Annotated in this window: 59 protein-coding genes and 1 tRNA gene (1 of these 60 cut by a window edge); 26 read left to right on the top strand and 34 right to left on the bottom strand. The window is 66.7% G+C overall.

Annotated features, from left to right (window positions below):
* A protein-coding gene (gene glmM, locus PMES_RS01510; RefSeq protein ID WP_159963767.1) for a phosphoglucosamine mutase crosses the window boundary here: on the top strand, positions 1 to 1,227 show its 3' portion. Its footprint begins 132 nt before the window's first position; the window shows 1,227 of its 1,359 coding nt (coding positions 133-1,359); the start codon falls outside the window, past its left edge; it ends in the stop codon at positions 1,225 to 1,227.
* Between the two features lie 30 nt (positions 1,228 to 1,257).
* On the opposite strand, the gene PMES_RS01505 is transcribed toward glmM, so the two are convergent.
* Positions 1,258 to 2,169 (bottom strand): DMT family transporter, encoded by a 912-nt coding sequence (locus PMES_RS01505; protein ID WP_159963766.1) that lies wholly within the window; start codon positions 2,167 to 2,169, stop codon positions 1,258 to 1,260.
* 189 nt (positions 2,170 to 2,358) lie between these two features.
* Positions 2,359 to 3,381 (bottom strand): ketol-acid reductoisomerase, encoded by a 1,023-nt coding sequence (gene ilvC / locus PMES_RS01500; RefSeq protein ID WP_159963765.1) that lies wholly within the window; start codon positions 3,379 to 3,381, stop codon positions 2,359 to 2,361.
* Between the two features lie 134 nt (positions 3,382 to 3,515).
* Between ilvC and PMES_RS01495 the strand changes: the two genes are divergently transcribed.
* From PMES_RS01495 to PMES_RS01485, 3 genes are all read left to right on the top strand, one after another.
* Positions 3,516 to 3,971 (top strand): Lrp/AsnC family transcriptional regulator, encoded by a 456-nt coding sequence (locus tag PMES_RS01495; RefSeq protein ID WP_159963764.1) that lies wholly within the window; start codon positions 3,516 to 3,518, stop codon positions 3,969 to 3,971.
* Entirely contained in the window at positions 3,968 to 4,432 is a 465-nt protein-coding gene (locus PMES_RS01490) for an Lrp/AsnC family transcriptional regulator (RefSeq protein ID WP_159963763.1), read from the top strand. Before PMES_RS01495 ends, PMES_RS01490 begins: the two co-directional genes overlap by 4 nt.
* A 79-nt stretch (positions 4,433 to 4,511) precedes the next feature.
* Entirely contained in the window at positions 4,512 to 5,639 is a 1,128-nt protein-coding gene (locus PMES_RS01485; RefSeq protein ID WP_159963762.1) for an aminotransferase class V-fold PLP-dependent enzyme, read from the top strand.
* 71 nt (positions 5,640 to 5,710) lie between these two features.
* On the opposite strand, the gene PMES_RS01480 is transcribed toward PMES_RS01485, so the two are convergent.
* Both PMES_RS01480 and PMES_RS01475 read right to left on the bottom strand, forming a co-directional pair.
* The gene (locus PMES_RS01480; protein WP_159963761.1) at positions 5,711 to 6,925 is read right to left on the bottom strand and encodes an FAD-dependent oxidoreductase; all 1,215 of its coding nucleotides are present in this window, start codon (positions 6,923 to 6,925) and stop codon (positions 5,711 to 5,713) included.
* Complete coding sequence (locus PMES_RS01475; RefSeq protein WP_159963760.1) at positions 6,922 to 7,611, bottom strand: pyrimidine 5'-nucleotidase; 690 nt, start codon at positions 7,609 to 7,611, stop codon at positions 6,922 to 6,924. Before PMES_RS01475 ends, PMES_RS01480 begins: the two co-directional genes overlap by 4 nt.
* A gap of 131 nt (positions 7,612 to 7,742) precedes the next feature.
* On the opposite strand from PMES_RS01475, the gene PMES_RS01470 reads away from it, so the two are divergent.
* On the top strand, positions 7,743 to 8,393 hold the full coding sequence (locus tag PMES_RS01470; RefSeq protein WP_159963759.1) for a GntR family transcriptional regulator: 651 nt from the start codon (positions 7,743 to 7,745) through the stop codon (positions 8,391 to 8,393).
* A gap of 18 nt (positions 8,394 to 8,411) precedes the next feature.
* Here the strand turns inward: PMES_RS01470 and PMES_RS01465 are convergent, their stop codons facing one another.
* Together PMES_RS01465 and carA are read right to left on the bottom strand one after the other, a co-directional pair.
* A complete protein-coding gene (locus tag PMES_RS01465; protein WP_159963758.1) occupies positions 8,412 to 10,211 on the bottom strand; it encodes a glycosyltransferase family 2 protein in 1,800 nt (599 codons plus the stop codon).
* 214 nt (positions 10,212 to 10,425) lie between these two features.
* Positions 10,426 to 11,583 (bottom strand): glutamine-hydrolyzing carbamoyl-phosphate synthase small subunit, encoded by a 1,158-nt coding sequence (carA, locus tag PMES_RS01460; RefSeq protein ID WP_159963757.1) that lies wholly within the window; start codon positions 11,581 to 11,583, stop codon positions 10,426 to 10,428.
* A 181-nt stretch (positions 11,584 to 11,764) separates the two neighbouring features.
* On the opposite strand from carA, the gene PMES_RS01455 reads away from it, so the two are divergent.
* Positions 11,765 to 12,229, top strand: a complete 465-nt coding sequence (locus tag PMES_RS01455; RefSeq protein WP_159963756.1) for a GatB/YqeY domain-containing protein — start codon at positions 11,765 to 11,767, stop codon at positions 12,227 to 12,229.
* 59 nt (positions 12,230 to 12,288) lie between these two features.
* Here PMES_RS01455 and trpA read toward each other — a convergent pair whose 3' ends face one another.
* Positions 12,289 to 13,080 (bottom strand): tryptophan synthase subunit alpha, encoded by a 792-nt coding sequence (gene trpA, locus PMES_RS01450; RefSeq protein WP_159963755.1) that lies wholly within the window; start codon positions 13,078 to 13,080, stop codon positions 12,289 to 12,291.
* 83 nt (positions 13,081 to 13,163) lie between these two features.
* On the opposite strand from trpA, the gene PMES_RS01445 reads away from it, so the two are divergent.
* Both PMES_RS01445 and ychF read left to right on the top strand, forming a co-directional pair.
* Positions 13,164 to 13,355, top strand: coding sequence for a hypothetical protein (locus PMES_RS01445; protein WP_159963779.1), 192 nt, complete (start codon positions 13,164 to 13,166; stop codon positions 13,353 to 13,355).
* Between the two features lie 65 nt (positions 13,356 to 13,420).
* Positions 13,421 to 14,518 carry a redox-regulated ATPase YchF gene (gene ychF, locus PMES_RS01440; RefSeq protein WP_159963754.1) on the top strand — a complete coding sequence of 366 codons (1,098 nt, stop codon included), beginning with the start codon at positions 13,421 to 13,423 and terminating at the stop codon, positions 14,516 to 14,518.
* A gap of 132 nt (positions 14,519 to 14,650) precedes the next feature.
* On the opposite strand, the gene PMES_RS01435 is transcribed toward ychF, so the two are convergent.
* Both PMES_RS01435 and PMES_RS01430 read right to left on the bottom strand, forming a co-directional pair.
* Complete coding sequence (locus PMES_RS01435; protein ID WP_159963753.1) at positions 14,651 to 16,111, bottom strand: UdgX family uracil-DNA binding protein; 1,461 nt, start codon at positions 16,109 to 16,111, stop codon at positions 14,651 to 14,653.
* A gap of 8 nt (positions 16,112 to 16,119) precedes the next feature.
* Positions 16,120 to 17,355, bottom strand: a complete 1,236-nt coding sequence (locus PMES_RS01430) for a putative DNA modification/repair radical SAM protein (RefSeq protein WP_159963752.1) — start codon at positions 17,353 to 17,355, stop codon at positions 16,120 to 16,122.
* 157 nt (positions 17,356 to 17,512) lie between these two features.
* Between PMES_RS01430 and PMES_RS01425 the strand changes: the two genes are divergently transcribed.
* From PMES_RS01425 to PMES_RS01415, 3 genes are read left to right on the top strand one after another with little or no spacing between them, the layout of a single operon-like run.
* Positions 17,513 to 18,259 (top strand): ABC transporter permease, encoded by a 747-nt coding sequence (locus PMES_RS01425; protein WP_159963751.1) that lies wholly within the window; start codon positions 17,513 to 17,515, stop codon positions 18,257 to 18,259.
* Entirely contained in the window at positions 18,256 to 18,999 is a 744-nt protein-coding gene (locus PMES_RS01420) for an ATP-binding cassette domain-containing protein (protein ID WP_159963750.1), read from the top strand. Before PMES_RS01425 ends, PMES_RS01420 begins: the two co-directional genes overlap by 4 nt.
* A 13-nt stretch (positions 19,000 to 19,012) precedes the next feature.
* A complete protein-coding gene (locus tag PMES_RS01415; protein ID WP_159963749.1) occupies positions 19,013 to 19,837 on the top strand; it encodes an ABC transporter substrate-binding protein in 825 nt (274 codons plus the stop codon).
* 12 nt (positions 19,838 to 19,849) lie between these two features.
* Here PMES_RS01415 and PMES_RS01410 read toward each other — a convergent pair whose 3' ends face one another.
* The 11 genes from PMES_RS01410 to PMES_RS01365 all read right to left on the bottom strand — a co-directional run bounded on the left by PMES_RS01410 (position 19,850) and on the right by PMES_RS01365 (position 29,290).
* On the bottom strand, positions 19,850 to 20,758 hold the full coding sequence (locus PMES_RS01410; protein ID WP_159963748.1) for a substrate-binding domain-containing protein: 909 nt from the start codon (positions 20,756 to 20,758) through the stop codon (positions 19,850 to 19,852).
* A complete protein-coding gene (locus PMES_RS16805; protein ID WP_268892398.1) occupies positions 20,751 to 20,876 on the bottom strand; it encodes a hypothetical protein in 126 nt (41 codons plus the stop codon). The genes PMES_RS01410 and PMES_RS16805 overlap by 8 nt, the downstream gene beginning before the upstream one ends.
* A gap of 3 nt (positions 20,877 to 20,879) precedes the next feature.
* Positions 20,880 to 22,175 carry a c-type cytochrome gene (locus PMES_RS01405; protein ID WP_159963747.1) on the bottom strand — a complete coding sequence of 432 codons (1,296 nt, stop codon included), beginning with the start codon at positions 22,173 to 22,175 and terminating at the stop codon, positions 20,880 to 20,882.
* A gap of 8 nt (positions 22,176 to 22,183) precedes the next feature.
* The gene (locus tag PMES_RS01400) at positions 22,184 to 23,422 is read right to left on the bottom strand and encodes a formate dehydrogenase subunit gamma (RefSeq protein ID WP_159963746.1); all 1,239 of its coding nucleotides are present in this window, start codon (positions 23,420 to 23,422) and stop codon (positions 22,184 to 22,186) included.
* Positions 23,423 to 23,646: 224 nt separating this feature from the next.
* The gene (locus tag PMES_RS01395; protein WP_159963745.1) at positions 23,647 to 23,814 is read right to left on the bottom strand and encodes a hypothetical protein; all 168 of its coding nucleotides are present in this window, start codon (positions 23,812 to 23,814) and stop codon (positions 23,647 to 23,649) included.
* Positions 23,811 to 25,178, bottom strand: a complete 1,368-nt coding sequence (locus tag PMES_RS01390; protein ID WP_159963744.1) for an amidase — start codon at positions 25,176 to 25,178, stop codon at positions 23,811 to 23,813. The genes PMES_RS01395 and PMES_RS01390 overlap by 4 nt, the downstream gene beginning before the upstream one ends.
* Positions 25,168 to 26,586: a TRAP transporter large permease gene (locus tag PMES_RS01385; RefSeq protein WP_159963743.1), complete on the bottom strand. Its 1,419-nt coding sequence runs from the start codon at positions 26,584 to 26,586 to the stop codon at positions 25,168 to 25,170. Before PMES_RS01385 ends, PMES_RS01390 begins: the two co-directional genes overlap by 11 nt.
* 51 nt (positions 26,587 to 26,637) lie before the next feature.
* On the bottom strand, positions 26,638 to 27,222 hold the full coding sequence (locus PMES_RS01380) for a TRAP transporter small permease subunit (RefSeq protein WP_159963742.1): 585 nt from the start codon (positions 27,220 to 27,222) through the stop codon (positions 26,638 to 26,640).
* Between the two features lie 70 nt (positions 27,223 to 27,292).
* A complete protein-coding gene (locus PMES_RS01375) occupies positions 27,293 to 28,423 on the bottom strand; it encodes a TRAP transporter substrate-binding protein (protein WP_201288935.1) in 1,131 nt (376 codons plus the stop codon).
* Positions 28,424 to 28,773: 350 nt separating this feature from the next.
* Positions 28,774 to 28,849 (bottom strand) — tRNA-Ala (locus PMES_RS01370).
* A gap of 105 nt (positions 28,850 to 28,954) precedes the next feature.
* Complete coding sequence (locus PMES_RS01365) at positions 28,955 to 29,290, bottom strand: TIGR02300 family protein (RefSeq protein ID WP_159963740.1); 336 nt, start codon at positions 29,288 to 29,290, stop codon at positions 28,955 to 28,957.
* A gap of 137 nt (positions 29,291 to 29,427) precedes the next feature.
* Between PMES_RS01365 and PMES_RS01360 the strand changes: the two genes are divergently transcribed.
* Positions 29,428 to 30,117: a M48 family metallopeptidase gene (locus PMES_RS01360; protein WP_159963739.1), complete on the top strand. Its 690-nt coding sequence runs from the start codon at positions 29,428 to 29,430 to the stop codon at positions 30,115 to 30,117.
* A gap of 33 nt (positions 30,118 to 30,150) precedes the next feature.
* The gene (locus PMES_RS01355; protein ID WP_159963738.1) at positions 30,151 to 30,798 is read left to right on the top strand and encodes a GntR family transcriptional regulator; all 648 of its coding nucleotides are present in this window, start codon (positions 30,151 to 30,153) and stop codon (positions 30,796 to 30,798) included.
* 36 nt (positions 30,799 to 30,834) lie between these two features.
* Here the strand turns inward: PMES_RS01355 and lpdA are convergent, their stop codons facing one another.
* From lpdA to PMES_RS01290, 13 genes are all read right to left on the bottom strand, one after another.
* Positions 30,835 to 32,223: a dihydrolipoyl dehydrogenase gene (gene lpdA / locus PMES_RS01350; RefSeq protein ID WP_159963737.1), complete on the bottom strand. Its 1,389-nt coding sequence runs from the start codon at positions 32,221 to 32,223 to the stop codon at positions 30,835 to 30,837.
* Between the two features lie 36 nt (positions 32,224 to 32,259).
* On the bottom strand, positions 32,260 to 32,655 hold the full coding sequence (locus tag PMES_RS01345; protein WP_159963736.1) for an MAPEG family protein: 396 nt from the start codon (positions 32,653 to 32,655) through the stop codon (positions 32,260 to 32,262).
* Complete coding sequence (locus PMES_RS01340; protein ID WP_159963735.1) at positions 32,652 to 33,047, bottom strand: MAPEG family protein; 396 nt, start codon at positions 33,045 to 33,047, stop codon at positions 32,652 to 32,654. Before PMES_RS01340 ends, PMES_RS01345 begins: the two co-directional genes overlap by 4 nt.
* Before the next feature lie 5 nt (positions 33,048 to 33,052).
* A complete protein-coding gene (locus PMES_RS01335) occupies positions 33,053 to 33,316 on the bottom strand; it encodes a DUF3303 family protein (protein ID WP_159963734.1) in 264 nt (87 codons plus the stop codon).
* Positions 33,317 to 33,340: 24 nt separating this feature from the next.
* Positions 33,341 to 33,691 (bottom strand): hypothetical protein, encoded by a 351-nt coding sequence (locus PMES_RS01330; protein ID WP_159963733.1) that lies wholly within the window; start codon positions 33,689 to 33,691, stop codon positions 33,341 to 33,343.
* A 181-nt stretch (positions 33,692 to 33,872) separates the two neighbouring features.
* Positions 33,873 to 35,534 carry a 2-oxoglutarate dehydrogenase complex dihydrolipoyllysine-residue succinyltransferase gene (odhB, locus tag PMES_RS01325; protein ID WP_159963732.1) on the bottom strand — a complete coding sequence of 554 codons (1,662 nt, stop codon included), beginning with the start codon at positions 35,532 to 35,534 and terminating at the stop codon, positions 33,873 to 33,875.
* 4 nt (positions 35,535 to 35,538) lie between these two features.
* Positions 35,539 to 38,529 carry a 2-oxoglutarate dehydrogenase E1 component gene (locus PMES_RS01320; RefSeq protein WP_159963731.1) on the bottom strand — a complete coding sequence of 997 codons (2,991 nt, stop codon included), beginning with the start codon at positions 38,527 to 38,529 and terminating at the stop codon, positions 35,539 to 35,541.
* Complete coding sequence (locus tag PMES_RS01315; protein WP_159963730.1) at positions 38,526 to 39,056, bottom strand: DUF805 domain-containing protein; 531 nt, start codon at positions 39,054 to 39,056, stop codon at positions 38,526 to 38,528. The genes PMES_RS01320 and PMES_RS01315 overlap by 4 nt, the downstream gene beginning before the upstream one ends.
* 68 nt (positions 39,057 to 39,124) lie before the next feature.
* Positions 39,125 to 40,006, bottom strand: coding sequence for a succinate--CoA ligase subunit alpha (gene sucD, locus PMES_RS01310; protein WP_159963729.1), 882 nt, complete (start codon positions 40,004 to 40,006; stop codon positions 39,125 to 39,127).
* Between the two features lie 57 nt (positions 40,007 to 40,063).
* Positions 40,064 to 40,357 carry a hypothetical protein gene (locus PMES_RS01305; RefSeq protein ID WP_159963728.1) on the bottom strand — a complete coding sequence of 98 codons (294 nt, stop codon included), beginning with the start codon at positions 40,355 to 40,357 and terminating at the stop codon, positions 40,064 to 40,066.
* Complete coding sequence (sucC, locus tag PMES_RS01300) at positions 40,354 to 41,547, bottom strand: ADP-forming succinate--CoA ligase subunit beta (RefSeq protein ID WP_159963727.1); 1,194 nt, start codon at positions 41,545 to 41,547, stop codon at positions 40,354 to 40,356. Before sucC ends, PMES_RS01305 begins: the two co-directional genes overlap by 4 nt.
* A gap of 385 nt (positions 41,548 to 41,932) precedes the next feature.
* A complete protein-coding gene (mdh, locus tag PMES_RS01295) occupies positions 41,933 to 42,895 on the bottom strand; it encodes a malate dehydrogenase (RefSeq protein ID WP_159963726.1) in 963 nt (320 codons plus the stop codon).
* 215 nt (positions 42,896 to 43,110) lie between these two features.
* A complete protein-coding gene (locus PMES_RS01290) occupies positions 43,111 to 44,316 on the bottom strand; it encodes a PRC-barrel domain-containing protein (RefSeq protein ID WP_159963725.1) in 1,206 nt (401 codons plus the stop codon).
* Positions 44,317 to 44,526: 210 nt separating this feature from the next.
* Between PMES_RS01290 and PMES_RS01285 the strand changes: the two genes are divergently transcribed.
* The gene (locus PMES_RS01285; RefSeq protein ID WP_159963724.1) at positions 44,527 to 45,279 is read left to right on the top strand and encodes a sulfite exporter TauE/SafE family protein; all 753 of its coding nucleotides are present in this window, start codon (positions 44,527 to 44,529) and stop codon (positions 45,277 to 45,279) included.
* Here the strand turns inward: PMES_RS01285 and PMES_RS01280 are convergent, their stop codons facing one another.
* On the bottom strand, positions 45,280 to 45,594 hold the full coding sequence (locus tag PMES_RS01280) for a hypothetical protein (RefSeq protein WP_159963723.1): 315 nt from the start codon (positions 45,592 to 45,594) through the stop codon (positions 45,280 to 45,282). It lies immediately after the preceding gene.
* 249 nt (positions 45,595 to 45,843) lie between these two features.
* On the opposite strand from PMES_RS01280, the gene PMES_RS01275 reads away from it, so the two are divergent.
* The 12 genes from PMES_RS01275 to PMES_RS01220 all read left to right on the top strand — a co-directional run bounded on the left by PMES_RS01275 (position 45,844) and on the right by PMES_RS01220 (position 54,251).
* On the top strand, positions 45,844 to 46,719 hold the full coding sequence (locus PMES_RS01275; protein ID WP_159963722.1) for an HpcH/HpaI aldolase/citrate lyase family protein: 876 nt from the start codon (positions 45,844 to 45,846) through the stop codon (positions 46,717 to 46,719).
* Positions 46,716 to 47,282 (top strand): NnrU family protein, encoded by a 567-nt coding sequence (locus PMES_RS01270; protein ID WP_159963721.1) that lies wholly within the window; start codon positions 46,716 to 46,718, stop codon positions 47,280 to 47,282. Before PMES_RS01275 ends, PMES_RS01270 begins: the two co-directional genes overlap by 4 nt.
* Entirely contained in the window at positions 47,279 to 47,485 is a 207-nt protein-coding gene (locus tag PMES_RS01265) for a DUF1737 domain-containing protein (protein WP_159963720.1), read from the top strand. The genes PMES_RS01270 and PMES_RS01265 overlap by 4 nt, the downstream gene beginning before the upstream one ends.
* Entirely contained in the window at positions 47,486 to 48,526 is a 1,041-nt protein-coding gene (locus tag PMES_RS01260; protein WP_159963719.1) for a MaoC family dehydratase, read from the top strand. It abuts the gene before it with no gap.
* 74 nt (positions 48,527 to 48,600) lie between these two features.
* Positions 48,601 to 49,362 carry a DUF4344 domain-containing metallopeptidase gene (locus PMES_RS01255; protein WP_159963718.1) on the top strand — a complete coding sequence of 254 codons (762 nt, stop codon included), beginning with the start codon at positions 48,601 to 48,603 and terminating at the stop codon, positions 49,360 to 49,362.
* A gap of 164 nt (positions 49,363 to 49,526) precedes the next feature.
* Positions 49,527 to 49,910 (top strand): succinate dehydrogenase, cytochrome b556 subunit, encoded by a 384-nt coding sequence (gene sdhC / locus PMES_RS01250; protein ID WP_159963717.1) that lies wholly within the window; start codon positions 49,527 to 49,529, stop codon positions 49,908 to 49,910.
* Positions 49,911 to 49,920: 10 nt separating this feature from the next.
* Positions 49,921 to 50,292, top strand: a complete 372-nt coding sequence (gene sdhD, locus PMES_RS01245) for a succinate dehydrogenase, hydrophobic membrane anchor protein (protein ID WP_159963716.1) — start codon at positions 49,921 to 49,923, stop codon at positions 50,290 to 50,292.
* Between the two features lie 18 nt (positions 50,293 to 50,310).
* Positions 50,311 to 52,116 carry a succinate dehydrogenase flavoprotein subunit gene (gene sdhA / locus PMES_RS01240; RefSeq protein WP_159963715.1) on the top strand — a complete coding sequence of 602 codons (1,806 nt, stop codon included), beginning with the start codon at positions 50,311 to 50,313 and terminating at the stop codon, positions 52,114 to 52,116.
* Positions 52,117 to 52,189: 73 nt separating this feature from the next.
* Entirely contained in the window at positions 52,190 to 52,426 is a 237-nt protein-coding gene (locus PMES_RS01235) for a hypothetical protein (protein WP_236549655.1), read from the top strand.
* Complete coding sequence (locus PMES_RS01230) at positions 52,423 to 53,118, top strand: class I SAM-dependent methyltransferase (RefSeq protein ID WP_159963714.1); 696 nt, start codon at positions 52,423 to 52,425, stop codon at positions 53,116 to 53,118. Before PMES_RS01235 ends, PMES_RS01230 begins: the two co-directional genes overlap by 4 nt.
* Positions 53,115 to 53,462 (top strand): hypothetical protein, encoded by a 348-nt coding sequence (locus tag PMES_RS01225; RefSeq protein WP_236549654.1) that lies wholly within the window; start codon positions 53,115 to 53,117, stop codon positions 53,460 to 53,462. The genes PMES_RS01230 and PMES_RS01225 overlap by 4 nt, the downstream gene beginning before the upstream one ends.
* 9 nt (positions 53,463 to 53,471) lie before the next feature.
* Entirely contained in the window at positions 53,472 to 54,251 is a 780-nt protein-coding gene (locus PMES_RS01220) for a succinate dehydrogenase iron-sulfur subunit (RefSeq protein ID WP_159963713.1), read from the top strand.
* The last annotated feature ends 308 nt before the right edge of the window (positions 54,252 to 54,559 follow it).

The following is a 54,559-nucleotide window of genomic DNA, read 5'->3' as shown; positions in this document are numbered from 1 at the left end:
CACCGCGTGGTGATCGGCAAGGATACGCGGCTGTCGGGCTACATGTTCGAGAACGCGCTGACGGCCGGCTTCACCTCGTCGGGGATGAACGTGCTGCTGCTCGGCCCGGTGCCAACCCCGGCGGTCGGGATGTTGACCACCTCGATGCGCGCCGATGTGGGCGTGATGATCTCGGCCAGTCACAATCCGCATTACGACAACGGCATCAAGTTCTTCGGGCCCGACGGCTTCAAGCTCAGCGACGAGGCGGAGGCGCGGATCGAAGAGCTTGTCGAAAGCGGCGTGGCCCCGGCGCAGGCGGCCAATATCGGGCGGGCCAAGCGGATCGACGACGGGCGCGCGCGCTACAATGAGCGTGTGAAGTTCACCTTCCCGACCGGTCAACGGCTCGACGGGATGAAGGTGGTCGTCGACTGCGCCAACGGCGCGGCCTACCGCGCGGCGCCCGAAGTCCTGTGGGAGCTGGGCGCCGAGGTGATCGCCATCGGCGTGACGCCCGACGGACGCAACATCAACGACGGCTGCGGCTCCACCGCGCCGCAGGCCGCATCGCGGGCGGTGCTCGAGAACGGCGCCGATATCGGCATCTGCCTCGATGGAGACGCGGACCGTGTGATGCTGATCGACGAGACCGGGCGGGTCGCCGACGGTGATCAGATCATGGCGCTTTTCGCGGCGCGCTGGGCGGCCGAGGACCGCCTTGCCGGGCGCACGCTGGTGGCCACGGTCATGAGCAATCTCGGGCTCGAGCGCTACCTGCGCGAGCAGGGGATCGACCTGCATCGCACCGGTGTCGGGGACCGCTACGTGGTCGAGGCGATGCGCGCCGGCGGCTTCAACCTCGGCGGCGAGCAATCGGGCCATATCGTGATGACCGACCATGCCACCACCGGCGACGGGCTGATCGCCGGGTTGCAGTTCCTTGGAGAAATGGTGCGGACCGGGCGCCGTGCCTCCGAGCTGACGCGGAGCTTTTCGACCGTGCCGCAGCTGCTCAGGAACGTGCGCTACAGAGGTGATGTCGATCCGCTTGACGACCCGTCCGTGCGCGAGGAGATCGCCGCGGCGGAAAAGCGGCTTTCGGGGAACGGACGCCTGCTGATCCGCAAGTCGGGAACCGAGCCGCTGATCCGCGTCATGGCCGAATCGGAGGATGACGGCCTTCTGAACGAGGTCGTCGGCAGCATCGTGGACAAGGTGGAGCGGGCATCCGACGCGGCCGGGTAGGCCGGCCGTCATTCCCCCGCGCGCGCTTTGTCAGGCCCCGCCGCGAAAAAGGCGGCGCAGCGCGCCCCATTGGCTCGTGGCCAGCCCCGCGAGGATCAGCGCGAGCGCCGCGAAGAAGCGCAGCGGCAGCGCCTCCGACAGAAGCAGGGCGCCGAAGCCCATCGACCAGAGCGGCACCTGGTAGTTGACCAGCGTCATGAAGACGGATCCGGCGCTTCGGATCACCTGCACCCGGATCAGCGCGGCAAGCGCCGTGGGCACGAGGCCGAGGAAGACGAGCGCGTAATCCGAGAGCGTGCCGGTGATCCTCGGTGCCCCTTCCACCACGAACATCAGCGGCACGAGGACGACCGTACCGATGCCCAGCGTCAGGGCCGACAGGGTGATCGCGTCAACCACCGGGCAGCGCCGCGTGAGGATCGAGGCCACCACGTAGGACAGCGCCGCGGCGAGACAGGCGAGCCGGCCCAATGCCTCGGCGCCGTCCGGCCCGGCGCCGCCCTGCGACAGCCCGCCACCCAGGAGGATCGCCGCTCCCGAAAAGCCGAGGATGACCCCGGCAAGGCGGCGCAACGACAGGGGTTCGTCGGAGAAGAAATGCGCCAGCGGCAGCACGAAGAGCGGCAGCGCGGCCATCGAAAGCCCGGCGAAGGCCGAAGGGACATGCTGCTGGCCCCAGCTGAGCAGGAAGAAGGGCAGCGCGGTCGAGAGCAGCCCGATCGGCACCGCGAAGGCCCAGACCCTGCGATCGCGCGGCAGCGGACGGCGCAGCACGGCCATCAGCGCGGCGAGGGCTGCGGCGCCGAGCCCGGTGCGTGCGGCGGCCACGGTAAGCGGGCCGTGATCGCGCAGGGCGACGGAGACCACCATGAACGTGCCGCCCCAGATGACGCCGAGCAGCAGGATCGAGGCCCAGTTCTGCGCGGTGGGGGCCGAGGTCATGGACGTGGCGATCGGATGGTCATGGGGTGGGGGTCTTTCGCAGGCAGCGATCGCCGCGGCATGCGGCAGGCCATCGGGCCTATGCCCGAAAGATGCAGGTTAAGGAAGGTCCGGAGCGATCCGGGGGGCAGAGCGGCCGTCCCCGGATCGCGGCCCGCCCGCCATGCGGAACATGGCGTGCGGAAATGCTCAGTTCTTGGACTTGTCGACCATGCGGCCTGCGGAGATCCACGGCATCATGCCGCGCAGCTTCTCGCCGACCTGCTCGATCTGGTGTTCGTCGTTGAGGCGGCGCGTGGCCTTGAACGAGGGCTGGCCCACGGCGTTTTCCTGCATGAAGTCGCGCACGAACTTGCCGTTCTGGATATCCGTCAGCACGTCCTTCATGCGCTTCTTGGTCTCGTCATAGGGCAGGATGCGCGGGCCCGAGACATACTCGCCATACTCGGCCGTGTTCGAGATCGAGTAGTTCATGTTGGCGATGCCGCCCTCGTAGATCAGGTCCACGATCAGCTTCACCTCGTGCAGGCACTCGAAATAGGCCATCTCGGGCTCGTAGCCGGCCTCGACCAGGGTCTCGAAGCCCATGCGGATCAGCTCCACGAGGCCGCCGCAGAGAACGGCCTGCTCACCGAAGAGGTCGGTTTCGCATTCTTGGCGGAAGTTGGTCTCGATGATGCCGGAGCGGCCGCCACCGATGGCCGAGCAATAGCTCAGGCCGATTTCCATGGCCTTGCCGGACGCGTCCTGGTGGACCGCCACGAGGCAGGGAACGCCGCCGCCCTTGACATACTCGCCGCGCACCGTGTGGCCGGGGCCCTTGGGCGCCATCATGATGACATCGACGCCGGCCTTGGGCTCGATCAGGCCGAAATGTACGTTCAGGCCGTGGGCGAAGGCGATGGCCGCGCCTTCCTTGAGATTGTCATGGACATGCTTGCGATACACCTCGGCCTGCAGCTCGTCGGGCATGGTGAACATGATCAGGTCGCACCAGGCGGCGGCTTCCTCGATCCCCATCACCTGCAGGCCCTCGCCCTCGGCCTTCGCGCGGCTCGGCGAGCCTTCGCGCAGCGCCACGACAAGGTTCTTGGCGCCCGAATCGCGCAGGTTCAGCGCATGGGCATGGCCCTGGCTGCCATAGCCCAGGATCGCGACCTTCTTGTCCTTGATCAGGTTGATGTCGCAATCGCGGTCATAATAAACGCGCATGGCGCTGTCCTTTCAGTAACTGTGCGGAGCGGAAGATACGCAGCCTTCCACCCCGCGTCACCACTAGTTCCGCATGTTTTGTACCGCTCGGACGCTTTTTCTATTTGCTGGAGTTCAGCTTCGTATAAATACCTATGCTCGATGATACGGACAGGCGCCTGCTTCGCCAGCTTCAATCCGACCCTGCCGCGACGGTGCAGGCGCTTGCCGCGCGGGCCGGCGTCGGAGTCGCGATGGCCACCCGGCGCTTCGAGCGGCTGCGCCAGGCGGGAATATTGAAGGGGCAGCGCGGCGTCATCGACTGGACCGCCCTTGGCTATGCTGTCCGGGTCTCCTTGCGCTTCACGCTCGACAAGGCGCACCGGGATGCCTTCGACATGTTCCTCGCCGCCGCGAGGCAGGTGCCCGAGGTGGTGGAGATCCAGACCTTCCTGGGGCGGGTCGACGTGCGGCTGGCGGTGATCGCGCGCGACATGCCCCATTACCAGGACATCTACCGCAAGCGCATCCTCGCCCTGCCACATATCGCGGACATCGAATCCCTCATGCATGTCGCCACGATCAAGACCGACGAGCGCCTGCCGATATGAGCGCGCCACTGCTGCCCGACGAGACCGACCTCGCGATCCTGCGGGCGCTGCAGGCCGACGCCACCCGCTCGACCCCCGCACTCGGCCGTGAGCTGGGGCTCAGCCAGCCGGCCGTCTGGCGCCGCATCCGCCGTCTCGACGAGGCCGGCATCCTGGCGGGGCGGAAGCTCGATCTCGACCTCGAAGCCCTCGGATTCGGTGTAACGGTCTTTCTCGGGGTGAAGCTCGGCGCGCGCGGCCGTGTCAGCCTCGACGATTTCGAGCGGGCGATCACGGCTATCCCCGAGGTGCAGACGGTCGAGCATGTGCTCGGTCTCTACGATTACAGGCTCAGGGTCGTGGCCCGCGACCTTGCCGATTTCGAGCGCGTCCTGCGCCGCCGTGTGCTGACCCTTCCGGGGGTGGGCAATGTCGAGGCCAATGTCCTTCTGAGCGAGGAGCGTCTTGCCGGCCCCCTCTGAGGCGAACTTGCGACGATCGGCGCTCTTGTCCGGGCTGCCCGTTCGGGTAAGCAGGGCGGCAGTCTGAAAGGAGTTTTCCATGACCGCGCTGCGCAATGATATCGATCCAGACGGGCTGCTCGAATATTCCGTCGTCTTCACCGATCGCTCCCTCAACCACATGAGCGCCGCCTTCCAGGGGGTGATGTGCGATCTGTCGCGGATGCTGCGCGATGTCTATGGCGCCGACGGGGTGGCCCTGGTTCCGGGCGGCGGCACCTTCGCCATGGAAGCGGTCGCCCGGCAGCTTGCCACCGATCGCGAGGTGATGGTGATCCGCAATGGCTGGTTCTCCTATCGCTGGTCGCAGATCTTCGAGATGGGCGGCATTCCCTCCAAGGAGACCGTGCTGATGGCGCGGCGCACCGGCAACGATCCCAAGGCCCCCTTCGCGCCCGTCCCTATCGAAGAGGTCACCGCGCGCATCCGCGAGGAGCGCCCGCAGATGGTCTTCGCCCCGCATGTCGAGACCAGTTCGGGCATGATCCTGCCGGACGACTATCTGGGCGCGGTGTCGCAGGCCGTGCACGAGGTGGGCGGGCTCTTCGTGCTCGACTGCATTGCGTCGGGCTGCGTCTGGGTGGACATGAAGGCGACCGGCGTGGATGTGCTGATCTCGGCGCCGCAAAAGGGCTGGTCCGCCTCTCCCGCCGCTGGATGCGTGATGCTGAGCCAAGCGGCGCTCGAACAGGTGAAGGCCACGAAATCCTCGAGTTTCGCCGCCGATCTCGGCAAATGGCTGTCGATCATGGAAACCTACGAGAATGGCGGGCATGCCTATCACGCGACGATGCCGACCGATGCGCTGCGCGTCTTTCGCGACACGATGCGCGAGACCCGCGAGGAGGGGTTCGAGCAGCTTGCGCAGGCGCAGTGGCGGCAGGGGCGTGAGGTGCGCAAGATGCTCGCCGCCCGCGGTATCGCCTCCGTGGCCGCGCCGGGTTTCGAAGCGCCCGGCGTCGTGGTCAGCTATACCGACCGGGCGGATGTGAAGACCGGCAAGGCCTTCGCGGAACAGGGCATGCAGATCGCCGCCGGCGTGCCGCTGATGGTGGGCGAGGGTGAGGGGTTCGAGACCTTCCGTCTCGGCCTTTTCGGCCTCGACAAGCTGCGCGATGTGGATGCGAGCCTCGCCCGGCTGGACAAGGCGCTCGACGCGGTCTTCTAGGGCGGCATCTCAAGGGGCGGCCGTCATCGGGCGGCTGCCCGCGTCAGGCCGCGCCCCGTTCTGTTTCCCGTTCAGTCCCGGGTCCCGTCCGATCCCGCGCCCAGGCCCGCGCGCATCAGGCCGCGCCGCAGCGGCGCCGCGTCATGGGCGCAGCGCAGACCGGCCAGGCGCAGCTCCTGGACCGCGTCGATGCGCGACTGGCAGACCCTGTTGAAAAGATCGATCGCCGCCGCGCGCAGCGCCGTGTCGCGCTGACGCCGCGCCGCATAGGCGTCGAGCAGGGATCGCGCGCCCGGATCGGCGCCCGGCTCCAGCAGATCGAGCAGGCAATCCACGTCGCGCAGCGACGTGTTGAGCCCCTGCGCCCCGATCGGCGGCAGCACATGGGCCGCCTCGGCCATCAGCAGGCCCCGCTGGAAGGTCAGACGCCGCGCGGTCTGCGTGATTACCGGCCAGGACGCGATCGCCGTGATGGCGCGCATCGGGCCCAGCAGGTTCATCGAACGCAGGGCGAGCGCCTCCGACAATGCCTCCGGGGACATGTCCCGAAGCTCGATCGCGCGCCGCCCGTCATTCATCCACACGATCGCCGAGGCGGGCCTGCCCTCGTGATCGGGCAGGGGAACGGTGGTGAAGGCGCCGCCGCTGTTGTAGATCTCGCGCGAGACATTCTCATGCGCCCGCTCGTGCGTGACCGCGAAGGCAAGGGCCTTCTGGCCGTAACGGCGCTGCGTGACATCGATCCCCGCCGCTTCCCGAACCGCCGAGGCCCGACCGTCGGCGCCGATCAGCAAGCGCGTCTCGATCCGCGTTCCATCGTCGAGCCGCAGGATCGCCATGCCCTCACGCGTCGTCATCGCCGCGAAACTGCGCCCGAAGCGCAGATCGACGCCGTCCTGCTCCGAAAGATGGGCGGCCAGAAGAGCGCGCGCGCGCCAGTTCGGAACGTTCCAGCCGAAACAATCGAGCCCGAGCTCCCGGGCCGCGAAGCGGCGGGTATCGCGCAGCATCGGCGGCCAGCCGGCAGTGTCGCACAGCTCCAGCGCATCGAGCGGCGTCGCATGCGGGGCGAGCGCCTGCCACAGCCCAGTCGCATCGAGCAGCGCGCGCGCGGGCGCGAGATAGGCGGTCGAGCGCAGATCGGAGCCTGGCGCATCGTTCGTGGTGGGCGGCGGTGCGGGATCGAGCACGCAGACCTCGAAGCCCCGCGCCGCCAGCCCGGCGGCTGCCGTCAGCCCGGCAATGCCGGCCCCGGAGATCACGATGTCGAATTTTTGCCGGCTCATGACCGTGATCTAGGGCGGCGCGTGCCGGGTGCAAAGCCTTCACCGGCCAAGTGCGCAAGAAACTCGGCCAATGCGGATGTATGGTGGTGGATATGGGCCGCAGGGGCGGCCTGCGGGGCCACGTGTACGGTGCGCATCCCCATTTCGTGCGGCGCCAGAAGATTGCGCGGGTCGTCCTCGAACATCGCGGCGTTGCGCACGTCGAGCCCGTCGAGCAGCCAGATCGCATCGAAGGCGGCGCGGTCGGGCTTGGGCTTGTAGCCGGCATTCTCCACCCCGTAGACCGCGTCGAAGAGCCCGTCGAGCCCGCGCGCCTCGAGCACCCGGCGCGCATAGGGCGCCGAGCCGTTGGTATAGACGATCTTGCGCCCGGGCAGCGCGGCGATCGCCCCCGCGAGTGCCGGCTCGGCCGCGAGCCGCTCGAGGGAGATGTCGTGGACATCGACGAGGTAGGGATCGGGATCGACCCCGTGCTCGTGCATCAAGCCCGCCAGCGTCGTGCCGTAGGTCCGCCAGTAATGGTGGCGCAGGCGGTCGGCCTCGATGCGGTCCACGCGAAGGCTGCGCATCACGTAATCGACGATCTTGCGCTCGATCTGATCGAAGAGCCGCAATTCGGGCGCATAGAGCGTGTTGTCGAGATCGAAGACCCAGTGGGTCACATGCGAGAATAACGTGGTATCCATGGGCGCGCAGGCTAGGGCGCGGCGCTGCGCGGTGCAAGCGGCCGGCGCCGCGCCGGTCCGTGAGGGAGGCAACGCTTGCACAGGCGCCGCGGGCCGGATTACTCTGCGCCATTGCCTTTTTCGGAGGACCGATGGCCGAGCCCAGACAGCCGCAGAACGACGCCTATTCGCTGATCCTCGCGGCCATCGATCATGGAACCTACCGCCCCGGCGACCGCCTGGTCGAGAGCGAGCTTGCCGAGCGGTTCGGCGTCTCGCGCACCCCGATCCGCGAGGCGTTGCAGCGGCTCGAGACGCAGTCGCTCCTGGCGCGCGACGGGCGCAGCCTGATCGTCGCGTCGCTCGACCACAACCAGCTGGCCGAACTCTATGTCGTACGCACCGAGCTCGAGGGGCTCGCCGCCCGTCTCGCGGCCCGCCATGCCACCGCCGAGGAAGTGCGCGTGCTCAGCGCGATGGCCCGGGAGGACAGGGCGCTGATTGACGATCCCAACGCGCTCAGCCGCGCCAATCGCCGCTTCCACAAGCAGATCCATCTCGCGTCGCACAATCGCTACCTCGTGCAACAGCTCGACCTCGTGCACCGCTCGATGGCCCTTCTGGCCACGACATCCCTGGCCGTCGACGGGCGCGGTGCGGATGCGCTCGACGAACATGACCAGATCGTTGCGGCCATTGCCTCCGGAGATGGCGATGGTGCCTTCGAGGCGCTCAAGATGCATATTTCGAAGGCGTTCGAGACCAGGCTTCGCCACGACGCGGCCAGCGCACCGGGAGAGTGAGTGGCCGCCGCGCGGCGCTCAGCCCTCCTGGCGAACTGGGTCAGGCTGCGAGACGCCATGCGTGGTCTTGTCCCAGAAGAAGGGCAGGAAGATCGCTTCGACCAGGGTCTTGGTCAGGGCGAGCGTCGCCATCGCGAAATAGACCGGCAACAGAAGCACGAAGGGCAGCAGCCGCAGATGCCCGCCCATGGCCATCGCGATGATCTGCGCGGCGGCGCCGACGAAAGCCGCGCCCAAAAGCACCGCGAGGATCGCCTCGCGGCCGGCCTCGCCAAGCGCCGCCTCCCAAGGGTGCCAGCCGCCGGGCAGCAGAAGCCAGAAGCTCCACAGGAATGGCGTGAGCAGGAACCCCAGCAGGGTGCCGGCGAAGAGAAGCTGCACGCCGGCGAAGCGCCAGGCGCCCATGTCATGCCAGAGCCGGGCGGGATTGCGCATGTGCACGGCATAGGTCATCGCGTATCCCTTCAACCAGCGCGAGCGTTGCCTGATCCACGGAAGGGCCCTGACCGGGGCCTCCTCGAGGGTGACGCTGTCGAGGATGTCGACATCGAAGCCGTAACGGGACAGCCTGATGCCCAGATCGGCGTCCTCGGTGACGTTATGGGCATCCCAGCGGCCGAGAGCCTCGAGCGCGCGGCGCCTGAAATAGACCGTGGTGCCGCCGAGCGGGATCGCAAGGCGCAAGGCGCGCAGGCCCGGCAGGACGATCCTGAACCACAGGGCATATTCGATCACGAAGCAGCGCGAAATCCAGCTTGCACGGGCATTGTAGAAGTTCAGCCCGCCTTGCAGGCAGGCCGTCTCCGGGGGAGCCGCGGCGAATTGCGCGGCCACGCGCAGAAGCTGGTCTGGCGGGGGCGCGTCCTCCGCGTCGAGAATCCCGACGATCTCGCCGTCGCAGAAATCGAGCGCGTAATTCATCGCGCGCGGCTTGGTGCGGATGGTGCCCGGGGGCACCGTGACCACGCGTGCCCAGCGCGGAAAAGGAGCGCGGTCAAGCGCCGCGCGCGTCGCGAAATCGCCCGCCTCGACGATCAGGCACAGATCGATCAACTCGGCGGGATAGTCGAGCGCCATGATCCTGCGGCCCAGCGCATCCACGATTCCGATCTCGTCGAAAAGCGGAACGAGCAGGGAGATGCGGGGAAGGGGCGCGGGCACCGGTGCGCCGTGCGCGGTGCGGCACATCGCGCGCGCCGCGCCGATGCCGGCCACCGTGGCGAGAAAGACGGTATTGATCAGCAGGACGGCGAGGGCGGCCACGGTCATGACGGTGAAGACCTCCACCGGCCGGAAAAGCGCGATGACGGCCGCTGCGGGCACCGCGCAGGCGGCCGCGGCGATTATCACGCGGGCCCGCGTGCCGCGGCAGCTCTCGCGCGGGGCCGTGGCACGCTCGGCTTCGGCGACCAGGGCGTGGGACTTGATGGCCGTCAGGGCGGTCCGCTGCTGGCTCTGGGTGGTGACCGCCATCAGGATCGGTCCTGCCCGCATCTCGATCCCGCGGCGCAACTGCTCGAAAAGTTCGGGCCGCGCGCTGGCGATCAGCATCGCGCCGCCCATCCTGCCGATCGGGATCAGACCGTTCTGCAGGCAAAAGGTCGGACCCAGCCTCTCGAGCGCGGTCGGTTGGGCATGGAACGCGGTCGCATCGACGTAGAGCGCCCCGTATTGGCGCGCCAGGACCTTGTAGAACGCGATTTCCTCCACCAGCCCGTGCGCCATGAGGATATGTCCGATCGGGGCCTTGTGCTGACGTTGCCGCGCCAGGGCCCAATCGCAGTCGCGCGGCTTGAGCAGCCCCGCCGCAACGAGCATTTCCCCGATCGATCGCCGCGGCCCGCTCTCCCTCACGGCGGGGGCGCCGCCTTGCGGACGCATGGCCAGATTCTGCCCGATGACTGCCATCGCCAACCCCGCTGCAATGCCGTGACCGAGGCTAAGCCGGCTTGGTTAATGCAAGGTTAACGAGCGAGGGCAGATCCCCCGGATCGCGCAGACGGAACAGGGAAAGCGCCGCGGCGCCGATGGATCAGGCCGCGTCGGTCATCGCCTTCGAGAAACGCTCGAAGAGGTAATAGCTGTCCTGCGGCCCGGGGCTTGCCTCGGGGTGGTATTGCACCGACCAGACCGGCCGGTCGGCGAGCCTGATCCCGCAATTCGATCCGTCGAAGAGCGAGACGTGGGTCTCCCGCACACCGCTCGGGAGCGATTGGCTGTCGACGGTGAAGCCATGGTTCATCGAGGTGATCTCGACCTTGCCCGTATCCACATCCTTGACCGGGTGGTTGGCCCCGTGGTGGCCGTGGTTCATCTTGACCGTCCTGGCGCCGAGCGACAGGGCCAGAAGCTGGTGCCCAAGGCACACGCCGAAAACCGGAAGCCGCGTGTCGCGCAGGATCTGCTGGATCATCGGCACGGCATATTCGCCGGTCGCGGCCGGATCGCCGGGACCGTTCGACAGGAACAGGCCTTGCGGATCATGCGCCAGCACATCCTCGGCCGTCGCGCTCGCCGGCAGGACGGTCACGTCGCACCCCGCGGAGGCGAGGCTGCGCAGGATGTTGCGCTTGGCGCCGTAATCGACGGCGACGACGCGGTGGCCCGGCGTGCTGCGCCGCACATGGCCCTCGGGCCATGACCACAGCATCTCGTCCCAGCGGTAGGATTGCGAACAGGTCACGTTCTTGGCCAGGTCGAGCCCTTCGAGGCCGGGAAAGCCGCGGGCCGCTGCGACCAGCGCCTCGATGTCGAAATTGCCGTCCGGATCGTGGGCCATGGCGACATGCGGCGCGCCCTGCTGGCGAATCGCGCGGGTCAGGCGCCGCGTGTCGATCCCGCCGATCCCGATGCGGCCGCGGCGGGCCAGCCACGCGCCGAGCGCATCCGTGGCGCGCCAGTTGCTCGGCTCGGTCGGGTCCCATTTCACGATCATCCCGTCCGCGACCGGATCGGAGGTCTCGTCATCCTCGGGCGTCACCCCGGTATTGCCGATATGGGGGAAGGTGAAGGTCACGATCTGCCCCGCATAGGAGGGATCGGTCATGATCTCCTGGTAGCCGGTCATCGCGGTGTTGAAGCACAGCTCGGCCACCGTCTGGCCCGTAGCGCCGAACCCGCGTCCGTAGAACACGCTCCCGTCGGCGAGGGCGAGGCAGGCGGTCGGAGCGGTGCGGTGTGCGGCTGGCATGACAGGCTTTCCGGTTGGGCGGCGAGGGCCGCCAAGGCAAATCTGGCGCAATCTAGGGAAGTCGACAAATACGGTCAAGGCCCACCGGCGGTGCCCGTGGGCGGTGCCGCGGCAGTTGTCACGGCAGGGGCGCTGGGCTACCGTGCCCCGCTTGCGCAATACAGGATGGACAGGCAGGATCATGGATCTCAGAACGCGCCTTTCGGCGGCCCTCAAGGAAGCGATGAAGGAAAAGCGCAAGGATCGCCTGTCGACCCTGCGCCTTGTCAACGCGGCGATCAAGGACCGCGACATCGCGCTGCGCGGGAGCGAGGAAAGCAGCGAGACCGGCGTCAGCGATGCCGAGATCCGCGGCATCCTCGGCAAGATGGTCAAGCAGCGGCAGGAAAGCGCCCGTGCCTACGAGGAGGGCGGGCGGCTCGAACTGGCGGCGCGCGAGATCGAGGAGATCACGGTGATCGAGGAGTTCCTTCCCCGCAGGCTTTCCGAGGAGGAGGTCGACAAGGCGATCGCGGCGTCGATCGAGCGGACCGGCGCCAGCTCGATCCGCGACATGGGCCGCGTCATGGGCGAGCTGAAGGAGCGCTATACCGGACAGATCGATTTCGGCCTCGTCGGGCCGAAGGTGAAGCAGCGCCTCACCTGACCGCGATCGCCGCCGGCACCCCGAATTTCAGGGGGCCGGTGGGCCCTGCATCCCTTATCTCAGGCGCCATGCGCCCCTTCGGCAAGGCGGGAGACGAAGGCCAGGATCTCCTCCACCGGCTTGCCCTCGGCCATTTCCGACACGATTGCCGAACCCACGACGCAGCCATCGGCGGCGGCGGCCATCTCGCGGGCCGCCTCGGGGGTCCTGATCCCGAAGCCGATGACCACCGGAAGGTCGGTGCGGGCCTTGATCCGCGCCACTTCCGGCGCGACCTCGGGCGCCTTGGGCGCGGCGCTGCCGGTGATGCCGGTGATCGAGACGTAATAGACGAAGCCGCTTGTATTGGTCAGCACCGTCGGCAGGCGCGCGTCATCGGTCGTGGGCGTGGCGAGACGGATGAAGTTCAGCCCCGCCTCCTGCGCGGGCAGGCACAGCTCGTGATCCTCCTCGGGCGGCAGATCGACGATGATCAGCCCGTCGATCCCGGCCTGCTTGGCATCGTGGAGGAACTTGTCGACGCCGCGCGAATAGATCGGGTTGTAATAACCCATCAGAACGAGCGGCGTGGTGCTGTCCTCGGCACGGAACTCGCGGGCGAGCTGAAGCGTCTTCTGAAGCGTCATCCCGGCTTCGAGGGCACGTTGCCCGGCAAGCTGTATCGTGCCGCCATCGGCCATCGGGTCGGTGAAGGGCAGGCCAAGCTCGATGATGTCCACGCCCGCTCCCGGAAGACCCTTCACCAGCTGCAGGCTCCGCGCGTAATCCGGATCGCCCGCCATCACGTAGGCGACGAAGGCGCGGCGTCCCTCGCTGCGAAGGGCGGCGAATGTATCGTCGATCCGGGTCATGGCATTCTCCCTAGAGGCATCCTTTCGTGTTGCAACAGGCGGGGGGGATGTTCAATGGCAGAAGGGATCCTATCTATGGGTGCATGAATTATGTACTCGCCCTGTTGCTCCCGCCCTTGTCGATCCTGCTCACGGGTCGGCCGATCCTGTCCATCATCGTTTTCCTGATCTGGCTGCCGGCCATCCTGATCAGCGGCGGCCTGGGCCATCCGATCTTCATATTGCTGGCCTGGATCCTGATCTACCAGACGCATGCGGACCGCCGCGCCCGCTAGCCCTCCTTGACGATCCGCCCTGCCAGACCCCATATGCCGCGATCGGATACGGGAAAGGACGCGGCATGGGTTTCAAGATGGGTATCGTCGGGATGCCGAACGTGGGCAAGTCGACGCTGTTCAACGCGCTCACGCGCACTGCGGCGGCTCAGGCGGCGAATTTCCCGTTCTGCACCATCGAGCCGAATGTGGGCGAGGTGGCGGTGCCGGATGCGCGGCTCGACCGTCTGGCGGGTATCGCCAAGTCCAAGCAGGTCATTCCTACCAGGATGACCTTCGTGGACATCGCGGGATTGGTGAAGGGCGCGAGCCAGGGAGAAGGCCTCGGCAACCAGTTCTTGGCCAATATCCGCGAATGCGATGCGATCGCCCATGTTCTGCGCTGCTTCGAGGATGGTGACGTGACCCATGTCGAGGGGCGCGTTGACCCGATCGCCGATGCCGAGACGATCGAGACGGAGCTGATGCTTGCCGATCTCGACAGTATCGAGCGGCGCCTCCAGGGCCTGACGCGCAAGGTGCGCGGGGGTGACAAGGAGGCGATTCAGCACGAACGCTTGCTCAAGGCGGCGCAGGCGGCGCTCGAGGAAGGGCGACCGGCCCGCGTGGTCGAGATCGATCCCGACGACATGAAGGGCTGGAAGATGCTTCAGCTGCTAACGTCGAAGCCGATCCTGTATGTCTGCAACGTGTCGGAGGGCGACGCGGCCACGGGCAACGCGCAATCGGAGCGGGTCGCGCAGATGGCCGCCGAGCAGGGCGCGGGCACTGTCGTGATCTCGGCGCAGATCGAGGAAGAGATCGCCCAGCTCGACAAGGACGAAGCGGAGATGTTCCTTGGCGAGATGGGGCTCGAGGAGCCCGGCCTCGACCGCCTGATCCGCGCGGGATACGAGCTTTTGGGATTGCAGACCTATTTCACGGTCGGGCCCAAGGAGGCGCGCGCCTGGACCATCCGCGAGGGCACGCTGGCACCGCAGGCCGCAGGGGTCATCCATGGGGATTTCGAACGGGGTTTTATCCGTGCCGAGACGATCGCCTATGACGATTTTACCGCGCTGGGCGGAGAGCAGGGTGCCAAGGATGCGGGAAAGATGCGTGTCGAGGGAAAAAGCTACCTCGTAAAGGACGGCGACGTGCTGCACTTCCTCTTCAACGCCTGAGCCTTGGGGCGCGCCCTTCGAATGCGCTCCGCGCGGGAGGTATTTGAGCGAAGCTGAAAAGGGCGCGCACCGTTTCCTTCAGCTTCGTGAAAATACCTTTGCCGGGCGGTAGAAGTCGCGCGCCCTGCGGGATCAATCGGACAGGGTGGCCAGCGTGCGGACAGCCTGTTCCAGATCACCCCTGAACCGCGCCGTGGCCTCGGCGCGCGCCGCCGGCTCGGGAATGCGCAGAAGGTAGCTCGGGTGCACCGTCAACAGGACCGGTATGCCCTGCGGGCCGGGCTCGATCGCTCCTTGCCGCTTGGTGATGCCCTTTCCCGTCCCCGTCAGGCTCGCGGCCGCGGTCGCGCCCATGGCGACGATCAGTTTGGGCCGGACGATTCGCAATTCGGCATCGAGCCACCACTTGCAGGCGCGGACCTCGCCGGCGTCGGGGCGCGCGTGGATGCGCCTCTTTCCGCGCGGGGTGAACTTGAAGTGCTTCACCGCATTCGTGACGAAGGCACGGTCGCGATCGAGGCCGGCCTCGGCCGCCACGGTGTCGAACAGCTGTCCGGCGGGCCCGACGAAGGGGCGCCCTTCGAGGTCCTCCCGGTCGCCGGGCTGCTCGCCGACGATCATCATGGTGGCATCCTGCGGTCCGCTTCCCGGAACGACCTGCGTGGCATTCGCATGGAGGGGGCAGCGCCGGCAGGCGGCCTCGGCGCGCGACAGTGCGTCCAGCGTATCGGGCTGATCGGAGCTTTCCTCCGCCGGGGGGCGGGCATCCGCGGCGGCATCCAGGATGCGATGGCTGCGCAGGGGCGGGAGCGTCGGAGCCGCGTCCTGCATGGCGCGTGCGCGCTGCTCGGCATTGGCGATCAGGTCGGGAATGGAGGCGGTTTCGGGCATGTTCTTCCAGTACTTCTTCGGCATCTCGGCCTGCATCGCCTTGATCTTCAATCTGGCCGGATTGAAAATGTTCCTGAAATACGTGGTCCAGAGCGCCTCTGTGGCATCATCGGGATGATCGGGCCGGGCGCTGCCTGGCGCGATATCGACCCGCCCGCTCTCGAAGCTGATACAGGCCTGCGGCGTGGCGATGATCCAGTCCATGTCACCGAACCTGCGCGCGAAGAACGGGGCAAGGGGTTCGGCGATATGGTGATCGGGTTCGAACCAGGCACCGAACCTGCGCCGGCCGGGGGTCTTCCGCTCGATCTCGCGAAACCGCACGAACGCCTTCATCTTGTGCTTGTCGCGCGTGACCTGCTTCTCGGCCGCGCGCAGGCGGGCAAGCGCGGGGTCGCCGCGATCCTCCATCAGGCCAGCCGTTCGGCGCAGCCTGTGAAGAAGCGCGTAGAGCTGCGCGAAACGTTCGGGATCGCTGTGCCAGACCACGTTCGAGGCCAGCTCGACGAAGCTGCGCGGCACCGTCATCGCCGCCTGCGGGATCTCCTGCGGGAGGGGGGTGCCGGTGAAGAGGCCGGACGGCTCCGCGCCGAAGGTCCAGAGCATGTCCTGCGGTTCGATCCCGAGGGTGAGCCCGCGGCGCGCGGCGTCGCGCCAAGCCGCGAGCGTGCCGATCGGGGGCATATGGGCGACATGGAGCATCGCGTGCTCTAGAACAGGCTCAGCTGCTCGGGCGGGGGCGCGAAACGCGCGCGCAGGCTCTCGCTGTCGATCAGCGCGTCCGGTGACCAGCCGGCGGCGGTTATGAAGCTCTTCGCCTTCTTTAGGGAGGCCCCGAGCCGTGTCAGGTCCTCGTAGCGCAGCGCGCGGTGGCGCCGGGTGCCGAGGATGCGGTTCACCGTCTTCACGCCGAAGCCGGGCACCCTGAGCAGCATCTCGCGGGGCGCGGTGTTCACGTCGACCGGGAAGTGATGCCGGTTGTTCAGCGCCCAGGCAAGTTTCGGATCGATATGCAGATCGAGATTGCCGTCCTTCGTCCCCGAGGTGATGTCGTGGAGATCGAAGCCGTAGAACCGCAAGAGCCAGTCCGCCTGGTAGAGGCGATGCTCGCGCTCGAGCGGAGGGCGCACGAGGGGCAGTTTCGCGGTCGCGTCGGGGATCGGGGAGAAGGCCGAGTAATAGACCCGCTTCAATCCATAGCTGGCATAGAGCCGGGTCGAATTGCCAAGGATCGTGGTGTCATTCGCCCCGTCGGCGCCGACGATCATCTGCGTCGACTGGCCGGCCGGCGCGAAACGCGGCGCGCGGCGCCCGGTATGGCTCTTCTCGGTCGCGGCCTCGCGGCGCATGCGCACATCCGCCATCGCCTTGCGGATCGTGGCAGGATCCTTCTCGGGGGCGAAGCTCTTCACCGCCTCGTCGGTCGGAAGCTCGACATTGATCGAAACCCTGTCCGCCAGGAGGCCCGCCTCGGCGATCAGGTCCGCGGAGGCGTCGGGGATCGTCTTGAGATGGATGTAGCCCCTGAAATTATGCTCCTTGCGCAGCGAGCGCGCGATCTGGACCATGTCGCTCATCGTGGCATCGGGAGAGCGGATGATGCCCGAGCTCAGGAACAGCCCCTCGATATAGTTCCGGCGATAGAATTCCAGTGTCAGCTCGACCACTTCCTCGGGCGTGAAGCGTGCGCGCCGCACGTTGGACGACACCCTGTTCACGCAATAGGCGCAGTCATAGATGCAGAAATTCGTCATCAGGATCTTCAGCAGGCTGATGCATCGGCCATCCGGCGCATAGGCGTGACAGATCCCCGAGCCCTCGTTGCTCCCGAGGCCCTTGCCGTCGCGACTGTCGCGCCTCGTGCTGCCGCTCGAGGCACAGGAAGCGTCGTATTTCGCCGCGTCCGACAGGATCGCGAGCTTCTCGTTCAGGGTCATTTTGCTCATGGGTTCATAATATGTTCCAAACGCCGCGAAACAAGGATCTGCGGCAAAACGCGCGGCGCAAGCGACCCCCGTCACACCCCGTCATCCACTGGACATTCGGCGCAATTTCCTGCATCAAATACCGCGTGCACGCAATGGCAGGAAAGAACGCAGTAGTTTGCAGGATTTTTCACAGTCATTCCTCTCGGCTCTGTGGTTGATCCTTTCGGGGGATGGGGACCTGTGGGCGATCGTCATCCTCTCCTTGCAGGTCTCTCTGGGGGCCGTGGTGATCGCGGCGGCGATCGGGATGCCGCTCGGGGCCTGGCTTGCCGTGTCGCGCCCGCCGGGACGCCGCGCGATCATCACCGTGCTCAACGCGTTGATGGGATTGCCGCCGGTGGTGGTCGGCCTCGCGCTCTACCTTCTGCTTTCCCGCGCAGGTCCGCTGGGTCCGCTCGAGCTTCTCTACACGCCGACCGCGATGATCGCCGCGCAGGCCGTCCTCGTCACGCCGATCATCGCCGCGCTGAGCCGCAGCGCGCTGGAAGGCCTGTGGGACGAATACGCAGAGCAGCTCACCTCCCTTGGCCAGAGCCGCCTCGGTGCGATCCCGACCCTCATCAGGGACGGGCGCGCCGCGCTCATCACCGCCGCCCTCGCGGGGTTCGGGCGGGCCATCGCCGAGGTCGGCGCGGTCCTCATCGTCGGCGGGAACATCAATCATGCGACACGCGTGATGACCACGACGATCGCGCTCGAGACATCCAAGGGCAATCTCGATCTCGCCCTCGCGCTGGGCAGCGTCCTCATCCTCATCGCCCTGCTGGTGAATGTCGCCGTGAGTATCGTGGGGCGCGACGGCGCGTCCCCGTCGGGCCCGTCCGCGTCTGGCACGGGGCCGCAGATGGCGGGGGCGCGATGAACGCGGCGGTGCGCCACGAAGCCCTGACGCCGGGCGGCGAGGCGTTCCGTGCCCGGTTGCGCGTGCGCGGGTTGCGCAAGTCGGCCGGCGGCGTCCTGCGCATTTCCATCGACGAGCTCGGCCTTGCCCCCGGCGGCGTCACCATGGTGCTGGGTGCAAATGGCGCGGGCAAGAGCCTGCTGCTGCGGCTGCTGCACGGACTCGTTCTTCCCGACGAGGGCACCATCGCCGCGCCGCCGGGCGTGCAGTCGATGGTGTTCCAGCGTCCGGTCCTGCTGCGCAGGTCGGTCTTCGCCAATCTCGACTTCGCGCTGAAGATCGCGGGGATCGGCCGTGCCGAACGGCATCGCTCGGTGCGCGAGCTTCTTTCGCGGCACGGCTTCGGGGATCGCGCGGGCCAGCCGGCGCGAAGCCTCTCGGGCGGCGAGCAGCAGCGGCTCGCGATGATCCGGGCGCTCAGCGTGTCGCCGGCCATCCTCTTTCTCGACGAGCCGAGCGCCAGCCTCGATCCCGCGGCCACCTCCTCCATCGAGGCGCTGATCCGGTCCGCCGCGCGGCAGGGGACGAAGGTGGTCATGGTCACCCATGATCCCGGCCAGGCCCGCCGGCTCGGAGACGAGGTTCTGCTCCTGCATCGCGGCCGTATCGCCGAACAGGGCCCGGCGGCGGAGTTCTTCGCCGGCCCGGTCTCGGGCGCCGGGCGGGCCTATCTCGATGGTTCTCTTTACCTCGATCCGTGAAAGGATATTCACCATGATCAAACTTATCGCCCTTTGCGCTGGCGTGAGCGGGGCGCTTGCCGCGGGCCTGCCAGCACCGCTTGCCGCAGAGCCGCGCGCAATCACCGTGCAATCGACCACCTCGACACAGAATTCGGGACTGTTCGACGGGATCCTGCCGCAGTTCACGCAAGAGACCGGCATCCCGGTGCGGGTGGTCGCCGTGGGCACGGGCCAAGCCATCCGCAACGCCGCGAACGGTGACGGCGACGTGCTCCTTGTCCATGCCAAGCCGGACGAGGAGGCTTTCGTCGAGGCGGGCTTCGGTCTCGAGCGGCGCGACGTGATGTATAACGACTTCGTCCTCGTGGGACCGGGCGACGATTCCGCGGGGGTCCGCGCCGCCGTCGATGCGCCCGCCGCCCTGCAGGCGATCGCGCAAGCCGGGGCGCCCTTCGCCTCGCGCGGGGATGACAGCGGCACGCACAAGGCCGAGCGCGCCCTGTGGGCGGCCGCCGGAGAGGAGCCGGGCCGCGCGGCGCAGGCGTGGTACCGCGAGACGGGGCAGGGCATGGGCGCGACGCTCAACATCGCGGCGGGGATGGAGGCCTATGCCTTGACCGACAGGGCGACCTGGATCGCCTTCGGCAACAAGGGTCCGCTCGAGATCGTCTTCGAGGGCGATCCGGCGCTCTTCAACCAATACGGCGTTATCCTGGTCAATCCCGAGCGGCATCCCTTCGTTCACGCCGAAGAGGGACAGGCCTTCATCGATTGGCTGACCGGCCCCCGCGGACAAGCCGCGATCGCGGCATTCCGCGCGAATGGAGAGCAGGTCTTCTTCCCCAATGCCGGCTGAGCCGGGCGACCATCAGGGGGCGGGGCTGTTCCAGACGATCTGCCCCGCACCGCTGACATCGTAGCCGCCCATGCGCGCCGCACGCTGGGCGAAGCGTTCGGTGCGCAGGAAATCGAGAAGGCGGCGCAGCGGGGGATCGAAGGCGGCGCTGCGCCACAAGCACAGATCGAAGCGCTCGCGCAGCAGCGGCACGAAATCGAGGCCGGCCTGCGCGGCGACGCTGGCGAGGCCAAGGCCCGCATCCGCGGCGCCCTCGCCGATCATCGTGGCGATGTCGGCCTCGGTGCGCGCCGGGCTTGCCGGGCCTGCAAGGTCATGCGGCGCGATGCCGGCGCCCTTCAGCAACCTCTCGAGCAGCGATGCGCTGGCCGCGCTCGGCTGCCGGCGCGCCACGCGTCGTCCCGCCAGGGCGGCGATACCGTCGATGCCATGCGGATTGCCGGGCGCCACCAGAAGGCCCCGCATTCGCCAGGCGAATTCGACCAGGGCGACGGGGCGGGTCGACAGGCGCGCCGCGCAGGCTTCCACGTTCCAGCCGGCGGGCGCGGCGTCATCCACCGCCTTGCCCTCGATATGCAGGCCGGCGGCCAGGGCGGCGCGCCCGGCGAGCCGGTCGAGCCCGTCATGGCTTCCGTCGAAATAGGCCGCGAGGGTGCTGCCGCTTTCGCGCAGGGCCCAGTCGAGCAGCGGATCATGACTGCCGGCCACGATGGCGGGAAGGGGCGGCGGCAGGTCGGGACCCGAGCGCGCCGCGGCGATCCACGTCTCGATCCTGTCGCGCGGAAAGAGAAGCTTGCCGACGAGACGCACGCAGGGCACTTCGCCCTGCGCCGCGAGATCGTAGATCTTCCGCTCGCTCAGGCGCAGCAGCGCCGCGAGCTCCTTGGTGGTCAGGTGGTCGGGGGCCGACCCCTCAGTCAAGCCTGACGTCCGGCCCGCTGTATTTCTCGGATGCGGCGAAGCCGGTCTCGTCGAGGATCATGGGGGCGAGGACGACGGTCGCGGCGAGGACGACCATGGCGGCCAGAAAGGATTTCATCTTCTACTCCTGGGGTTCGGTGGCACGGCGCAGATAGGCGACGAGATCGGCGCGGTCCTGCGCGCCGGTGATGCGCTGCATCGGCATCTTGGTGCCGGGGACGTAATGGTCGGGGCCCTCGTCGAAGAGCGCGTCGATCGTGGTTTCGTCCCAGATGATCTGCGCGCCGTCGAGGGCGGAGGAATACGTGTAATCTTCGAGACTGCCGGCGCGGCGGCCGAAAAGTCCGTAGAGGGAGGGCCCGGCGCGCCGCGCGGTTCCGGGCGTCAGCGTGTGGCAGATGGAGCATTTGCGCGCGAATTGCCGCTCGCCGTTCTCCATCGTCTCCGGCGCCGCGAGGAAGCTTTGCCCGCCATCCTCGATCGGGGCGAAATCGCCCATCGTGTCGAGTGGCCATGCATAGACCGCGGGCTCGAGGCCAGCGGCGAGGATGTCGCTGCCATCGGCGGAGAAGTCGAGCGCCCAGATCGGGCCGCGCTCGGTCGCGCGGAAATCCTTCTCGATGCGCCAGTCGGCGGTCGAGATGACCATGATGTAGCCCTCGCCATCGCCGGCCGCGATCCGGCTCCCATTCGTGTCGCGGGCAAGGGCGAGGATGGGGCGCCGCTCCAGCGTGAAATCGGCGATCTGCGCGCCGGTGGCCGGGTCGATCACCCGCGTCGCGCCATCCACCGTGCCATAGGCCAGCCAGCTTTCGTCCGGGGCCAGGATCAGCTTGTTGATGCCGAACCCGTTCTCGAGCAGCGTGCGGCTCGCGCCCGTCTCGATGTCCCAATGGCGCAGGGTGCCGTCGGCCCCGGCGGAAAGGAGCGTCCTGCCGTCATCGGCGAAGACCACGGCATTGACGCCGCTCGCATGGCCGGTGAAGCTCCGCGGCTCTTGCGTCTCGTCCGCGCCGAGCGGCCAGAGGCCGATGCTGCCGTCCCAGCTGGCCGAGGCGAGATGGGTGCCATCGGGCGAGACCGCCAGATCGGTGACCTTTCCCGCATGCGCCCCCAGGCGGCGCGGCACGGTCCCCTCCCAGAGCAGGATGTCGAAATCATCGCTTCCCGAGGCCATCCGTTCATCGGGGAGGAAGGTGACGACGTTCACCGCCGCGCGGTGCCCGTCCCGCCAATCTGGGGTCATGCCGGACCAGAGGCCGACCGCGTTGTCGAAGCTCGCCGTTGCGAGCCGTCCGTCCTTGGCCACGGTGATATCCATCACCGGACCGCCATGACCTTGATAGGTGCGGAATTCCCCGGCGGCGGCAAGCGCGGGAACGCTTGCCGCCAGGAGCAGGCAAAGAGCGCGGCGCATGGGCCGTCTCACTCGGCGGGGGCGGTGCCGGCGGAAGAGCCCGACGGCGCCTTGTTCTTGGCCTCGAGCTCCTCGACCCAGAGGTCATGGTGCTCGCGTGCCCATTGCAGTTCCACGTCGCCGCGGCCCATCGCGTCGAAGGCGCCCTCCATGCCGACCGTGCCGAGATAGATATGGGCGAGGATGACGGCCATGAAGACGAAGCCGACGATGCCGTGCCACAGCTGGCTGAGCTGCATCTCTTCCTGCGGGGCAAGCTCGGCGGGAAGCGGTCCGGCCCCCACGAGACCCGGCAGGCCCGTTTCGTTGATCAGACCGAAGGTCTTGGCGAACATCGGCAGCTCGAAGGGGAAGAGCAGCGACAGGCCCGATGCCGAGATCGAGACGCCGAGGATGATGACCGCCCAGAAGATCATCTTCTGCCCGGCATTGAACTTGCGCGCATGGGCGTGGCCACCGAAGATGCCGCCCCCCTTGGCCAGCCATTTCACGTCCGTCCAGGTCGGGATGTTGTGCACGACCCAGAGCACGAAGACGAGGACGAGGGCCACCATGAAGGCCCAGGAGATGTTGTTGTGGACCCACTTGGAGGCGGCCGCGGCCCCCGCGAAGGCCTCGCGGCCGAAGACCGGGATCAGGAACTGACGTCCGAAGAGGGTGATCAGGCCGGTGATGCCGAGCACCAGGAAGGAGCCGGCGAGCATCCAGTGGGCGAACCGCTCGTAGAAGGCGAAGCGGGGCAGGCGGATGCCGGTCGTGGGGCCGTCGATCCGGATGCGGCCACGCAGCAGCAGGAAGAGCGCGAGCGCCACGACGGTGCCGACCAGCAGCCAGCCGCCCCAGACCAGAAGCGGGCCACGGCGGAAATCGAGCCAGCTCATGCCGCCATCCTGCACGAGGACGCGGGCCGCGGGGCCGTGATTGGAGGCACGCACATCGGCCTCGTTGTAACGCAGGTCGCGCCACATTTCGGCATCCGACGTGCCGCCACGGGTGCCGAGCGGGCCGTCGATGCTGCCGACCGGCCCCCGATTGTCCTCGTTGCCACCCATGTCGATCCGGCGGTCCTCGACCGGCTCGCCGCGCTGACGCCGCAGGATGTCCTCGAGCGTCTGCGCGCCGCCCGTGGAGCTGCGGTCGACTGGAGCGGCAACCGCGTCATCGGTTGTCTGGGTGGTCTGCGCGATGGCGACCGGGCCGGCGAGAAGGCCGGCGAGCAATGTTACGAGCAGTAGGAGGCGTGTCATGTCAGGTCCCATCGTGTTCCGACGGCTGCAGGGCGCAGCGCTCGGAAGAAATTATATGCGCAAACCGGCAGCGGGGCAAAGGCCACGCGTGCCTTGTGAAGCGGTTGTGACGACGCGGCACCGCCATTTCCGCGGTGGGGCCTGCCTGCGCAGGCCCCGTGCCCGGCGCCCGAGGTGTCGCGCAGGCGCGCACGCCGGCGTGGCCGGCCCCCGGGCCGTGCGGATCAGTCGCGGGTCTCGCCAAGCAGGCGGAAGAGGTCCCAGATCGCGAGCGCGAGCGTGACGCCGATCACGAGCGCGAGGTCGAGCCGCGGCACTTCGAACACGAGGATACCGAGATAGCCGGCCACGCACAGGAAGCCGAAAATGGTAACGAGGCGTTGGATCATCATGAGCCCTCCTGCTGCCGGGTGACGAAATCCTCCATCAGCCACCGCGCCGTGCGAAGCAGGCGCGCATCGTCGCCGCGACGGCCGACGAGCTGGATCCCGAGCGGCAGTCCGGTCTCGGTCTCGAAGAGGGGAAGGGTGACGGCCGGGGTCCCGCACAGGGTCCAGAGCCCGTTGTAGATGGCATCGCCTGTGGAGCCGAAACCTTCGGGCGCGGGGCCCGGCGTCGCGGGCATCACGATGGCGTCGCAGCGCTCGAAGATCTCGTCCAGCCCGCCATTGAGCACGGCGCGCCAGTCGAGTGCCGAGAGATAGTCGCGCGCGAGCATCTCGCGCCCCTGCCGCATGGCAGCGGCAAGCTCGTCGGAGAAATGCTCGGCGCCGCGCTTCTCGTAGGCATAGAAGCTCTTGGCCATCTCGGCATGATTGATCCGCGCGCGGATCCGCGCCGCCTCGGCGAACATCCCGGGCAGGGCGATCTCGAAGGCCAGGTCACCCAGCATTTCGGTCAGGGACGCGAAGGCCTCGGACATCTGAGGATCGGGCTCGCGGCCCGGAAGGGTGGACAGCATCGCCAGGGTCGGGGTGACAGGAGGCTTCGAGGATGCGACCTGGACAAGCCGCGGGGCGGGGCCATGCGCGGTCGTCCGGTCATCGGGATCGTGGCCGTAGAGCACTTCCGCCAGCATCGCGGCATCGCCGACGGAGCGTGCGAAGACGCCCGGCGTGTCGAGGAAAGGGGACTGCGCGAGGATGCCGCTGCGCCCGATGGCGCCATAGCTGGGCTTGAAGCCGACGCAGCCGCAGAATGCCGCCGGACGGATCACCGAGCCGCCCGTTTGCGTGCCAACGGCGAAGGGCACCATGCCGCAGGCCACCGCCGCCGCGGAGCCGGCCGAAGAGCCGCCGGGCGTGTGGCCGGGCGCGGCGGGATTGGTCGTCCTGGCGGGATGCAGGAAGGCAAGCTCGGTGGTGACGGTCTTGCCCATGATGATCGCGCCGGCGCTGCGCAGGCGGGCGACGAGGCCCGCATCCTTCGACGGTACGCGGCCCTTGTCGAGCTCGGTCCCGTTCTCGCAAGGCATCCCGGCGACATCGATGATGTCCTTGATGCCGACGGGCAGCCCGTGCAGGGGGCCGGTCGGCCGCCCGGTGCGCCGCTGCGCATCGGCGCGCCCGGCCTGCGCCATCACGTCGTCGCTGTCGAGATGGGCCCATGCTTGGACCTCGGGCTCGCGCCCCGCGATCTGCGAGAGGAAGGCGCCGCTGACCTCCTCGGCCCGCAAGGCGCCGCCCTCGAGGCGGGTGGCGAGCTCGGCGGCGCCGAGCTCGATCAGCGGCAGGCGGTTGCGCGTCTCAGTTGCCATAGAACACGCCGGGCAGGTGATAGACGATCTGCGGGAAGATGTAGACGATCGCCATCGACAGGAACACCATCGCGAGGAACGGCATGATCCCCTTGAAGATCTGCGTCAGCTTCACCTCCGGTGGCGCGATTCCCTTCAGATAGTATGCCGACATGGCCATTGGCGGTGTCAGGAACGAGGTCTGCAGGTTCAGCGCGACGAGGATGCCGAAGAAGAGCGGATCGACATCGAACATGGGAAGCAATGGCAGGAAGATCGGCACGAAGATGATGATGATCTCAGACCATTCGAGCGGCCAGCCGAGCAGGAAGATGATCAGCTGCGCCAGCAGCAGGAATTGCAGCGGCGTCAGGTCGAGGCCGGAGACGAATTCCGAGATCAGGTGCTCGCCGCCCAGGTAGGAGAAGACCGAACTGAAGGTGTAGGAGCCGACGAAGAGCCAGCAGACCATCGCCGTGGTGCGCACCGTGAGATAGACGCTTTCGCGCAGGCGCTGGAAGCTCATGGCGCGGTAGGCGACGGCGAGGACCATGCCGCCGAGCGCGCCGATCGCCGCCGCTTCGGTCGGGGTCGCGAGACCGAAGAGGATCGAGCCGAGCACCGACAGGATCAGCACCGCGAGCGGGAAGAACGAGGTGAAGAGCATCCACAGCAGCGTGCCCAGCTTGACGGACGGGACCTCCTCCTCGGTGGGGCGGGGGGCGACCGAAGGCTGCAGGATCGCGCGCCCGATGACATAGGTCAGGTAGAGCCCGACCAGGAGCAGGCCCGGCAGTAGCGCCGCGGCGTAAAGCCGGACGATCGACACGCCCGAGGCCGCGGCATAGACGATCAGCATGATCGAGGGCGGGATCAGGATGCCCAGCGTGCCGCCGGCGCAGATGATGCCCGAGGCGAAGGAGGGCTCGTAGCGGGCCTTGAGCATGGCGGGCAGCGCGAGAAGGCCCATGAGGGTCACCACGGCGCCGACGATGCCGGTGGCGGTGGCGAAGAGCGCGCAGGTCACGAGCGCGGCCACGCCCATCGAGCCGGGGACGTTCTTGGCGGCGATGTTGAGGGTGGAGAAGAGGCGGTCGACGATATTCGCCCGCTCCACGATGTAGCCCATGAAGAGGAAGAGCGGCACCGCGGTCAGGACCTCGTTGCTCATCACCGTGTAGGTCTGGTTGATGAAGAGGTCGAAGATGCGGTTGTTGTAGAAACCCTCGATCCAGAGGGATGTGCTCTCCCACCAGCTCGCGGTCTCGTCGAGACGATCGAAGCCGCGCCACATGCGCCCTGCGTCGAAATAGGCGAAATAGCCGAAGAAGATGCCGAGCGCCATCAGGGTGAAGGCGATGGGGAAGCCGAGAAAGACGAGCCCGATGAAGAGGGCAAGCATCGACAGGGCTACTTGAGGATCAGTCACGAGGTTCGCTCCGATGGCTGACTGGGAAGACGGCGCCGTGGCCCGCTTCCGTTATTTCATGTCCGGGTGCTCGCCGACGGTGGCGTTCTTCACCGCGAGGGCTTCGGTCTCTTCGACGTCTTCGGCAGCCTGCAGCCAGTATCCGTCGCGGATGCACAGGATACAGCGGAAGATCTGGGCGATGCCCTGGATCGCCAGCAGCAATCCCGCGGCCACGATGACGCTCTTGAACTGGTAGATCGGGATGCCCGCCGGGCTGTTGACGCTGACTTCGCCGTAACCCCAGGAGCGGGAGGCGTATTTCCAGCCCGAGAAGACGAGCGCGAGTACGCCGGGGAAGAAGAAGAGGGCATAGAGGACCAGGTCGACCGTCGCCTGCATGCGAGGGCGCCACAGGCGGTAGAGGAAGTCGCCGCGCACATGCCCGCCGCGCGACAGGGTATAGGCGCCGCCCATCATGAACAGCGTGCCGTACATGATGAAGGAGACGTCAAGCGACCACGGTGTCGGGCTGTTGAGCACGTAGCGCACGAAGACCTCGTAGCTCACGCCGAAGGTCATCAGGATGATCAGCCAGCCGAAGGCCTTGCCGAAGGCGGCCGAGAGGCCGTCGGCGAATGTGATGAAGGTTTTCATTGCGCTTTCCTCCGAAAGAATGGCCGCTCCCGGCTCCGGGAGCGGCCGTCGTTCTCGTACCGGGCGGGGCTCAGAGCTTGAGCTTGCCGGGGAAGTAATGCTCGTAGGCGAGCGCGTAATCGGGCGAGTTCATCAGGTTGTAGAAGGTGACCCGCTCGACCCATTCACGCTGGCTGTCGAGGACCTTCTTCATGTAGGGATCCTGCTCGAGCTCGGGGATCAGCTTGTCCCAACCTTCCAGCTCGGCGTTCAGGATGTCTGTGGAGGTGCGGTGCACCGTGACGCCCTGCTCCTGGATCTTCTGCAGGTCCGAGGAGTAGTTGTCCATCGCCGCGGCGGTGTTGGAGGTGGAGGCCGCCTCGACCGAGTGCCGCAGGATCGCCTGCAGGTCGGGCTCGAGATCTTCCATGAAGGACCGGTTGAACAGGAACTCGAAGGCCTCGGATGCCTGGTGATAGGACGACAGGTAGTAGTTCTTGGCCACGTCGGGCGCACCGAAGCGCAGGTCCGAGGAGGGGTTGTTGAACTCGAACGCGTCGATCACGCCGCGCTCCATCGCGGGGACGATCTCGCCGCCGGGAAGCTGGGCCACGGACATGCCGATGCCCTGCATCAGGTCGGCGGCAAGGCCCACGGTACGGTACTTGAAGCCGTTCAGGTCGGCCGCGGTGTTGACCTCTTCCTTGAACCAGCCGAGCGGCTGCGCGGGCATCGGGAAGCCCAGCAGGCCGATGACGTCGAGGCCCATGTTGTCCTGGATCAGCTCGCGGAACAGCTCCTCGCCGCCCCCGGCATAGAACCACGCCAGCATCGTGTCGCCCGAGCCGCCGAAGACGGGGCCGGTGCCGAAGAGCGAGGCGGCCTTGTTCTTGCCGTACCAGTATGCGGACACCGAGTGCGAGGCGTCGATCAGGCCGTCATTCACGGCATCGAGCACCTGGAACGCCGCGACGACGGCGCCGGCGGGCAGCAGGTCGATCTTGAGGCGGCCGCCGGACATGGCTTCGACACGGTCGACATACTGCTTGGCGAATTCCATCCAGATGTCGGAGGCGGGCCAGGACGTCTGCATCTTCATGACGATCGGGCTTTGCGCCAGAACCGCGGGAGCCGCGAGCGCGGCACCGGTAGCAACGCCGCCCGCGAGGGCACCCTTGCTCAGAAAGGACCGGCGCGACAGGCGCGCGGTTTTGGTATCCATCGTCATAGTATCCTCCCAGATATCACTTCACGACATGCGGCACGGGAGGCACGCTTCCGGGCTCCCGCGATCCGCATCTGACGCGGCGTGCGCCCGCTCACGGGTTGCCGCATATGCGGGAGGGTGCCGAGATTAGTTACCCGATGTCAACTGACGGGATCTCAAAATTGCTCGGCTGTATACAATTTTTGAACGATTGCGCTATCAGCTTGCAACGGGGGCACCGACCGCAAGTGGATCCATGTCCCGCCGGACCGCGGACGCTGCCGCATGCAGCGAATCCCTGTCTGAAAGAGCAGGCGCCGGAAGGCTCGATGAGCCGCCATCATTACTGACATGGAGAAGGGGGATGGTGGAGCCTAGCGGGATCGAACCGCTGACCTCCTGCATGCCATGCAGGCGCTCTCCCAGCTGAGCTAAGGCCCCATCCGGTGGCGATCCGTCGTCCGACCGCCTGTGATCGCGTCACTAAGGGATGGCGGGATGGGGTTCAAGCGAAAAACCGTCCGCCCCGCCAAACTTTTCACACGCTCAGCTGTCGTCATCCGAAGAGGAGACATCGGCGATATCGTCGAGGGAAACATTGTCCTCGTCATCGTCATCGTCGAGCACGTCATCGCCCAGATCGACATCGTTGCCGTCATCCTCGTCGTCGTCTTCGAGGACGACTTCCTCATCCTCGACCTGGTCCTTCTTCACGGCATCCTTGTCGGCCTTGTCGGCCACCATCGTGCGCGAACCCTTGCCGGTATCGAGCGCGACCACCTCGCCGGTATAGGGGCTGACGATCGGCGAACGGCCGAGGTCGTAGAACCGCTTTCCGGTGGTCGGGCAGACACGTTTGGTGCCCCATTCTTCCTTGGGCATGAAAGATCCTCTTTCTGACAGGCATCTGGTGAATCGGTGCCAAGTGCCACAGCCCCCATTCGCTGTCAAAGCCTTTCCGATCTGGCGTGGCGGCGTGGCGCATCCTAAGATCGCGCCGCCGAGCCGAGGAGTGAGCGATGGAAGAGGCGGTCCTGCCCGGCGATCCCCCGATCGCCATGGTGCTGCGCCGCTCGGCGCGGGCCAAGCGCATCTGCCTGCGCGTCTCGGCGCTGGATGGGCGGGTGACGCTCACGCTGCCGCCCGCGGTGACGCTCGCCCAGGGGATGGCCTTCGCGCGCGCGCGTGACGGCTGGATCAGGCGGCATGCGGGCGGTGGCCATGAACCCCTCGCGGCCCGTGTCGGCGCGCGCATCCCGGTGCTGGGCCGCGAACGGCTGGTGCGCCGGGCCGATCTGCTCCGCCCATGCCTCACGCAGACCGAGATCCTGCTGCCGCCGCATGGCCCACAGGGGCCGTGGATCGCCGCCCTTCTCAAGGAGGAGGCGCGGCGCGCCCTGCACGAGGCGAGCCTGCGCCATGCCGCCGCCGCGCGGCGCGACTTCACCGCGATCACCCTGCGCGACACGCGCAGCCGCTGGGGCTCGTGCAGCTCCGAGGGACGGCTCATGTATTCCTGGCGGTTGATCCTCGCGCCTTGCGAGGTGCTCGATTACGTCGCAGCCCACGAGGTGGCCCACCTGGTGCATATGGACCATTCGGCGCGCTTCTGGGCAGAGGTCGAGCGGCTGCTGCCGGGCCATGCTCCCGCCCGCGCATGGTTGCGCGCCAACGGCGCCACGCTTCACCGCTGGCGCTTCGATGATTGACCGCATGCGCCCCGGGGCCGCAGGATGCACGCCATGTTGATGCAGAACAGACCCGCCGATGCCGGCGCCGCCCATGACCGGGTCTACCGTGCGCTGCGCACGCAGATCATGCATGGCGACATCGCGCCCGGCACCAGCCTGACGCTCAGGGGGCTGGCGGCGCGCCATGGCGTGTCGATGACGCCCGCCCGCGAGGCGGTCCGGCGGCTCGTGGCCGAAGGGGCGCTGACGACCTCGGCCTCCGGGCGGGTGACGACGCCGGAGCTTTCGGCCGAGCGTATCGAGGAGCTGGCCGCCCTGCGCGCCCTGATCGAGGTGGAGCTGGCGAGCCGGGCCCTGCCACGCGCGCATCTCGCGCTGATCGACAGGATGCACGCGCTGAACACGTCGATCGCAGGGGTGATCGAGAGCGGCGACGCGGTGGGCTATATCCGGCTCAACCTTGAGTTCCACCGCATGCTGTATTTGCGGGCACAGGCGCCGGCGATGCTGGCCATGGCCGAGACCGTCTGGCTGCAGCTCGGGCCGACGATGCGTGCCCTTTACGGACGGCTCGGGCGCACCGGCGTGCCGTCCGGACACCGGATGATCGTCGCCGCGCTGCGGGCGGGTGACGAGCCGGGGCTGCGCCTTGCCGTGCGCACCGATGTGACCCACGGGCTGCGCATGCTGGTGGGATAAGGTGGCGGGCACCCAAAAGGGTACCCGCCGGCCGTGTCAGGCGTGGATTGCGCCGTCACCGCAGGCAAGCGCCGCCTCGCGCACCGCCTCGCTATAGGTCGGGTGGGCGTGGCAGGTCAGGGCGATGTCCTGAGCGCTCGCACCGAATTCCATTGCCACGCAGATCTCGTGGATCAGATCGCCCGCCATCGGCCCGATGATATGCGCGCCAAGGATCCGGTCGCTCTTGGCATCCACGATGATCTTCACGAAGCCATCGGCCGCGAAGTTGGCCTTGGCCCGGCCATTGCCCATGAACATGAACTTGCCGGCCTTGTAGGCGCGCCCCTCGGTCTTCAGCGCCTCTTCGGTCATTCCGACGCTGGCCACTTCGGGATGGGTATAGACCACGCCGGGGATCACGCCGTAATTCACATGCCCATGGCGCCCGGCAAGGGTCTCGGCCACCGCCATCCCCTCGTCCTCGGCCTTGTGGGCGAGCATCGGGCCGGCAATCGCGTCGCCGATCGCGTAGATCCCGTCCACCGAGGTCTTCCAGCCGGCATCGGTCTCGATCTGGCCGCGCTTGCTCAGCGCGACGCCGAGCGCCTCGAGCCCAAGCCCGTCGGTCTGGGGGCGCCGCCCCGTGGCGACGAGGACGGTATCGGCCTCGAGGCTGCCATCGCTGTCATCCTTGCGCATCTTGTAGGAGACGGTCGCCTTGCCGCCCGACACGTCCACGGACTGGACGGCCGCGCCCATCACGAACGTCATGCCTTGCTTCTTGAGCAGTTTCTGGAAGGTCTTCTGGATCTCGCCGTCCATTCCGGGCGTCACCGCGTCGAGATATTCGACGACCGTGACCTCGCTGCCGAGCCGGCGGTAGACCGACCCCATCTCGAGCCCGATCACCCCGGCGCCGATCACCACGAGGCGCTTGGGGATCTTGGAGAGGGCAAGCGCGCCGGTGGAGCTGACCACGGTCTTCTCGTCGATCTCGACACCGGGCAGGTCGGAGACCTGCGAGCCGGTGGCGATCACGATGTTCTTCGCCTCGTGCGTCTCTTCCCCGACCTTGACCTTGCCGGCCTCGGGTATGCTCGCCCAGCCCTTGATCCAATCGACCTTGTTCTTCTTGAACAGGAACTCGATGCCCTTGGTGTTCTGCCCGATGACGTCGTCCTTGTAGGACTGCATCTGCTTCCAGTCGACCGAGGGGGATTTGCCCTTCAGGCCCATGGCGGCGAAATTGTGCTCGGCCTCGTGCAGCATATGCGTGGCATGAAGCAGCGCCTTGGAGGGGATGCAGCCCACGTTGAGGCAGGTGCCGCCGAGGGTCTCGCGCCCTTCGACACAAGCGGTCTTCAGCCCGAGCTGGGCGCATTTGATGGCGCAGACATAGCCCCCGGGACCGGAGCCGATAACGATGACATCGTAGCTGGACATGGTATCTCCTTGCGAAATTCGGATAGGGGCGGCGCCTCAGACGAGCGCGGCCAGGATCATCAGGACCGTGGCGAGATATCCCGCCATCCAGATCAGCGACCGGCCCGGCCGCCAGCCGAGCGCGTAGGCCGGGACATAGGCGATACGGGCGGCCAGGTAGATCCAGGCCAGCAGCGCGGTCCAGCCCGTGGACTGATCGGCGAGGGTGACGATCACCACGGCGAGGGTGAAGAGGATGAGCCCCTCGAAATGGTTGGCCAGCGCGCGCTGCAACCGCGCGGTGCGCAGGCCGAGGGCCCGGCTGGGTGGGCGGTCGCGTGCCGACATGGTGTAGCCCGGCCCGAGCGCGCGGTTGGCCGGAACCGCGAAGAGGGCGAACTGCACCGATTGCAAAAGGCCCGCGAGGGCGAGGACGAGAAGCTCTGGTGTCATGCCGATTGTGTCCCGAGAAACAGGAAGGGTGCGAGATAGAGCCATAGCACGAATGGCACCGACAGGGCCGCGGCGAGGCGCGAAAGGCGTCCGGCCCCCGCGATGCCGAAGCCCAGATGCAGGAGCCGCGCGCCGAGAAAGGCCTGCGCCGCGAGAATGGTCGTGCCGCTGAAGGCGTCGCGCTGGGCGAGGATGAGGATCGCGGGCGCCACGAGGACCAGCGCCGAGACGCTCTCCGCCCGCAGCAGGCTCATGCGCGATCCCGGCGGCGCGAGGCCCGCATGCTCAGGGCCGCCCAGGCGGCCGCGCAGGGCCAGGCGGCCCCGCTCGGCGGAGGCCACGAGGACCACGAGCATTCCGAAGATGCCCAGGATGCCCAGTTCGCTCGTCACGCGGGTCAGGCGATCTGAAGGAAATGCACGGCGCTGTCGATGATGCCGGCGCGCGTGGCGTGCAGCGCCGATTGCGGCGAATCGACCCAAGCCTGCGCCCGGTCGCGGTCAGAGACCTCGAAGAGCAGCCAGATCGCGTTCGGATCGCCCTCGGCATGCCACATCTGCAGCAGCGAAAGCCCGGCGGCGGCCTGCGCCTCGCGGTCGGTCTCGAAGACGTTCTTCCACGCCTCGGGATCGTTGGTGGTGTTCTGAATGAGCAATTGCATCGTCGGGGCTCCTTTATGAACCATTCATCCCTTGCAGCGCAGCGGTGCGGCCAGGACGGACTGTGTATAGCGCGCGCCCTGGTCGCGGGTCTGCTCCTCGATCTGGTCGCGCGGCGCATCGACCCACCGACAATCCGGCTCGCGTTCGATCGCGCGCCGGGCCAGGGTCAGCCGCGTATCAAGGCTTCGCGGCTGCGAGGGGTCGAAGAGAAACAGATGCCAGCGCGCTCCGTTCCCGAAGCTCTGCGTACTGGCGAAATGGCGCACGTTCGGCGCCTCCGGCGTGCCTTCCCCGACCCGCGGTGTCGGGGCGCAGGCCGCGAGCCCCGCCGCGATCAGCGCCAATGCGGCGACGTTACGTAGTGGCGAATGCATGCAACTGGGTCTCCGCTTGAATTTTAGTTGAGATTTCAGCGCAGTTCAGGCATTCATTAATGGTAACTTAACGATTGCCATAAACCAAAAAGATCGGCGCAATGCCGACGAGTGCTCGAACCGGGTGCCGGGAACATGCAGGCGGGGGGCCGGAAAGCCGGCTCCCCAAAGCGAATGTTCCTCACAGGTCCATCAGCAGCCGCCGCGGATCTTCCAGGGCTTCCTTCACCCGTACCAGGAAAGTCACCGCGCCCTTGCCGTCCACGATGCGGTGATCGTAGCTCAGCGCGAGATACATCATGGGACGGATCTCGACCTTGCCCTTGATCGCCATCGGGCGCTCCTGGATCTTGTGCATGCCCAGGATGCCCGATTGGGGCGGGTTGAGAATGGGCGAGGACATCAGCGAGCCATAGACACCGCCGTTGGAGATGGTGAAGGTGCCGCCCTGCATCTCGGCCATCGACAGCTTGCCGTCGCGCGCCTTGGCGCCCATCTCGGCGATCGCCTTCTCGATCCCGGCGAAGGACATCGCGTCGGCATCGCGGATCACCGGCACGACGAGGCCCGTGGGCGTGCCCGCGGCGATGCCCATATGCACGAAGTTCTTGTAGACGACATCGGTGCCGTCGATCTCGGCATTGACCTCCGGCACTTCCTTCAGGGCATGGATGCAGGCCTTGGTGAAGAAGGACATAAAGCCCAGCTTCACCCCGTGCTTCTTGAGGAAGAGTTCCTTGTACTCGTTGCGGAGCGCCATGACCTCGGTCATGTCCACCTCGTTATAGGTGGTGAGCATGGCGGCGGTGTTCTGGCTGTCCTTCAGGCGCTTGGCGATGGTCTGGCGCAGGCGCGTCATCTTGACCCGCTCCTCGCGGGCCTCGTCCTGCGCGGCGACCGGCGCGCGCGGGGCGGGCGCGGGGGCAGGGGTCGGCGCGGATGCGGGTGCCGGGCTCTTGGCGCTCGAGCCGCCCTTGCCCTCGGCGGCGCGCAGAACGTCCTCCTTCATGATCCGGCCATCCTTGCCGCTTCCCGTGACCTGATCGGGGCTCAGACCCTTCTCGGCCATCAGCTTGCGGGCCGAGGGCGCGTCCTCGGTATCGCCGCGCCCGGCTTGCCCCTCGGCCCCTTCATAGGCGCCCGGCGCGGTCGTGGTTTGCGGTGCACCCTCCTGGGCCGAATGGGCCGAGCCCTCGCCGCCGCGGCGCATGGTGCCAAGACGGCCCCCCGCCTCGACGCTCGCACCTTCCGGCGCCTCGATCTCGCCCATGATGCCCGATGCGGGCGCCGGCACCTCGACGCTGACCTTGTCGGTCTCCAGCTCGCACAGCATCTCGTCGGCCTCGACCGTGTCGCCGGGTTTCTTGAACCAGGTGGAAACCGTCGCCTCGCTCACCGATTCGCCGAGTGTGGGCACCATGATGTCGACCTGCTGGCCGCCAGCGCCGGAACCGCCGCCGGCCTCGCTGCCTTCGCCATCGCCGTCCACGCGTGTGTCGGTCACGTCGGAGCCGCTATAGCCGCCGGTGGCCTCGGCCGCGGTCTCGCCCTGGGGCGCGCCGCTCTTCTCCGAGCGCGGGCGCGTCTCCTCGGGGCCTGCATTGCCCTCCTCGGCGATGTTGGCGAGCAGCGCGTCGACGCCGACCGTCTCGCCTTCGGAGGCGACGATGTCGCCGAGCGTTCCGGCCGCCGGCGAGGGCACCTCGACAGTGACCTTGTCGGTTTCCAGCTCGCACAGCATCTCGTCGAGCTCGACCTTGTCGCCGGGCTTCTTGAACCAGGTTGCCACCGTGGCCTCGGTGACGGATTCGCCCAGGGTGGGCACGCGGACTTCGGTAGACATGATCTTATCCTTCGATTCCAAGCGCTGCGTTCACCAGCGCCTGTTGTTGTGCCTTGTGCTGCGACGCAAGACCCGTGGCGGGCGATGCGGCGGCATGACGGCCCGTGTAGACGGGACGCTGATTGTCTGCCTTGATGCGGGTGAGGACCCACTCGATATTGGGCTCGATGAAGGTCCAGGCGCCCTGGTTCTTGGGCTCTTCCTGGCACCAGATCATCTCGGCGCCCTTGAACCGCTCCAGCTCCTTGACCATCGAGAAGGCCGGGAAGGGATAGAATTGCTCGATGCGCAGCAGGTAGACATCGTCGAGCCCCTCCGCATCGCGTTTCTCCAGCAGATCGTAATAGACCTTGCCAGAGCACATCACGACCCGTCGGATCTCGTTGTCGGGCTTCAGCGTCAGCTCCGAGTTGCCATGCTGCGCATCATCCCAGAGCACCCTGTGGAAGCTCGACCCGGTGGTGAAATCCTCGGAGCGGCTGATCGCCATCTTGTGACGCAGCAGCGATTTGGGCGTCATCAGCACGAGCGGCTTGCGGTAGGAGCGGTGCAGCTGCCGGCGCAGGATGTGGAAGTAGTTGGCCGGCGTGGTGCAGTTCGCCACGATCCAGTTATCCTGCCCGCACATCTGCAAGAAACGCTCGAGGCGCGCCGAGCTGTGCTCGGGACCCTGGCCTTCGTAGCCATGCGGCAGCAGCATCACGAGGCCCGACATGCGCAGCCACTTGCTCTCGCCCGAGCTGATGAACTGGTCGAACATGATCTGAGCGCCATTGGCGAAATCGCCGAACTGCGCCTCCCAGAGCGTCAGCGCATTGGGCTCGGCAAGGCTGTAGCCATATTCGAAGCCCAGCACCGCGTATTCCGAAAGCATCGAATCGATGACCTCGTAATGCGCCTGGCCCTCCCTGACATGGTTGAGCGGGTAGTAGCGGCTCTCGTCGGACTGATCGACCAGCGCCGAATGCCTCTGGCTGAAGGTGCCGCGCCCCGAATCCTGTCCGGACAGGCGCACCGGGTAGCCCTCGAGGAGCAGCGAGCCGAAGGCCAGCGCCTCCGCCGTCGCCCAGTCGAAGCCGACGCCGCTGTCGAACATCCGGCTCTTGGCCTCCAGGAGGCGATCGACGGTCCGGTGGGTCGAGAAGCCCTCGGGCACCTGCGTCAGCGCCCGCCCGATATCGGCATGGGTTTCGGGGGCGATGGCGGTCTTGCCGCGCTGGTATTTCTCGCCCTGCTTGTCGAGATGTGACCAGCGCCCGTCGAGCCAGTCGGCCTTGTTGGGCTTGTAGGTCTTGCCGCTCTCGAACTCCTGGTTGAGATGCGACTGGAACTGCGCCTTGGCATCCTCGATCTCGCCCTCGGGCACCAGCCCCTCGCGCACGAGGCGCTGGGCATAGAGTGTCAGCGTCGTCTTCTGCTTCTTGATCTGCTGGTACATCGCCGGGTTGGTGAACATGGGCTCGTCGCCCTCGTTATGCCCGAAGCGGCGATAGCAGAAGATGTCGATGACCACGTCCTTGTGGAACTTCTGGCGGAACTCGGTCGCCACCTTGGCGGCATGGACCACGGCCTCGGGATCGTCGCCGTTGACGTGGAAGATCGGCGCCTCGACCATCAGCGCGATGTCGGTGGGATAGGGGGAGGAGCGCGAGAAGGCCGGTGCAGTGGTGAAGCCGATCTGGTTGTTCACCACGATATGCATGGTGCCGCCGGTCCGGTGCCCGCGCAGGCCCGACAGGCCGAAACATTCCGCGACCACGCCCTGGCCCGCGAAGGCCGCGTCGCCATGCAGCAGGATCGGCAGGACCTGCGTGCGGTCCTTGTCGCCCAGCTGGTCCTGCTTGGCGCGCGCCTTGCCGAGCACGACCGGGTTCACCGCCTCGAGATGCGAGGGGTTGGCGGTCAGCGACAGGTGCACCTCGTTGCCGTCGAACTCGCGGTCCGAGGAGGCGCCGAGATGGTATTTCACATCGCCCGATCCGTCCACGTCCTCGGGTTTGAAGCTGCCGCCCTGGAACTCGTTGAAGATGGCGCGATAGGGCTTGTTCATCACGTTGGCCAGCACCGACAGGCGGCCGCGATGGGGCATGCCGATCACGATGTCCTTGACCCCAAGCGCGCCGCCACGCTTGATGATCTGCTCCATCGCGGGGATCAGGCTCTCGCCGCCGTCGAGGCCGAAGCGCTTGGTCCCCATGTACTTGACATGCAGGAACTTCTCGAAGCCCTCGGCCTCGACCAGCTTGTTCAGGATCGCCTTGCGCCCCTGCTTGGTGAAGCGGATTTCCTTGTCGTAGCCCTCGATCCGCTCCTTGAGCCAGGCCGATTGCTCGGGGTCGGAGATGTGCATGTATTGCAGCGCGAAGGTGCCGCAATAGGTCCGGCGCACGAGCGCGATGATCTCTCGCAGCGATGCCACTTCGAGGCCCAGCACGTTGTCGATGAAGATCGGCCGGTCCATGTCCTTGTCGGTGAAGCCGTAGCTCTTGGGGTCGAGCTCGGGATGGTCCGCGTCCGAGCGCAGGCCGAGCGGGTCGAGATCGGCCGCCAGATGTCCGCGGATCCGGTAGGCGCGGATCAGCATCAGGGCGCGGATCGAATCGAGCACCGCGGTGCGCACGGCGGCGGCGTTGATCTCGATGCCCTTGGCATCGGCCTTGGCCCGCAGCTTGCGCGCCACCTCGTCCGCCTGGCTCACGGCGCGCTCGCCGCTTCCCGGCAGGGACGGCGCCACCGGCCATTGGCCATCGAGCGCCGCCGTCAGATCGTCCGACGGCTGCGGCGGCCAGTCGCCGCGCGCCCATGAGGGGCCGGCGGCCTCGGCGCGGGCGGTCTCGGCCTCCTCGCCCAGCTGCCGGAAGAACTCCGCCCAGCTCTCGTCCACGGAAGCCGGATCGCTGGCATAGCGGGCCTGGAGCTGCTCGAGATACTCGGCATTGTGGCCTTGCATGAAGCTCGATGCGTGGAACTGGTCGTTCGAGGACTGGTCGGTCATTGGATCACCTCATGAGGGTTGGGACCGTAGGCATTTGGGCCGGGCTGCGAGGGGCGGGCGAGCCACCACAGCACCAGCAGGGGAGAGATCATCAAGGTGATGGCGGCGACGAACATCACCACCGTCGAGGCCCCGGCGACGATCGAGGCGTAATCCCCCGCCATCATCGGACCGATGCCGACCATGAAGGTCATGAAGCCGAAGATGCCGGCCATCACGATCAGCGGATAGATGAGATAGAGGCCGGAGCGCCCGGTATCGTGCATCCGCCGCCAGCCGGCCGCGATCATCGGGATCAGTGTCAGCAGGCTGAAGATGCCGGCGAGCGGTCCGTTGGCCTCGAGCCGCGCGGTGCCGGGGCCGGTCTCCACCAGCGTCGTGCCGAAGACGGCCCGGTCAACCAATCCCAGAAGGAAGGCGCCGAGGAAGGCGAAGAGCACGAAGTACCAGTATTCCGAACGGGAAGCCCGTCCGGAGAAGGTGACATAGTTGCGCATGACATGCGCGACGGATTGCGTGAAGGTCACCTCTGGGCACCCTTGTGTGACGCCGTGGGGCCGTGCGGGTGGCACGGCCCCGGGGCAGGATCGCGCGATCAGCCGATCGCCTTGAGGACCGCCTCGCCAAGCTGGGCGGGGCTGTCGGCGACAACGATCCCGGCGGATTTCATCGCCTCGATCTTGTCATCCGCGCCGCCCTTGCCGCCCGCCACGATCGCGCCGGCATGACCCATGCGGCGGCCCGGGGGGGCGGTGCGCCCGGCAATGAAGCCGGCGGTCGGTTTCCAGCGGCCCTTCTTCTTCTCGTCGGCGAGGAACTGCGCCGCTTCCTCCTCGGCCGAGCCGCCGATCTCGCCGATCATGATGATGCTCGTCGTCTCGTCATCGGCGAGGAACCATTCGAGCACGTCGATATGCTCGGTTCCCTTGATCGGATCGCCGCCGATGCCCACGCAGGTCGATTGGCCGAGGCCGACATCGGTCGTCTGTTTCACCGCCTCGTATGTAAGCGTGCCCGAACGCGAGACAACACCGACGGAGCCGCGCTTGTGGATATGGCCGGGCATGATCCCGATCTTGCACGCATCGGGGGTGATGACACCGGGGCAGTTCGGCCCGATCAGGGTGCTCTTCGAGCCTTCGAGCGCACGCTTGACGCGGGCCATGTCGAGCACCGGGATGCCTTCGGTGATGCAGACCACGAGCGCGATCTCCGCCTCGATCGCCTCGAGAATGGAATCGGCGGCGAAGGGGGGCGGCACGTAGATCACCGACGCGTTCGCGCCGGTCTTTTCGACCGCCTCGAAGCAGCTGTCGAAGACCGGCAGGTCGAGATGCGTCTGCCCGCCCTTGCCCGGTGTCACGCCGCCGACCATCTTGGTGCCGTAGGCGATGGCCTGTTCGGAATGGAAGGTGCCTTGCGAGCCGGTGAAGCCCTGACAGATCACCTTCGTGTTTTCGTCTACGAGAATGGCCATTTCGGCTCCTCTTTGTCTGTCTTTCGGCGCGGGATCGTCCCGGCCGGTGGAACGCGGTCAGAACAATCGCTGATCGTCGTCCACGATTTCATCGAGAGCGCGCAAGGCGATGAGCCCGGCGCCCAGAAGGATCAGGCTGCGTCCGACACCGCCCGTCAGGTTCCCCGGCAGCACCGCCGCGATCCCGTCCTGTGTGCGGTGGGCCGCGGCGGTCAGCCCGCGGCCCGAGCGTCCGCGCGGACGCTCGGGCAGGTCCAGAAAGGACGGCCGCCATAGGCGCAGGAGCACGCCGATCCCGAGAAGGATCGCACCGACCGCGAAGGGCGAATGTCGAGGCGGCCGCCGGTTCATCCCTTGACGGCCTTCACGATCTTCTCCGCGCCGTCCTTCAGATCGTCCGCGGCGATCACGTCGAGGCCGGAGGTCTGGATGATCTCCTTGCCTTTCTCGACATTCGTGCCTTCGAGCCTGACGACCAACGGCACCTTCAACCCGACTTCCTTCACGGCCGCGATCACGCCCTCGGCGATGACATCGCAGCGCATGATGCCGCCGAAGATGTTGACGAGGATGCCCTTCACCTGCGGATCGGAGGTGATGATCTTGAAGGCCTCGGTGACCTTTTCCTTGGTCGCGCCGCCGCCCACGTCGAGGAAGTTGGCAGGCTCCGCGCCGTAGAGCTTGATGATGTCCATCGTCGCCATGGCAAGGCCCGCGCCGTTGACCATGCAGCCGATCTCGCCATCGAGCGCGATGTAGTTGAGGTCGTATTTCGAGGCCGCCAGCTCCTTGGGGTCCTCCTCGGTCTCGTCGCGCAGCGCGGCGATGTCCTGGTGGCGGTAGATCGCGTTGCCGTCGAAGCCGATCTTGGCGTCGAGCACCTTCAGATCGCCCTTGTCGGTGACGATCAACGGGTTCACCTCGAGCATCTCCATGTCCTTCTCGGTGAAGGCACGGTAGAGCTGCCCCATCAGCTGGACGCATTGCTTGACCTGCGCGCCCTTCAGCCCGAGGGCGAAGGCGATGCGGCGGCCATGGAAGGGCTGGTAGCCGGTGGCCGGATCGACGCTGAAAGAGAGGATCTTCTCGGGTGTGGCTTCGGCCACCTCCTCGATATCCATGCCGCCTTCGGTGGAGCAGACGAAGGAGATGCGGCTCGTCTGACGGTCGACCAGCAGCGCGAGGTAGAGCTCGGTCTCGATGCCGGAGCCGTCCTCGATGTAGATGCGGTTGACCTGCTTGCCTGCGGGGCCGGTCTGGTGCGTCACGAGGGTGCGGCCGAGCATCTTGCGGGTTTCCGAGGCGGCTTCCTCGACCGACTTGGCCAGGCGCACGCCACCCTTCTCGCTGGCATCGGCCTCGGTGAAGTGGCCCTTGCCGCGTCCGCCGGCATGGATCTGGGCCTTGACCACCCAGAGCGGCCCATCGAGTTCGCCAGCGGCGGTCTTGGCTTCCTCGGCACGGGTGACGACCCGTCCTTCGGAAACCGGCGCGCCGTAATCGCGCAGCAGAGCCTTGGCCTGATATTCGTGGATATTCACGGGTATTCGCCCTCCGGTTCATGTCGTTCGATGAATGGATGACATGCGGGCGGGAAGGGGAAAACAGTTTTCACGCGGCTCGGCGGAAAAACGGCGTGGTTAGCGCAAAACGTGATCACAAGGCCCATGGTATGTGATCACAAGGCGCCGGGTGGTCGAGGTGCCAATGCTTCGCAGCGGCAGGGGCGCCGAGGGTGCGCAAGACTGGATGGGGGCCGGTGATGGGAGCGCGATGCTCAGGGACCGGACTGACAGGACGAACGGGGGAAAGGCGGATGGTCCGCCATGCCGTGGACCGGTGCGGGCATCAATGCCACGTCGGTGCGCTCCGGCCTGTGCCGTGGCCCTGGGCGGGCGGGCCGAGACGGCACCGCCCGCGCGAGGATCAGCTCAGGGAGTTGTCGATGCCCTTGCAGGCATCCACGAGGCCCTTCACCGCGTTGACCGACTTGTCGAACATCGCCTGCTCGTCCTTGCCGAGCTTGATGTCCACGACCTTCTCGATGCCATTGGCGCCGATGATGGTCGGAACACCGACATACATGCCCTTGAGGCCAAAGGCGCCGTCGACCCAGGCCGCGCAGGGCAGGAGCCGCTTCTGGTCCTTCAGGTAGGCTTCGGCCATCTCGATCGCCGCCGTTGCGGGTGCGTAGAAGGCGCTGCCGGTCTTCAGCAGGCCGACGATCTCGGCGCCGCCGTCGCGGGTGCGCTGGATGATCGCGTCGAGCTTGTCCTGCGTGGTCCAGCCCATCTTCACCAGGTCGGGCAGGGGAATGCCGCCGACGGTGGAATAGCGGGCGAGGGGGACCATCGTGTCGCCATGGCCGCCGAGCACGAATGCGGTGACGTCCTTCATGGACACGTCGAACTCGTCGGCGAGGAAATGGCGGAAGCGGGCGCTGTCGAGCACACCGGCCATGCCGCAGACCTTCTCATGGGGCAGGCCGGAGAACTCGCGCAGGGCCCAGACCATGGCATCGAGCGGGTTGGTGATGCAGATGACGAAAGCGTCAGGGGCATGCTGCGAGATGCCCTCGCCCACGGATTTCATCACCTTGAGGTTGATGCCCAGCAGGTCGTCGCGGCTCATGCCGGGCTTGCGCGGCACGCCGGCGGTCACGATGCACACATCCGCGCCGGCGATGTCGGCGTAATCCGTGGTGCCCTTGAGTCGCGCGTCGAAGCGCTCGGAGGGGCCGGATTCGGCTATGTCGAGCGCCTTGCCCTGGGGGGTGCCGTCGGCAATGTCGAACAGGATAACGTCGCCAAGTTCCTTGATCGCGGCGAGATGGGCGAGGGTGCCGCCGATCTGGCCCGCGCCAATCAGGGCGATTTTGGGTCTGGCCATTGCAATATCTCCGATCTGCTAGGGTCGGCGGCAGGGTTAGCCAGTCTTGCAGCCATGCGCAAGATGCAGGCCAGTGGCGGAACTCTGCCTGCGGCATGGAGGCGGCGCGAGGCCGCCGATCTTCGGCTTGCTGGCGAAGCGAGAAAGGGCCGCCTCCTTTCGGAAGCGGCCCCCTTGGTCTGCGGTGGCGCCGGCATGGCCGGGCCGTGCAAAGATCACTTCTCGTATTCGGGGAGCGACTCGAGCGCTTCCTCGGAGGAGTTGATGTAGACGCGCATGTCGCCACCGTCCTGCGAGCGCAGGATGCGCAGCTCGTCGAAGGTCACGGCGACCGAATGCTCGCCCATCCCCAGGAAGCCGCCAACGTCGATGATGGCCTTCTCGATGGACTTGCCGTCCTGACCCAGGATCAGCTCGCCGATATCGCCGACATTCTCGTCATCGGGACCATAGACGGTAGCACCGGTCAAATCGTCGGTGGTCAGGTCTTCGATCTGCACGGTCTCGAAGCCTTCGCGCTCGATCTCGGGCGCGACCAGAAGCTCACGCTCCATCGTGTTGCCGGTCTGCTCGAGCTCGCGCTCGGCGCTGTTCATGGCCTGGTCGGTTTCGGTGGCCAGCTCGTTGCCGGTCTGCTCGACGGCATTGCCGGCTTCCTCGAGCTCGCGCTCGGCGCTGTTCATGGCCTGGTCGGTTTCGGTGGCCAGTTCGTTGCCGGTCTGCTCGACGGCGTTGCCAGCTTCCTCGAGTTCGCGCTCGGCACTGTTCATGGCTTCGCCGGTCTCGCGCTCAACCTCGTTGCCGGCCTGCTCAAGCTCGGTCTCGGCGTTCTCGGTCTGGACTTCGACAGTTTCGGTCGTGGTGTTCGCATCACCTTGCGTCGCGAGCGCACCCGCTGTGCCGGCTGCGGCACCCGTGGCGGCGGCGTTCATCTCGGTGGAGGATTCTTCCATCTCCACCTTCTCGTCCGACTTCATGCTCTCCTCGACGGTCATCTCGGAGCGGCTGAACTCAGGTGCGTTTTCGATCATCGCGCGGTCGGCCGTGACGACCAGGAAATAGTCGGTGGCATCTTCGCCATCGCGAACGATCTGCAGGTCGGTCATGTTGACGGCGACATCGCGCTCGCCCACACCCAGAAAGCCGCCAACGCCGAGGATGACGTATTTGATCGAGCCATCCTGATTGAGGACCATGTCATTGACTTCGCCAAGGTCGTCCCATTCGCCCTCGTCACCGGCTTCGTAGCCTTCGACGGCGTTCTCGCTGGCATAGATGCGCTTGCCGAGCAGGTCGGATGCGAAGAGTTGGGTCGACTGGTCGGCGGAGGGCTCTGCGAAGACGCCGGCGGTGTGCTGTTCGGCATAGGCGGCGGTCGACAAGACCAAGGCGGTCGCTGCGGTGGTCAAAAAGCGTTTCATTATACTCTCCCGAGTTATTTCGTACCGGGGCCGTGCGGCCCGTATGTGATGTGACAATCCGCAATGCGACGCGAAGTTCCGCGACCTCCGGGGTCCGGGGCGTTTTTTCGACAGGTTTGTGGGGGGGAGGGCGAAGTACGATAACACGGTTGCCGACAAAAGGCGCGAACTCTAGGACACGTCGATGGGGCGAACTTGGTGGCGGGGCGTATGATACTTGATTTCTCCTTGTTCCTGCTGGCAATTCCCGCGGTTCTCTTTGCCGGAATCTCGAAAGGCGGCTTCGCTTCGGGGGCCGCTTTCGCCGCCACGCCCTTCCTCGCGCTCGCGGTCACGCCGGGGCAGGCGATCGGATTGATGCTGCCGCTTCTGATGCTGATGGACGTCGCCGCGTTGAGGCCCTACTGGCGCCGATGGGATAGTCATGCGGCTACTGCCCTGATCCTCGGCGCATTGCCGGGCGTGGCGCTCGGCGCAGCCCTTTACGGGGTGGCCGATCCCGAATTGTTCAAGCTGCTGATCGGGGTAGTGGCACTTGCCTTCGTCGCGTTCCAGCTCAGCCGGGCGCTGGGCCTGCTGCGGCTGGAGAGGCGCCGGCCCGGCGGCCCTGCAGGCTACCTCTGGGGCTGCGTCGCCGGCTTCACCAGCTTCATCAGCCATGCCGGGGGGCCGCCGGCGGCGGTCTACCTGTTGCCGCTCGGGCTGAGCAAGCAGACCTTCCAGGCGACGACGGTTATCACCTTCTGGGCGATCAACCTCGCCAAGTTCGCGCCCTATGCCTATCTCGGCATCTTCAGCCGCGAGACGTTCCTGGCCGCCCTTCTGCTCTCGCCCGTCGCGCTCATGGGTATCTGGATCGGTGTCAGGCTCCACCGACGGGTGCCCGAACGCCTTTTCTTCGGCCTGACCTATCTCTTCCTGACGGTGACGGGGGGCAAGCTCGTCATCGACGGGTTGAGCTGATCAGGCGGGGGCGCCATGCGGCACGGGCTCCTCGTCCACGCGTTCATAGGCGGTGCCGGCGGCGATGATGCAGGTCGTGCCGTCCGGGCGCGTGATGGTCGCGGTCCAGGTGCCGCGCGGCCCGGCGAAGATTTCCATCACCATCCCGCCATTGACGAGGGCGATCGACTGGCGCGCCTTTCCGAAACGGGCCGAGAGCGCCTCGAGCACCACCGGGCGCTTGGCGCAGGCGCGGCGCGGCTCCGCGAAGACGTCCTGCGCGGCGACGGCGGCCAGGCCGAAGCCGAGGGAGAGGGCGAAAAGGGAACGGGTCATCACGGATGCTCCTGACTGGTGTTGATGCCAGAAGCCTGCGCGCCCCGGCTCACGACATGGTTAATGCCGCGTGCGCTGCGTCCCCGTTCAGTCCGCGCGCCAATACCCCCGGTTCGGCGCCACACTACGTTCCCCGTGGCGATCCGCCCTATGCAAGGTGGGCCGCCATCCGCGGGAACGGGCAAGACCGGCTTGCCATTCTCGTCGTTTCCGCGATGGTTCACGCAATATAGTTGCGAGGTCAGAATCATGAACAATGCCGCGCGGCCCTGGCGGTCGGTCATCTACATTCCGGGCTCCAAGGAACGGGCCATCGACAAGGCGCGCGGTCTGCCGGTCGATGCGATCATCTTCGATCTGGAGGATGCCGTGGCGATCGAGGGCAAGGCCGAGGCACGGCGCCTCGTGGCCCAGACGCTCGAGCAGGGCGGCTTCGGACGCCGTGCCACGATGGTCAGGATCAACGGCTTCGCCACGCCCTGGGGGGAGGACGATCTGGAGGCGGTCGCCTCGAGCGGCCCGCAGGCGGTGCTTCTTCCCAAGGTGAACCGGGCGGAGGATGTCGCGGCCCTGGCCGAACGTCTCGATCAGTCGTCGGCCTGTGCCGAAACGGCGATCTGGGCAATGATCGAGACGCCCGAGGGGGTGCTCAACGCGGCCGAGATCGCAAGGGCGCCGCGCATGGCCGGGTTCGTCATCGGCACCAATGACCTGGCCAAGGAACTGGGCTGCCGGGCCGGGGCCGACCGGATGCCGCTCATGGGGGCCTTGCAAGCGTGCCTCCTCGCGGCGCGGGCGGCCGGGATCGTCTGCGTCGACGGGGTCTACAACGCCTTTCGCGACGAGGAGGGCCTGCGGGCGGAAGCCGGGCAGGGGCGTGATCTGGGAATGGACGGCAAGTCGCTGATCCACCCCGCGCAAATCGAGATTGCCAACGCCACCTTCGCGCCCGATGCCGGGGAGCTCGATCTCGCCCGCCGGCAGATCGAGGCCTTCGAGAAGGCCAGCGCCGAGGGCCAGGGTATCGCCGTCGTGGATGGGCAGATCGTGGAGAACCTGCATGTCGCGACCGCCCGCGCGGCCCTTGCCCGCGCGGATATCATCAAGGAACTGGAAAACGCATGACTGTGCTCATCATCGGCCTCCTGCTCTGGATCGCCACACATATGTTCAAGCGGCTGGCGCCGGACGCGCGCGCCGCGATGGATGCGAGAATGGGCAAGAAGGCAAAGGGGGCGATCGCGCTGCTGCTCGTCCTGTCGATCGTCCTCATGGTCATCGGCTACAAGATCGCGCCCTATGTCGCCGTCTACGACCTGCCCGTCTGGGGGCGCCACCTGAACAACCTGCTGATGGTCATCGCGGTCGTTCTTTTCGGGCTGGGCAACTCGAAAAGTCGGCTTCGCGCCAAGATGCGCCACCCGATGCTTTGGGGCACGGCGCTGTGGGGTGTCGCCCATCTCCTGGCCAATGGCGATCTGGCGTCGATCGTGCTTTTTGGCGGCATCCTCGCATGGGCGCTTGCCGAAATGCCGCTGATCAACGGCAAGGTCCATTCCTACGTGCCTTATGACAAGGGCACGGCGAAGGGCGACATCCGCCTCGCGGTCATCTCGCTCGTCGTCTTCATCGTCATCGTGGGCATTCACGGGCTGGTCGGCCCATGGCCGCTGGGAGGTCAGGGATGAGCGTGCTCTACAGGGTGCTGACGGGCGATGACAGCTCGGCCTTCTGCCACAAGGTCAGCGCCGCGCTGGCACAGGGTTGGGAGCTTCACGGAAGCCCCAGCTACGCCTATGACGGCACCAATGGCGTGATGCGCTGCGCACAGGCCGTCACCAAGCGCGTCGAGGCCGAATACGATCCCGAGATGAAGCTGGGAGCGCAATAGATGAGCAAGACAGACCCCGGACGCTTCTTCGAGGATTACAGGCTCGGCGAGGTGATCGAGCATGCGGTGCCGCGCACCCTTTCGGGGGGCGAGCGGGCGCTCTACCACGCGCTCTACCCCGCGCGCGGGGCGCTCTACTCGTCGGACATGTTCGCGGCAAGTTGCGGATTGCGCTCGGCGCCGCTCGACGATCTGATCGCCTTCCACACGGTCTTCGGCAAGACGGTGCCGGATATCTCCCTCAACGCGGTGGCCAACCTGGGCTATGCCGAGGGGCGCTGGCTGGCGCCGGTCTGGCCCGGCGACACGCTGCGCGCGCGCTCGGAGGTGATCGGCCTCAAGCAAAATTCCAACGGCCGCTCCGGCGTTGTCTGGGTCCGCACGACCGGCAGCAACCAGCACGGCACCGATGTGCTGAGCTACGTGCGCTGGGTCATGGTGCGGCGCCGGTCGGAGGGCCCCGCGCCCCAAACGGTGATCCCCGATCTCGCGCCCGCCCTGCGGATCGGCGATCTGGTCCCGCCGGAGGGGCTCGACTTCAGCCGGTACGACGATGTCCTTGCCGGCGAGCGCCACCGCCTCGGCGATTACGCGGTGGGCGAAGTGATCGACCATGTCGACGCGGTCACCATCGAGGAGGCCGAGCACATGCTGGCCACCCGCCTGTGGCAGAACACCGCCAAGGTTCATTTCGACGCGACGCAGCGCGAGGACGGCCGGCGGCTGATCTATGGCGGGCATGTCATCAGTCTCGCCCGCGCCCTGTCCTTCAACGGGCTGGCGAACGCGCAGATGATCGTGGGGCTGAACGGCGGTGCCCATGCCAACCCGTGCTTTGCCGGCGATACCGTGAGGGCCTTCTCGGAGGTGCTCGAGACGGGGCAGACGAATGCGCCGGGCGTGGGGGCGATCCGGGTGCGGCTCGCGGCGGTGAAGGTCACGGAGGCGCGCGACGAGGGCTATGGTCTGAAGGGCCCGGACGGGCGCTACCTGCCGCATGTCCTGCTCGATCTCGACATCTGGGCGCTGATGCCGGTGTGACATGCCGTAGGGTCACGAAAATCTACCTGCCGGGGGAGGATTGACGCGAGCGGTCAACCTGTCGAACTGGCGTCATGATGCCAAGACTTTCCCTATGCATCCTCGCGGTGCTGACATTGCTTCCTTTCGGCACGTTTCACGCACAGGGAAGCGAATCGCGCGACGCCTATGTCTCCTCGAACCTGCTCGCCGCGCTCTACCATGGTCTCGGCCATGCGCTGATCGACACGATGGAACTGGCGCCGGGCTTCGAGGTCGAGCGGCGGGCGGCCGAGCTGTCGGTGCTGCTCGTGGACAGGTTCTACGAAGAGCGGGCGGCGGCGGACATGGCCCTCGATACCGCCTTCGGCTTTTCCGAGCGCTACGAGGCCCGCCAGCAGGCGGTGCGTCCCAGCCCCTACTGGCACGCACATGGAACGGGGCTCGAGCGCTACTACGATCTTCTGTGCCTCTTCGCCGGCGGAAACCTCGTCGAGCGGAGCGATCTGGTCCTCTCGCTCGGCCTCTTCGCCTCGCGCCTTCCGGGATGTCCCGACGAATTCACGGCCGCCATCGCCGAATGGAGTCCGGTTCTGAGCCGCATGGAGGATCTCCACCTGGCAGGGCGCGGCCATCCACTGGTCATCGAGAGCAGGGCCGAACTGCCCGGGGCGCAGCGCGACGTACTGGCCTTCGAGATACAGGCGCTCAACACGATCATGCGGCTCCCCAGACCGTTTGGCGTGATCGTCGATCGGTGCTACGAGGCCAATATCCACTGGCTTCCCGAGCAGCGCGAGATCATCGTCTGCGTCGAGTATGTCACCTATCTGTATGAGACGGCCATGTCGCGCTAACATGTGATCACTGTCTGTATTGGCGTGATCACAAGATGGTATGGCAGGCGCGGAAACCCGCGTCGATGCCGGGTTTCTGACCACGCCCCCCGTGACATGCGCCCAAAAAAGGCTATCACATTCGGAGCGTCGCCGCGTCGCGGCAGGAAACGAAGGGATTTCGCATGGCTGATGTGAACCGGGGCAACCGTCCTCTTTCGCCGCATCTGACAATCTATCGACCGCAACTCAATTCGATCACCTCGATCCTGACGCGGATTACCGGCAATGCGCTGCTCGTGGGGGCACTTCTCGTGACCTGGTGGTTCCTCGCGGCGGCCACCTCGCCCGACGCGTTCGCGACGGCCGATGCGGTCATCACGTCCTGGTTCGGCGACCTGGTCATGTTCCTGTCTCTCTGGGCGCTGTGGTATCACACGCTCGCCGGGCTGCGGCATCTCTACTGGCATACCGGCGCCGGCTTCGACCTGAAGACGGTCGAGATGCTGGGATGGGGCGTGATCGGCGGCTCGGTCCTGCTGACACTTCTTACCGTCATCATCATCTGAGGAGCACGCGATGCGTTACCTGACATCCCGCAAGCAGGTCGACGGTCTCGGCGCCGCGCGCACCGGCACCACCCATTTCTGGCGCGTCACCGTCAGCTCGCTGGCGCTGCTGATCCTCGTGCCGCTCTTCGTCTTCACCTTCGGACGGGCGCTGGGTCAGGGCCATATCGAGGTTCTCGCCTATTACTCGCATCCCTTTCCCGCACTGGTCGCCGCGCTGACGCTCGCGGTGGGCTGGCTGCATTTCAAGGACGGTGTGAGGGTGCTCCTGGAGGACTATGTCCATGGCCATGCACGGCAGATCATGATCGTCCTGACGGTCTTCATTTCCTACGGCGCCGCCGCGGCAGGGCTCTATGCGCTCGCGCGGATCGCGTTTTAAACGACAGGAGCCAAGCGTATGGCCGCTTACGAATTCGAGACGCATACCTATGACGCGATCGTCGTGGGTGCCGGGGGCTCCGGCCTGCGCGCCACGCTGGGGCTGGCCGAACAGGGTCTGCGCACCGCCTGCGTGACCAAGGTCTTCCCCACCCGAAGCCATACCGTCGCCGCCCAGGGCGGCATCGCGGCATCGCTGGGCAACATGGGCCCCGACCACTGGCAGTGGCACATGTATGACACCGTCAAGGGCTCCGACTGGCTCGGCGACACCGACGCGATGGAATACCTCGCGCGCGAGGCGCCCAAGGCGGTCTACGAGCTGGAACATTACGGTGTGCCGTTCAGCCGCACGGAGAAGGGTGAGATCTACCAGCGTCCCTTCGGCGGCCACACGACCGAGTTCGGCGAGGGCCCCCCGGTGCAGCGGACCTGCGCCGCTGCCGACCGCACCGGCCACGCGATCCTTCACACGCTCTACGGCCAGTCGGTCAAGCAGAAGGCCGAGTTCTACATCGAGTATTTCGCGATCGACCTGATCATGTCCGAGGAGGGGCAGTGCCAGGGCGTCGTGGCGTGGAAGCTCGATGACGGCACGCTGCATGTCTTCAACGCCAAGATGGTCGTGCTGGCCACCGGCGGCTACGGGCGCGCCTATTTCTCGGCCACTTCCGCCCATACCTGCACCGGCGATGGCGGCGGAATGGTCGCGCGCCAGGGCCTGCCGCTCCAGGACATGGAATTCGTGCAGTTCCACCCCACCGGCATCTACGGCTCCGGCTGCCTCATCACCGAAGGCGCGCGCGGCGAGGGCGGCTACCTGACCAACTCCGAGGGCGAGCGCTTCATGGAGCGCTACGCGCCGACCTACAAGGACCTGGCCAGCCGCGATGTCGTCTCGCGCTGCATGACCATGGAGATCCGCGAAGGCCGCGGCGTCGGGGCCAACGGCGATCATATCCACCTGAACCTCAATCACCTGCCCCCCGAAACCCTGGCCGAAAGGCTGCCCGGCATCTCCGAATCGGCACGCATCTTCGCCGGGGTCGACCTGACCAAGGAGCCGATCCCGGTCCTGCCGACGGTCCATTACAACATGGGCGGCATTCCGACGAATTACTGGGGCGAGGTGCTCGACCCGACCTCGGACAATCCCGACCGCACGGTGCCGGGCCTCATGGCCGTGGGCGAGGCGGGCTGCGCCAGTGTTCATGGTGCCAACCGGCTCGGCTCCAACTCGCTGATCGACCTCGTGGTCTTCGGCCGTGCGGCCGCGATCCGCGCGGGCAAGGTCGTCGATCCGGCCGCGTCCAACCCGCAGCTCAACGCCGCCAGCGTCGAGAAGGCGATCGACCGCTTCGACGGCCTGCGCCATGCCAAGGGCGGCACGCCGACGGCCGAGTTGCGTCTCGAGATGCAAAGGACGATGCAGCAGGATGCGGCGGTCTTCCGCACCGACAAGACCCTCGCCGAGGGCCTCGAGAAGATGGGCCGGATCTCCGCCAAGCTGGGCGATCTGCATGTCACGGACCGCTCGATGGTCTGGAACTCTGATCTGATGGAAACGCTCGAGCTGACCAACCTGATGCCCAACGCCCTCGCCACCGTGGCGGGCGCCGAGGCGCGCAAGGAAAGCCGCGGCGCCCATGCCCACGAGGATTACCCCGACCGCAATGACGACGAGTGGCGCAAGCACAGCCTTGCCTATGTCGACGGCGCGGAAGTTCGGCTCGACTACCGTCCGGTCCATCTCGATCCGCTGAGCGGCGAGGCCGAAGGCGGGATCGACATGAAGAAGATCGCACCGAAGAAGCGGGTCTACTGACATGGCGGGGCGGATCGGCATCATGGCCGGCGGGGCGGCGATGCTGTTTCTGGCGGCGTGTCAGCCGCGACCCATGACGCCCCAGCTGGCCCGCTATCAATGCGAGCAGCGCGCCCATGCCGCGGCGGGCCCGACAGGGGGCGTCGCTCTCGGCGTGGGAAGTGGCGGGCTCAACAGCCGCGTATCCATTGGCGTGTCGAGCGATTACCTCGCCGGACGCGACCCCGACCGGGTCTTCGCCGATTGTTACACGCGCAAGACCGGCCTGCCGCTCGCATATGCCGTGCGGCCCGCAACGGGTGCGCGATGAGCGCGGGGACGAACATCACCGCGAGCACGAACGTCACCGCGGGCACGGGGCCGGCGCGTGACGCGGCGCGCGGCGACGGGATCGATTCGGGCGCCTACTGGCGGGATCGCTACGCCAAGGGCGGAACTTCCGGCGGCGGCTCCTATGGCCGTCTCGCCGTCTTCAAGGCGCATGTGGTCAACCTGATGGTCCACCGGCATGGGCTTGCCAGCCTGCTCGAGCTCGGTTCCGGGGACGGGGCGAACGCGGAGCTCTACGCCGTGCCGAACTATTGCGGTGTCGACATCGCCGAGGAAATGGTCGCGCGGTGCCGGGCGCGTTTCGCTGACCGCTCCGGATGGCGCTTCGAGACGGCGCGGGATTTCATGCCGAAGTCGCGCGGCTTCGACGGGGCCATGTCGCTCGACGTGATCTACCATCTCGTCGAAGATGCGGTGTTCGAGGATTACATGCGCCGCCTTTTCGACGCGGCACGCTCGCAGGTTCTGATCTATTCCTCCGATCACGCCTCGTCGCGCGGCGAGACGGCGGCCCATGTGCGCCACCGTGCCTATTCCGACTGGATCGCCTCCGAAATGCCGGGCTGGGAACTGGTGGAGACGATCCCGCAACCTTACATGTGGAATGCCGAGGAAAGGGCGCAGGACACGTCGCTCGCCTTCTTCCGGCGCTATGAGAGGGTTTCGCGATGATCCGTGCTCTGTCTGGATTTGCCGGCCGCATGCTGCCGGTCGCCGCGCTCACGGGGGGCGCACTCGCAGCTGCCTGCACGCCGGTGGCGCGGGACGATCTGACCCGCGCGGCGGCACGCAATGCCATCCGTCCCATCATCGCCGAACGGTTCCCCGGTGTGCCGCTCGAGCCGGGGATCGACTGCCTGATCGACAACGCCTCCTCGGACGAGTTGCTCGCCCTTGGTGCCGACTCGATCACCGGTCCCACGGCCGCGACGCAGCAGATCGTCCTGACGATTGCCGCGCGGCCCGAAACGATCAATTGTCTGGCCACCGACGGGCTGAACGCGTTTTTGAGATAGGAGAGCGACATGGTCCAACTGACCTTGCCCAAGAACAGCCGGATCAGAACCGGCAAGACCTGGCCGCGCCCGTCGGGCGCTGCGAACCTGCGCAAGTTCCAGATTTACCGCTGGAACCCCGATGACGGAGAGAACCCGCGCGTCGATACCTATTTCGTCGATATGGACGATTGCGGGCCGATGATCCTCGACGCCCTCGTCAAGATCAAGACGGAGATCGACCCGACTCTGACCTTCCGCCGGTCTTGCCGCGAGGGCATCTGCGGCTCCTGCGCGATGAACATCGACGGGATCAACACGCTGGCCTGCATCTATGGCCATGACGAGGTGAAGGGCGACATCAAGATCTATCCGCTGCCGCACATGCCCGTGGTCAAGGACCTGATCCCGGACCTGACGCATTTCTATGCCCAGCATGCAAGCGTGAAGCCTTGGCTCGAGACCAAGAGCAACACGCCCCAAAAGGAATGGAAGCAGTCGATCGAGGATCGAAAGAAGCTGGATGGCGATTACGAATGCATCCTGTGCGCGTGCTGCTCGACCTCTTGCCCGAGCTACTGGTGGAACGGCGATCGCTATCTCGGCCCGGCCGCGCTGCTGCAGGCGCATCGCTGGATCGTCGACAGCCGTGACGAGGCCACCGGCGAGCGGCTGGATGACCTGGAAGACCCCTTCAAGCTCTATCGCTGCCACACGATCATGAACTGCGCGCGGACCTGCCCGAAGGGGCTGAACCCTGCCAAGGCAATCACCGAGATCAAGCAGATGATGGTCGAGCGCACCGTCTGAGCAACCCGGCGATGCGGCTTCCCACCCCCTGGTGCGATGGCAGCGGGGGGTGTTCGCGTGAAAAAGGGTGCCAAGTGCAGGGGGCGTGTCGTTTGGAATGACGGGGCGAACGCCCTTGCTCGCGCGATGAAGACCCTCACAGGCGTATGGTGATGAGGGCCTTCTGGCGCACCTGTCCTGCGCGTGGAGTGCCACGCGTACTGCCAAGAAGTATAGTGCGGAATGGCGTTGTTGCAGAACTCTGATTGTCGAGGATTCACATTGTGAATCCATGCGGTTAGACGGTCCGCATGAGCAAGCCATCACCC

This window comes from Profundibacterium mesophilum KAUST100406-0324 (genome assembly GCF_009835145.1).
GTDB classification, from domain to species: Bacteria; Pseudomonadota; Alphaproteobacteria; order Rhodobacterales; family Rhodobacteraceae; genus Profundibacterium; species Profundibacterium mesophilum.
Note: the sequence above shows the minus strand (reverse complement) of the source record. Positions and strands in the feature narration are given on the sequence as shown.

Coding starts and splice junctions, on each gene's coding strand:
- PMES_RS01505 (WP_159963766.1), bottom strand. CDS start 2,169: ATGACCTCGGCCCCCACCGCGCAGAACTGGGCCTCGATCCTGCTGCTC.
- ilvC (WP_159963765.1), bottom strand. CDS start 3,381: ATGCGCGTTTATTATGACCGCGATTGCGACATCAACCTGATCAAGGAC.
- PMES_RS01495 (WP_159963764.1), top strand. CDS start 3,516: ATGCTCGATGATACGGACAGGCGCCTGCTTCGCCAGCTTCAATCCGAC.
- PMES_RS01490 (WP_159963763.1), top strand. CDS start 3,968: ATGAGCGCGCCACTGCTGCCCGACGAGACCGACCTCGCGATCCTGCGG.
- PMES_RS01485 (WP_159963762.1), top strand. CDS start 4,512: ATGACCGCGCTGCGCAATGATATCGATCCAGACGGGCTGCTCGAATAT.
- PMES_RS01480 (WP_159963761.1), bottom strand. CDS start 6,925: ATGAGCCGGCAAAAATTCGACATCGTGATCTCCGGGGCCGGCATTGCC.
- PMES_RS01475 (WP_159963760.1), bottom strand. CDS start 7,611: ATGGATACCACGTTATTCTCGCATGTGACCCACTGGGTCTTCGATCTC.
- PMES_RS01470 (WP_159963759.1), top strand. CDS start 7,743: ATGGCCGAGCCCAGACAGCCGCAGAACGACGCCTATTCGCTGATCCTC.
- PMES_RS01465 (WP_159963758.1), bottom strand. CDS start 10,211: ATGCTCGTTGCGGCGGGGCTGCTCAAGCCGCGCGACTGCGATTGGGCC.
- carA (WP_159963757.1), bottom strand. CDS start 11,583: ATGCCAGCCGCACACCGCACCGCTCCGACCGCCTGCCTCGCCCTCGCC.
- PMES_RS01455 (WP_159963756.1), top strand. CDS start 11,765: ATGGATCTCAGAACGCGCCTTTCGGCGGCCCTCAAGGAAGCGATGAAG.
- trpA (WP_159963755.1), bottom strand. CDS start 13,080: ATGACCCGGATCGACGATACATTCGCCGCCCTTCGCAGCGAGGGACGC.
- PMES_RS01445 (WP_159963779.1), top strand. CDS start 13,164: ATGAATTATGTACTCGCCCTGTTGCTCCCGCCCTTGTCGATCCTGCTC.
- ychF (WP_159963754.1), top strand. CDS start 13,421: ATGGGTTTCAAGATGGGTATCGTCGGGATGCCGAACGTGGGCAAGTCG.
- PMES_RS01435 (WP_159963753.1), bottom strand. CDS start 16,111: ATGCTCCATGTCGCCCATATGCCCCCGATCGGCACGCTCGCGGCTTGG.
- PMES_RS01430 (WP_159963752.1), bottom strand. CDS start 17,355: ATGAGCAAAATGACCCTGAACGAGAAGCTCGCGATCCTGTCGGACGCG.
- PMES_RS01420 (WP_159963750.1), top strand. CDS start 18,256: ATGAACGCGGCGGTGCGCCACGAAGCCCTGACGCCGGGCGGCGAGGCG.
- PMES_RS01415 (WP_159963749.1), top strand. CDS start 19,013: ATGATCAAACTTATCGCCCTTTGCGCTGGCGTGAGCGGGGCGCTTGCC.
- PMES_RS16805 (WP_268892398.1), bottom strand. CDS start 20,876: ATGAAATCCTTTCTGGCCGCCATGGTCGTCCTCGCCGCGACCGTCGTC.
- PMES_RS01405 (WP_159963747.1), bottom strand. CDS start 22,175: ATGCGCCGCGCTCTTTGCCTGCTCCTGGCGGCAAGCGTTCCCGCGCTT.
- PMES_RS01400 (WP_159963746.1), bottom strand. CDS start 23,422: ATGACACGCCTCCTACTGCTCGTAACATTGCTCGCCGGCCTTCTCGCC.
- PMES_RS01395 (WP_159963745.1), bottom strand. CDS start 23,814: ATGATGATCCAACGCCTCGTTACCATTTTCGGCTTCCTGTGCGTGGCC.
- PMES_RS01390 (WP_159963744.1), bottom strand. CDS start 25,178: ATGGCAACTGAGACGCGCAACCGCCTGCCGCTGATCGAGCTCGGCGCC.
- PMES_RS01380 (WP_159963742.1), bottom strand. CDS start 27,222: ATGAAAACCTTCATCACATTCGCCGACGGCCTCTCGGCCGCCTTCGGC.
- PMES_RS01375 (WP_201288935.1), bottom strand. CDS start 28,423: ATGGATACCAAAACCGCGCGCCTGTCGCGCCGGTCCTTTCTGAGCAAG.
- PMES_RS01365 (WP_159963740.1), bottom strand. CDS start 29,290: ATGCCCAAGGAAGAATGGGGCACCAAACGTGTCTGCCCGACCACCGGA.
- PMES_RS01360 (WP_159963739.1), top strand. CDS start 29,428: ATGGAAGAGGCGGTCCTGCCCGGCGATCCCCCGATCGCCATGGTGCTG.
- PMES_RS01355 (WP_159963738.1), top strand. CDS start 30,151: ATGTTGATGCAGAACAGACCCGCCGATGCCGGCGCCGCCCATGACCGG.
- lpdA (WP_159963737.1), bottom strand. CDS start 32,223: ATGTCCAGCTACGATGTCATCGTTATCGGCTCCGGTCCCGGGGGCTAT.
- PMES_RS01345 (WP_159963736.1), bottom strand. CDS start 32,655: ATGACACCAGAGCTTCTCGTCCTCGCCCTCGCGGGCCTTTTGCAATCG.
- PMES_RS01335 (WP_159963734.1), bottom strand. CDS start 33,316: ATGCAATTGCTCATTCAGAACACCACCAACGATCCCGAGGCGTGGAAG.
- PMES_RS01330 (WP_159963733.1), bottom strand. CDS start 33,691: ATGCATTCGCCACTACGTAACGTCGCCGCATTGGCGCTGATCGCGGCG.
- odhB (WP_159963732.1), bottom strand. CDS start 35,534: ATGTCTACCGAAGTCCGCGTGCCCACCCTGGGCGAATCCGTCACCGAG.
- PMES_RS01320 (WP_159963731.1), bottom strand. CDS start 38,529: ATGACCGACCAGTCCTCGAACGACCAGTTCCACGCATCGAGCTTCATG.
- sucD (WP_159963729.1), bottom strand. CDS start 40,006: ATGGCCATTCTCGTAGACGAAAACACGAAGGTGATCTGTCAGGGCTTC.
- PMES_RS01305 (WP_159963728.1), bottom strand. CDS start 40,357: ATGAACCGGCGGCCGCCTCGACATTCGCCCTTCGCGGTCGGTGCGATC.
- mdh (WP_159963726.1), bottom strand. CDS start 42,895: ATGGCCAGACCCAAAATCGCCCTGATTGGCGCGGGCCAGATCGGCGGC.
- PMES_RS01290 (WP_159963725.1), bottom strand. CDS start 44,316: ATGAAACGCTTTTTGACCACCGCAGCGACCGCCTTGGTCTTGTCGACC.
- PMES_RS01285 (WP_159963724.1), top strand. CDS start 44,527: ATGATACTTGATTTCTCCTTGTTCCTGCTGGCAATTCCCGCGGTTCTC.
- PMES_RS01280 (WP_159963723.1), bottom strand. CDS start 45,594: ATGACCCGTTCCCTTTTCGCCCTCTCCCTCGGCTTCGGCCTGGCCGCC.
- PMES_RS01275 (WP_159963722.1), top strand. CDS start 45,844: ATGAACAATGCCGCGCGGCCCTGGCGGTCGGTCATCTACATTCCGGGC.
- PMES_RS01270 (WP_159963721.1), top strand. CDS start 46,716: ATGACTGTGCTCATCATCGGCCTCCTGCTCTGGATCGCCACACATATG.
- PMES_RS01265 (WP_159963720.1), top strand. CDS start 47,279: ATGAGCGTGCTCTACAGGGTGCTGACGGGCGATGACAGCTCGGCCTTC.
- PMES_RS01260 (WP_159963719.1), top strand. CDS start 47,486: ATGAGCAAGACAGACCCCGGACGCTTCTTCGAGGATTACAGGCTCGGC.
- PMES_RS01255 (WP_159963718.1), top strand. CDS start 48,601: ATGATGCCAAGACTTTCCCTATGCATCCTCGCGGTGCTGACATTGCTT.
- sdhC (WP_159963717.1), top strand. CDS start 49,527: ATGGCTGATGTGAACCGGGGCAACCGTCCTCTTTCGCCGCATCTGACA.
- sdhD (WP_159963716.1), top strand. CDS start 49,921: ATGCGTTACCTGACATCCCGCAAGCAGGTCGACGGTCTCGGCGCCGCG.
- sdhA (WP_159963715.1), top strand. CDS start 50,311: ATGGCCGCTTACGAATTCGAGACGCATACCTATGACGCGATCGTCGTG.
- PMES_RS01235 (WP_236549655.1), top strand. CDS start 52,190: ATGACGCCCCAGCTGGCCCGCTATCAATGCGAGCAGCGCGCCCATGCC.
- PMES_RS01230 (WP_159963714.1), top strand. CDS start 52,423: ATGAGCGCGGGGACGAACATCACCGCGAGCACGAACGTCACCGCGGGC.
- PMES_RS01225 (WP_236549654.1), top strand. CDS start 53,115: ATGATCCGTGCTCTGTCTGGATTTGCCGGCCGCATGCTGCCGGTCGCC.
- PMES_RS01220 (WP_159963713.1), top strand. CDS start 53,472: ATGGTCCAACTGACCTTGCCCAAGAACAGCCGGATCAGAACCGGCAAG.